57 protein-coding genes and 3 tRNA genes (2 of these 60 only partly in view) are annotated in these 54,522 nt (G+C 70.1%); 24 read left to right on the top strand and 36 right to left on the bottom strand.

Annotation, left to right across the window (positions count from 1 at the left end; genetic code table 11):
- From KFLA_RS03485 to KFLA_RS03475, 3 genes are all read right to left on the bottom strand, one after another.
- Positions 1 to 929, bottom strand: partial view of a TIGR03557 family F420-dependent LLM class oxidoreductase gene (locus tag KFLA_RS03485; protein WP_012918376.1) — the 5' portion only. Its footprint begins 28 nt before the window's first position; 929 of the gene's 957 nt are visible here — the first part of the coding sequence; its start codon is at positions 927 to 929; its stop codon lies off the left edge, out of view.
- A gap of 212 nt (positions 930 to 1,141) precedes the next feature.
- Positions 1,142 to 1,324, bottom strand: a complete 183-nt coding sequence (locus KFLA_RS03480; protein ID WP_012918375.1) for a hypothetical protein — start codon at positions 1,322 to 1,324, stop codon at positions 1,142 to 1,144.
- A 70-nt stretch (positions 1,325 to 1,394) separates the two neighbouring features.
- Positions 1,395 to 2,174 (bottom strand): class I SAM-dependent methyltransferase, encoded by a 780-nt coding sequence (locus KFLA_RS03475; protein WP_012918374.1) that lies wholly within the window; start codon positions 2,172 to 2,174, stop codon positions 1,395 to 1,397.
- Positions 2,175 to 2,266: 92 nt separating this feature from the next.
- On the opposite strand from KFLA_RS03475, the gene KFLA_RS03470 reads away from it, so the two are divergent.
- From KFLA_RS03470 to KFLA_RS03460, 3 genes are all read left to right on the top strand, one after another.
- Entirely contained in the window at positions 2,267 to 3,139 is an 873-nt protein-coding gene (locus KFLA_RS03470; protein WP_012918373.1) for a LysR family transcriptional regulator, read from the top strand.
- A gap of 179 nt (positions 3,140 to 3,318) precedes the next feature.
- A complete protein-coding gene (locus KFLA_RS03465; protein WP_012918372.1) occupies positions 3,319 to 4,146 on the top strand; it encodes a SigB/SigF/SigG family RNA polymerase sigma factor in 828 nt (275 codons plus the stop codon).
- Positions 4,147 to 4,223: 77 nt separating this feature from the next.
- A complete protein-coding gene (locus tag KFLA_RS03460) occupies positions 4,224 to 4,748 on the top strand; it encodes a DNA polymerase ligase N-terminal domain-containing protein (RefSeq protein WP_049797251.1) in 525 nt (174 codons plus the stop codon).
- On the opposite strand, the gene KFLA_RS03455 is transcribed toward KFLA_RS03460, so the two are convergent.
- The 8 genes from KFLA_RS03455 to KFLA_RS03425 all read right to left on the bottom strand — a co-directional run bounded on the left by KFLA_RS03455 (position 4,729) and on the right by KFLA_RS03425 (position 10,139).
- The gene (locus KFLA_RS03455; protein ID WP_012918370.1) at positions 4,729 to 5,028 is read right to left on the bottom strand and encodes an AzlD domain-containing protein; all 300 of its coding nucleotides are present in this window, start codon (positions 5,026 to 5,028) and stop codon (positions 4,729 to 4,731) included. The genes KFLA_RS03460 and KFLA_RS03455 overlap by 20 nt on opposite strands.
- The gene (locus KFLA_RS03450; protein ID WP_012918369.1) at positions 5,025 to 5,693 is read right to left on the bottom strand and encodes an AzlC family ABC transporter permease; all 669 of its coding nucleotides are present in this window, start codon (positions 5,691 to 5,693) and stop codon (positions 5,025 to 5,027) included. Before KFLA_RS03450 ends, KFLA_RS03455 begins: the two co-directional genes overlap by 4 nt.
- On the bottom strand, positions 5,690 to 6,235 hold the full coding sequence (locus KFLA_RS38645; RefSeq protein WP_012918368.1) for a CGNR zinc finger domain-containing protein: 546 nt from the start codon (positions 6,233 to 6,235) through the stop codon (positions 5,690 to 5,692). The genes KFLA_RS03450 and KFLA_RS38645 overlap by 4 nt, the downstream gene beginning before the upstream one ends.
- An 87-nt stretch (positions 6,236 to 6,322) precedes the next feature.
- Complete coding sequence (locus KFLA_RS03440) at positions 6,323 to 6,943, bottom strand: L-threonylcarbamoyladenylate synthase (protein ID WP_012918367.1); 621 nt, start codon at positions 6,941 to 6,943, stop codon at positions 6,323 to 6,325.
- A gap of 23 nt (positions 6,944 to 6,966) precedes the next feature.
- Positions 6,967 to 7,092, bottom strand: a complete 126-nt coding sequence (locus KFLA_RS39260) for a hypothetical protein (RefSeq protein ID WP_272941285.1) — start codon at positions 7,090 to 7,092, stop codon at positions 6,967 to 6,969.
- Positions 7,093 to 7,224: 132 nt separating this feature from the next.
- The gene (locus tag KFLA_RS03435; protein WP_041289753.1) at positions 7,225 to 8,589 is read right to left on the bottom strand and encodes a S41 family peptidase; all 1,365 of its coding nucleotides are present in this window, start codon (positions 8,587 to 8,589) and stop codon (positions 7,225 to 7,227) included.
- A gap of 99 nt (positions 8,590 to 8,688) precedes the next feature.
- Positions 8,689 to 9,297: a class F sortase gene (locus KFLA_RS03430; RefSeq protein WP_012918365.1), complete on the bottom strand. Its 609-nt coding sequence runs from the start codon at positions 9,295 to 9,297 to the stop codon at positions 8,689 to 8,691.
- A 35-nt stretch (positions 9,298 to 9,332) separates the two neighbouring features.
- A complete protein-coding gene (locus tag KFLA_RS03425; RefSeq protein ID WP_237706714.1) occupies positions 9,333 to 10,139 on the bottom strand; it encodes a DUF4397 domain-containing protein in 807 nt (268 codons plus the stop codon).
- Positions 10,140 to 10,613: 474 nt separating this feature from the next.
- Between KFLA_RS03425 and KFLA_RS03420 the strand changes: the two genes are divergently transcribed.
- Together KFLA_RS03420 and KFLA_RS03415 are read left to right on the top strand one after the other, a co-directional pair.
- Complete coding sequence (locus KFLA_RS03420) at positions 10,614 to 11,099, top strand: hypothetical protein (protein WP_237706713.1); 486 nt, start codon at positions 10,614 to 10,616, stop codon at positions 11,097 to 11,099.
- Between the two features lie 36 nt (positions 11,100 to 11,135).
- Positions 11,136 to 12,638: an MFS transporter gene (locus tag KFLA_RS03415; protein ID WP_012918362.1), complete on the top strand. Its 1,503-nt coding sequence runs from the start codon at positions 11,136 to 11,138 to the stop codon at positions 12,636 to 12,638.
- A gap of 82 nt (positions 12,639 to 12,720) precedes the next feature.
- On the opposite strand, the gene KFLA_RS03410 is transcribed toward KFLA_RS03415, so the two are convergent.
- Genes KFLA_RS03410 through KFLA_RS03400 form a run of 3 tightly spaced genes read right to left on the bottom strand, consistent with a single transcriptional unit; the run spans position 12,721 to position 14,839 of the window.
- Positions 12,721 to 13,452, bottom strand: a complete 732-nt coding sequence (locus KFLA_RS03410; RefSeq protein WP_012918361.1) for a DNA alkylation repair protein — start codon at positions 13,450 to 13,452, stop codon at positions 12,721 to 12,723.
- Positions 13,449 to 14,192: an SDR family oxidoreductase gene (locus KFLA_RS03405; protein WP_012918360.1), complete on the bottom strand. Its 744-nt coding sequence runs from the start codon at positions 14,190 to 14,192 to the stop codon at positions 13,449 to 13,451. Before KFLA_RS03405 ends, KFLA_RS03410 begins: the two co-directional genes overlap by 4 nt.
- Positions 14,192 to 14,839, bottom strand: a complete 648-nt coding sequence (locus KFLA_RS03400; RefSeq protein ID WP_012918359.1) for a DUF305 domain-containing protein — start codon at positions 14,837 to 14,839, stop codon at positions 14,192 to 14,194. Before KFLA_RS03400 ends, KFLA_RS03405 begins: the two co-directional genes overlap by 1 nt.
- A gap of 96 nt (positions 14,840 to 14,935) precedes the next feature.
- On the opposite strand from KFLA_RS03400, the gene KFLA_RS03395 reads away from it, so the two are divergent.
- The 3 genes from KFLA_RS03395 to KFLA_RS03385 all read left to right on the top strand — a co-directional run bounded on the left by KFLA_RS03395 (position 14,936) and on the right by KFLA_RS03385 (position 17,866).
- Entirely contained in the window at positions 14,936 to 16,315 is a 1,380-nt protein-coding gene (locus KFLA_RS03395; protein WP_012918358.1) for an LVIVD repeat-containing protein, read from the top strand.
- A gap of 167 nt (positions 16,316 to 16,482) precedes the next feature.
- Positions 16,483 to 16,866, top strand: a complete 384-nt coding sequence (locus tag KFLA_RS03390; protein WP_012918357.1) for an STAS domain-containing protein — start codon at positions 16,483 to 16,485, stop codon at positions 16,864 to 16,866.
- Between the two features lie 46 nt (positions 16,867 to 16,912).
- Positions 16,913 to 17,866: a UDP-glucuronic acid decarboxylase family protein gene (locus KFLA_RS03385; protein ID WP_012918356.1), complete on the top strand. Its 954-nt coding sequence runs from the start codon at positions 16,913 to 16,915 to the stop codon at positions 17,864 to 17,866.
- Here the strand turns inward: KFLA_RS03385 and KFLA_RS03380 are convergent.
- The 11 genes from KFLA_RS03380 to KFLA_RS03330 all read right to left on the bottom strand — a co-directional run bounded on the left by KFLA_RS03380 (position 17,850) and on the right by KFLA_RS03330 (position 29,845).
- Positions 17,850 to 18,755 (bottom strand): glycosyltransferase family 9 protein, encoded by a 906-nt coding sequence (locus KFLA_RS03380; protein ID WP_012918355.1) that lies wholly within the window; start codon positions 18,753 to 18,755, stop codon positions 17,850 to 17,852. The genes KFLA_RS03385 and KFLA_RS03380 overlap by 17 nt on opposite strands.
- Positions 18,752 to 19,453, bottom strand: coding sequence for an SDR family oxidoreductase (locus KFLA_RS03375; RefSeq protein WP_012918354.1), 702 nt, complete (start codon positions 19,451 to 19,453; stop codon positions 18,752 to 18,754). Before KFLA_RS03375 ends, KFLA_RS03380 begins: the two co-directional genes overlap by 4 nt.
- On the bottom strand, positions 19,453 to 20,835 hold the full coding sequence (locus KFLA_RS03370) for a PfkB family carbohydrate kinase (RefSeq protein WP_012918353.1): 1,383 nt from the start codon (positions 20,833 to 20,835) through the stop codon (positions 19,453 to 19,455). The genes KFLA_RS03375 and KFLA_RS03370 overlap by 1 nt, the downstream gene beginning before the upstream one ends.
- Positions 20,832 to 21,440: a D-sedoheptulose-7-phosphate isomerase gene (locus KFLA_RS03365; RefSeq protein WP_012918352.1), complete on the bottom strand. Its 609-nt coding sequence runs from the start codon at positions 21,438 to 21,440 to the stop codon at positions 20,832 to 20,834. The genes KFLA_RS03370 and KFLA_RS03365 overlap by 4 nt, the downstream gene beginning before the upstream one ends.
- Positions 21,437 to 22,663 (bottom strand): glycosyltransferase, encoded by a 1,227-nt coding sequence (locus KFLA_RS03360; protein ID WP_012918351.1) that lies wholly within the window; start codon positions 22,661 to 22,663, stop codon positions 21,437 to 21,439. Before KFLA_RS03360 ends, KFLA_RS03365 begins: the two co-directional genes overlap by 4 nt.
- The gene (locus KFLA_RS03355; RefSeq protein ID WP_012918350.1) at positions 22,660 to 23,619 is read right to left on the bottom strand and encodes a glycosyltransferase; all 960 of its coding nucleotides are present in this window, start codon (positions 23,617 to 23,619) and stop codon (positions 22,660 to 22,662) included. Before KFLA_RS03355 ends, KFLA_RS03360 begins: the two co-directional genes overlap by 4 nt.
- The gene (locus KFLA_RS03350; protein WP_012918349.1) at positions 23,616 to 24,620 is read right to left on the bottom strand and encodes a glycosyltransferase family 9 protein; all 1,005 of its coding nucleotides are present in this window, start codon (positions 24,618 to 24,620) and stop codon (positions 23,616 to 23,618) included. Before KFLA_RS03350 ends, KFLA_RS03355 begins: the two co-directional genes overlap by 4 nt.
- Positions 24,620 to 26,080 carry an HAD-IIIA family hydrolase gene (locus KFLA_RS03345; RefSeq protein WP_202797070.1) on the bottom strand — a complete coding sequence of 487 codons (1,461 nt, stop codon included), beginning with the start codon at positions 26,078 to 26,080 and terminating at the stop codon, positions 24,620 to 24,622. Before KFLA_RS03345 ends, KFLA_RS03350 begins: the two co-directional genes overlap by 1 nt.
- Positions 26,081 to 26,094: 14 nt before the next feature.
- The gene (locus tag KFLA_RS03340) at positions 26,095 to 27,729 is read right to left on the bottom strand and encodes a carbamoyltransferase family protein (RefSeq protein ID WP_012918347.1); all 1,635 of its coding nucleotides are present in this window, start codon (positions 27,727 to 27,729) and stop codon (positions 26,095 to 26,097) included.
- A gap of 128 nt (positions 27,730 to 27,857) precedes the next feature.
- Complete coding sequence (locus KFLA_RS03335; RefSeq protein ID WP_012918346.1) at positions 27,858 to 28,922, bottom strand: glycosyltransferase family 9 protein; 1,065 nt, start codon at positions 28,920 to 28,922, stop codon at positions 27,858 to 27,860.
- The gene (locus KFLA_RS03330) at positions 28,919 to 29,845 is read right to left on the bottom strand and encodes a glycosyltransferase family 2 protein (protein WP_012918345.1); all 927 of its coding nucleotides are present in this window, start codon (positions 29,843 to 29,845) and stop codon (positions 28,919 to 28,921) included. The genes KFLA_RS03335 and KFLA_RS03330 overlap by 4 nt, the downstream gene beginning before the upstream one ends.
- Before the next feature lie 186 nt (positions 29,846 to 30,031).
- Between KFLA_RS03330 and KFLA_RS03325 the strand changes: the two genes are divergently transcribed.
- The 9 genes from KFLA_RS03325 to KFLA_RS03285 all read left to right on the top strand — a co-directional run bounded on the left by KFLA_RS03325 (position 30,032) and on the right by KFLA_RS03285 (position 42,034).
- Entirely contained in the window at positions 30,032 to 31,795 is a 1,764-nt protein-coding gene (locus KFLA_RS03325; RefSeq protein ID WP_012918344.1) for an MBL fold metallo-hydrolase, read from the top strand.
- Between the two features lie 42 nt (positions 31,796 to 31,837).
- Positions 31,838 to 33,547 carry an alpha-amylase family protein gene (locus tag KFLA_RS03320; protein WP_012918343.1) on the top strand — a complete coding sequence of 570 codons (1,710 nt, stop codon included), beginning with the start codon at positions 31,838 to 31,840 and terminating at the stop codon, positions 33,545 to 33,547.
- Positions 33,548 to 33,604: 57 nt separating this feature from the next.
- Positions 33,605 to 34,612: a LacI family DNA-binding transcriptional regulator gene (locus KFLA_RS03315; protein ID WP_041289746.1), complete on the top strand. Its 1,008-nt coding sequence runs from the start codon at positions 33,605 to 33,607 to the stop codon at positions 34,610 to 34,612.
- A gap of 184 nt (positions 34,613 to 34,796) precedes the next feature.
- On the top strand, positions 34,797 to 36,164 hold the full coding sequence (locus KFLA_RS03310; protein ID WP_012918341.1) for an ABC transporter substrate-binding protein: 1,368 nt from the start codon (positions 34,797 to 34,799) through the stop codon (positions 36,162 to 36,164).
- Positions 36,165 to 36,168: 4 nt separating this feature from the next.
- Positions 36,169 to 37,137 (top strand): carbohydrate ABC transporter permease, encoded by a 969-nt coding sequence (locus KFLA_RS03305; RefSeq protein ID WP_012918340.1) that lies wholly within the window; start codon positions 36,169 to 36,171, stop codon positions 37,135 to 37,137.
- Positions 37,137 to 37,967 (top strand): carbohydrate ABC transporter permease, encoded by an 831-nt coding sequence (locus tag KFLA_RS03300; protein WP_012918339.1) that lies wholly within the window; start codon positions 37,137 to 37,139, stop codon positions 37,965 to 37,967. The genes KFLA_RS03305 and KFLA_RS03300 overlap by 1 nt, the downstream gene beginning before the upstream one ends.
- Positions 37,968 to 37,977: 10 nt before the next feature.
- Positions 37,978 to 38,952 carry an ROK family protein gene (locus tag KFLA_RS03295; RefSeq protein ID WP_012918338.1) on the top strand — a complete coding sequence of 325 codons (975 nt, stop codon included), beginning with the start codon at positions 37,978 to 37,980 and terminating at the stop codon, positions 38,950 to 38,952.
- The gene (locus KFLA_RS03290; protein WP_012918337.1) at positions 38,949 to 39,560 is read left to right on the top strand and encodes a D-sedoheptulose-7-phosphate isomerase; all 612 of its coding nucleotides are present in this window, start codon (positions 38,949 to 38,951) and stop codon (positions 39,558 to 39,560) included. Before KFLA_RS03295 ends, KFLA_RS03290 begins: the two co-directional genes overlap by 4 nt.
- Positions 39,557 to 42,034: an alpha-mannosidase gene (locus KFLA_RS03285; protein ID WP_012918336.1), complete on the top strand. Its 2,478-nt coding sequence runs from the start codon at positions 39,557 to 39,559 to the stop codon at positions 42,032 to 42,034. Before KFLA_RS03290 ends, KFLA_RS03285 begins: the two co-directional genes overlap by 4 nt.
- 231 nt (positions 42,035 to 42,265) lie before the next feature.
- Here the strand turns inward: KFLA_RS03285 and KFLA_RS03280 are convergent, their stop codons facing one another.
- Complete coding sequence (locus KFLA_RS03280; protein ID WP_012918335.1) at positions 42,266 to 43,135, bottom strand: deoxyribose-phosphate aldolase/phospho-2-dehydro- 3-deoxyheptonate aldolase; 870 nt, start codon at positions 43,133 to 43,135, stop codon at positions 42,266 to 42,268.
- 30 nt (positions 43,136 to 43,165) lie between these two features.
- Positions 43,166 to 44,530, bottom strand: coding sequence for an FGGY-family carbohydrate kinase (locus KFLA_RS03275; protein ID WP_012918334.1), 1,365 nt, complete (start codon positions 44,528 to 44,530; stop codon positions 43,166 to 43,168).
- A 61-nt stretch (positions 44,531 to 44,591) separates the two neighbouring features.
- Between KFLA_RS03275 and KFLA_RS03270 the strand changes: the two genes are divergently transcribed.
- Positions 44,592 to 45,323, top strand: coding sequence for a polyprenol monophosphomannose synthase (locus KFLA_RS03270; RefSeq protein ID WP_012918333.1), 732 nt, complete (start codon positions 44,592 to 44,594; stop codon positions 45,321 to 45,323).
- Positions 45,324 to 45,393: 70 nt separating this feature from the next.
- Here the strand turns inward: KFLA_RS03270 and KFLA_RS03265 are convergent, their stop codons facing one another.
- Positions 45,394 to 45,735, bottom strand: a complete 342-nt coding sequence (locus KFLA_RS03265; RefSeq protein ID WP_237706712.1) for a metallopeptidase family protein — start codon at positions 45,733 to 45,735, stop codon at positions 45,394 to 45,396.
- 250 nt (positions 45,736 to 45,985) lie between these two features.
- On the opposite strand from KFLA_RS03265, the gene KFLA_RS03260 reads away from it, so the two are divergent.
- The 3 genes from KFLA_RS03260 (at position 45,986) to KFLA_RS03250 (ending at position 46,310) form a co-directional block, all read left to right on the top strand.
- Positions 45,986 to 46,058, top strand: a tRNA-Glu gene (locus KFLA_RS03260).
- 60 nt (positions 46,059 to 46,118) lie between these two features.
- A tRNA-Asp gene (locus KFLA_RS03255) sits at positions 46,119 to 46,195 on the top strand.
- 42 nt (positions 46,196 to 46,237) lie between these two features.
- A tRNA-Phe gene (locus tag KFLA_RS03250) sits at positions 46,238 to 46,310 on the top strand.
- 459 nt (positions 46,311 to 46,769) lie between these two features.
- Here the strand turns inward: KFLA_RS03250 and KFLA_RS03245 are convergent.
- The 4 genes from KFLA_RS03245 to KFLA_RS03230 all read right to left on the bottom strand — a co-directional run bounded on the left by KFLA_RS03245 (position 46,770) and on the right by KFLA_RS03230 (position 50,044).
- Positions 46,770 to 47,183, bottom strand: coding sequence for a DUF6924 domain-containing protein (locus KFLA_RS03245; RefSeq protein WP_041289742.1), 414 nt, complete (start codon positions 47,181 to 47,183; stop codon positions 46,770 to 46,772).
- A 454-nt stretch (positions 47,184 to 47,637) separates the two neighbouring features.
- Positions 47,638 to 48,741, bottom strand: a complete 1,104-nt coding sequence (locus tag KFLA_RS03240) for a methyltransferase domain-containing protein (RefSeq protein ID WP_012918330.1) — start codon at positions 48,739 to 48,741, stop codon at positions 47,638 to 47,640.
- A 220-nt stretch (positions 48,742 to 48,961) separates the two neighbouring features.
- On the bottom strand, positions 48,962 to 49,375 hold the full coding sequence (locus KFLA_RS03235) for a hypothetical protein (protein WP_012918328.1): 414 nt from the start codon (positions 49,373 to 49,375) through the stop codon (positions 48,962 to 48,964).
- Positions 49,376 to 49,483: 108 nt separating this feature from the next.
- Entirely contained in the window at positions 49,484 to 50,044 is a 561-nt protein-coding gene (locus KFLA_RS03230) for a chloramphenicol phosphotransferase CPT family protein (RefSeq protein WP_041289123.1), read from the bottom strand.
- A 78-nt stretch (positions 50,045 to 50,122) separates the two neighbouring features.
- Here KFLA_RS03230 and KFLA_RS03225 point away from each other — a divergent pair, with 78 nt between their 5' ends.
- Positions 50,123 to 50,578, top strand: coding sequence for a hypothetical protein (locus KFLA_RS03225; protein WP_012918326.1), 456 nt, complete (start codon positions 50,123 to 50,125; stop codon positions 50,576 to 50,578).
- 23 nt (positions 50,579 to 50,601) lie between these two features.
- Here the strand turns inward: KFLA_RS03225 and KFLA_RS36405 are convergent, their stop codons facing one another.
- The 4 genes from KFLA_RS36405 to KFLA_RS03210 all read right to left on the bottom strand — a co-directional run bounded on the left by KFLA_RS36405 (position 50,602) and on the right by KFLA_RS03210 (position 52,618).
- Positions 50,602 to 50,679, bottom strand: coding sequence for a mycothiol transferase (locus KFLA_RS36405; protein WP_083792954.1), 78 nt, complete (start codon positions 50,677 to 50,679; stop codon positions 50,602 to 50,604).
- Between the two features lie 110 nt (positions 50,680 to 50,789).
- Positions 50,790 to 51,434 carry a hypothetical protein gene (locus KFLA_RS03220; protein WP_012918325.1) on the bottom strand — a complete coding sequence of 215 codons (645 nt, stop codon included), beginning with the start codon at positions 51,432 to 51,434 and terminating at the stop codon, positions 50,790 to 50,792.
- Between the two features lie 99 nt (positions 51,435 to 51,533).
- Positions 51,534 to 52,187 carry a histidine phosphatase family protein gene (locus KFLA_RS03215; protein WP_012918324.1) on the bottom strand — a complete coding sequence of 218 codons (654 nt, stop codon included), beginning with the start codon at positions 52,185 to 52,187 and terminating at the stop codon, positions 51,534 to 51,536.
- Positions 52,188 to 52,234: 47 nt separating this feature from the next.
- Entirely contained in the window at positions 52,235 to 52,618 is a 384-nt protein-coding gene (locus KFLA_RS03210) for a hypothetical protein (protein WP_012918323.1), read from the bottom strand.
- A gap of 529 nt (positions 52,619 to 53,147) precedes the next feature.
- Between KFLA_RS03210 and KFLA_RS03205 the strand changes: the two genes are divergently transcribed.
- Both KFLA_RS03205 and KFLA_RS03200 read left to right on the top strand, forming a co-directional pair.
- Complete coding sequence (locus KFLA_RS03205; protein WP_012918322.1) at positions 53,148 to 54,227, top strand: helix-turn-helix domain-containing protein; 1,080 nt, start codon at positions 53,148 to 53,150, stop codon at positions 54,225 to 54,227.
- On the top strand, positions 54,224 to 54,522 hold the start of the coding sequence (locus KFLA_RS03200) for a hypothetical protein (protein WP_012918321.1). 943 nt of this gene lie beyond the right edge of the window; 299 of the gene's 1,242 nt are visible here — the first part of the coding sequence; its start codon is at positions 54,224 to 54,226; its stop codon lies beyond the right edge, outside the window. Before KFLA_RS03205 ends, KFLA_RS03200 begins: the two co-directional genes overlap by 4 nt.

Genomic DNA, 54,522 nt, shown 5'->3' with positions numbered 1-54,522 from the left:
TCCTGGGTGAAGAAGTCGAAGAACCCCTCCATGTCCGGGCCGGCGTTGATCAGCGCCAGCTGGTCGTACCCGGCCGACACGAACTGCTTCGCCACCTCGACGTGCCGCTCGACGTCCGGCCCGCAGCCGAACTGCTCGCGCAGGTGGTCGGCCGTCACCAGCTTCGTCGCCGCGTCGAAGTTCACCGGGTTCGGCAGCTCCGACTGCACCTTCCAGCCCGTCACCCCGAACCGGAACAGCCGGCGCGCCGACTCCGCCGCCTCGTCCTCCGACGACGCCCAGGCCAGCGGCACCTCGGCGTACCGGGGTCCGCCACCGCCGGCCTGCCGGTACGCCGTGACGAGATCCTCGCGGGGTTCGGTGACGAACAGCGCGTCGCCGAGCTCGGCGGCGATCCGGGCTGCGGCGGGTCCGCCCGCGGCGACGGCGATCCGCGGCAACGGGTCGGGCAGGTCGAAGACCCGCGCGTCCTCCAGCCGCAGGTGCTTGCCCTGGTAGGACCGGTAGCCGCCGCTCCACAGCAACCGGATGATCTCCAACGACTCGCGCAGCATCTCGTGCCGCTCCGAGACCGCCGGCCAGCCCCGCCCGACCACGTGCTCGTTGAGCCGCTCGCCGGCCCCGATCCCGAGCGTGAACCGGCCGTCCGCCAGCAACGCCGTCGTCGCCGCCATCTGCGCCACGACGGCCGGGTGGTACCGGATGAACGGGCAGGTCACGCCGGTCGCGAGCTCGATCGTCGACGTCCGCGCGGCCGCGGCGGCGAGCATCGAGAACGCGAACCCCGAGTGCTGGTGCTCCGACACCCAGGGATGGAAGTGGTCACTGACCTCGACGAAGTCGAACCCGGCCTGCTCGGCCCGGACCGCCTGGTCGACGATCTCGGTCGGCGAGTACGCCTCCGCGATCAGCTTGAATCCCAGTCGCATCGTGCGCTACCTCCGAAAAGACGAATGGAACAAGGCCCGGTGGGCACCGGATGAGTGCAAGTACTGGTTGCCCAGGCCTCGGCGTTGAGCAGACAGCGCCGAGGCCGCCAGCCGGCCGCACGGCCGACAACCGCGGAAACCCGGTGCACGGACCGCCGGCAGCCCCCAGGAACGAGAACCGCCGGCAGCCGGCAAGGTCCGGCGAGGCAAGCTCAGTCCGGCGGCTCGGGAGTCTCCGGCACCCCTTCGTCCTCGCCCGGACCCGACGCCACGAACTCCGCGGCGTCGTCGGTGGTCGAGTCGGCCGGCGGATCCTCCTCCGGCCCACGGGTCTCGTCGATCAGGTCGTCCACCAGCCCGGTGGGGTTGGTGGTCTCATCCGGATGCTCGGTCATCCACAGCTCCTTTCACAGACGCCGCCTGGTACCCCTGGGCGCCGCTCCGCATGCACTCGCCACGCGCGCCTCAGCCGCGGACCGCGATCACCAGCGCGTCGTTCCCCCGCCGCCAGACCGCCCCGGCCCGTTCGAACCCGTTGCGCCGCAGGAGATCCACGTGCCAGCCTTCCCGCTCCAGCAGTTCGCCGGCCCAGTGCGCGAACACCTGCTGCCGCTCGGTCCACCACCCCGCGTACTGCGGATCGGCGTACGCGCGTTCGTACCAGCCGTCGCAGTCCTCGGTCTCCGCAAAGACCGTCCGCAGGTGCTGCTCGTGCAGGCGATCCGCCGCCGCCCGCAGGACCGGCTCGGCGATCGGGACGTGGTCCGCGTTGGCGAACACGCCGCCCGGCCGCAGCAGCCGCGCGACCCCGGCGTACACCTCGGCCAGTGCGTCCGCCGGAAACCAGTGCGTCGCGGTCGCGGTGACCACGGCGTCGAACCCGGTCGTCAGCCCCAGGTCCCAGTCCGGTGCCGCCAGCTGACGGGCCAGCACCGACACCCGGTGGTCGCCGGCGAACCTGTCCCGAGCCAGGTCGAGCAGCAGCGGATCGATGTCAACGGCAACTACTTCCGCCGCCGGGAAGCGAGCGAGCACCCGCTCGGTGAGTGAGCCCGGCCCGCAGCACAGGTCCAGCACCCGCCGCGGCGGCCCGGCCAGCTGCTCGACGTAGTCCAGCAGCAAACCGAAGCGGAGCTCGCGATCCGGTAGATGCCCGGCCTGCTGCTCGTCCCAGCTGCTGCGCAACTCCTCCCGCCGGCTGCGGGCCGCCGCCTCGACCGGCTCCTCTTCACGCTGTGTCGTCATGAGCTCAACGTTGCGCGCTCCGAGGACTCGACGTCCAAGACAAACGCGCACTAACGTCACACCCTTCGGTTATCACTGCAGGTGAGGAAGTCATGGACGTCGATCTACGGTTGGTGCGGTACTTCCTGGTGATGGCAGAGGAGTTGCACTTCACCGCCGCGGCCCGCCGGCTCTACGTGTCCCAGCCGGCCCTCAGCAACCAGATCCGCCGGCTGGAGAACCAGCTCGGCGCCCAACTCTTCGAGCGCTCGCCGCGCGGGGTGACGATGACCGCCGCCGGCGACGCCTTCCTGCCGCACGCGCAGAGCGCGCTCGCCGCGATCCGCTCGGGCGTCGCCGAAGCCACCGCCGCCGCCGGACGCGACCAGGTGCTGCGCATCGACGTGCTGCAGACCGACCTGGTCACACCGCGCGCGGTTCTGGCCCGCCTGCGGGACCGGTTGCCGGCTCTTCGGCTGGAAGTCAGCAGTCGCGGCAGTCGGGAGCAGGAGCAGCGGTTGCTCAGCGGTGAGCTCGACCTCGCACTCTGCGGGTCGACGGCCCGGCTGGCCGACGGCCTGGTGCAGCGGGTGATCCGCCGCGAGGCGCTCGGGATCGCGCTTCCCGCCGGCCACCCCCTGACCACGGCCGACGCCGTCGCGGTGCGCGAGCTGGCCGACGAGGTGCACTACCTGCCACGCGACGACTTCGCGCCGGAGTGGAACGAGTTTGTGCTCAGCTGCTTCCGGACCGCCGGGTTCCAGCCACGCCGGCACCCGGCCAGCACCGACGGGACCAGCTCCGCGCTGGAACTGGTCCGCGCCGGTGAGTGCGTCGCGCTCGGGCTGTTGTCGACCCCGGCCCCCGACGGGGTGGTGGTGAAGCCCCTGGCGGCCGGCGTCCCGCCGTACACGTGGACGCTGCGCTGGCGCGAGTCGGCGCACCCACCGACCGCCGCGCTCGCCGTACTGCGCTCGCTGGACTGAGTCGGCCGGGGGCGCCGGAGACACTGTGTTGCGCTCCGGTTACGATGCTGCGAATTGGTGTGAGTTCGAGGCCGAATGCATAACTTCGCTCTGCATGGGGTAGGAATGGACTCACACAGATATTGACCGCGGTCCAGACATGTGCCGCGCCGTGACTCAACGTCGCGAGGTCAAGAATCATGGTCACCGTACTTGCAAGCACCACCGTCGACGAGCTGCACAGCACCGATCCGAAGCAGCGCCGAGACCAGGCCACCCGGGAGCTTCTCTCCCGCCGGGCCGCCACCACCGACGAAGAGCTCCAGCAGGCCCTGCTCAACGAGGCCATCGAGCTCAACTTGGGCATCGCCCACAGCATTGCGAGCCGGTTCCGCGGCCGCGGGGTCGAGTCCGACGACCTCGACCAGGTCGCGTACCTCGGGCTGCTCAAGGCGGCCCGCAGCTACAACCCGTCCACCGGTACTCCGTTCCTCGCGTACGCCGTGCCGACCATCCGCGGTGAGGTGAAACGCTACTTCCGCGACTGCTCGTGGACCGTCCGGATCCCGCGCCGCCTGCAGGAGCTGCAGGGCTCGATCGCCAGCGTGCGGCCGCAGCTGGTGCAGGACCTGCAGCGTGACCCCACGCTGGAGGAGCTCGCCGCCGAGCTCGGTACCGACGTGGCCGAGGTCGAGGCGGCGATCGCCGCCGACGGCTGCTTCTCCGTGCTGTCGCTGGACCGCCCGGTCGACGGTGACTCCACCGCCAACCTGGCCGACACGATCGCCGACGAGGAGGACACCTCGTTCGAACGGACCGAGGCGGTCGCCATGCTCGAGCCGGTGCTGAACGACCTGACACCGCGCGAGCGCAAGATCCTCGAGCTGCGCTTCATCGAGGGGCACACCCAGGCCGACATCGGCGCCGAGATCGGCGTCAGCCAGATGCAGGTGTCCCGCCTGCTGCGCGGCATTCTGGACCGGCTGCGCGAGCAGATCGAGTCGCCGAACCAGGTTATCGCCGCCTGATCGAAGGCTGAACAGGTCCCTTCACGTCGTGGTCCGCCGCAGACTCGTGCTCCGGCGGACCACCCGTGGAGGGATCGATGCTTGAGGCACCTTCTTCGCCGGCCGCACCGATCTTCGTGGTGCAGCTGCACGACGCACGCCGGCTGCACTACGACGTCCGGCTCGAGGTCGACGGCGTGCTCAAGTCCTGGGCGGTGCCCCGCGGTCCGTCGCTCGACCCGACCGTGAAGCGGCTTGCCGTTCCCACCAGCGACCACGACCTGGAGTACGCCACCTACGAAGGCGTGCACGCCGGGGCGAAGTACGGCAGTGGCGCGGTGATCGTCTGGGACGCCGGGGTCTACACCAACCTCACCCGGGACAAGCAACGCCGGCTGGTCGAGCCGGCGGAGGCGATCGCGCGGGGTCATCTCAAGTTCGCCCTGCGCGGCGTGAAACTGAACGGCACCTGGGCGTTCACGCGCACCGAGCGGGACTGGTTGCTGGTGAAGGTCCGTGACGACGCCGCCGATCCGTTGCTCGACCTGACCGAGACAGAGCCGCAGTCGGTGCTCAGCGGCCTGACCATCGAGCAGATGGCGGCTAGCCGACCGTCAACCTGACCACCGCGGTCACCACGATGCCTGCGCCGACGGCGACCAGCATCGGTACCTTCGCCAGGGTCAGAGCTCCGGCCACGCCTACCCCGGTCAGCTGAGTCCAGTCCAGCTCCTTGCCGCCGAGCTCGGTGACGATCAGCCCGGCCAGCAGGACAGGCGCGGTCAGCGCCGTCACCCGGACAGCTTTCTGCGGCAGCTTGCGCGGACCGATGATCAGCGGAGCACTGGCCTTCATCAGCCAGCTCAGCACGGTCACTGCCAAGACCGACAGCCACACCCTCATACCGTCTCCTCCTCCGGCAGTACGCCGATCAGCGCGGCCGCCGTCGCTCCCAGCAGCGCGTAGCCAGGGCTGGTCACCAGTAGCAGCGCCCCGGCGATCACCGCACCCAGCGACGCGGCGACGAAGGCCCGGCGCGAACGCCTGAGCTCCTCCAGCGCCAGGATCAGGAAGAACGCGGGGAACGCCACGTCCAGACCCAACGTGTGCATCAGCGCGGGTGATGGCGAGGTCAGCGCGCCGAGCGCCGTACCGCTGACCCAGAAGAGCCACTGCGGCAGGCTGGCGCCGATCAGCCGGGACACGTCGTACCGGCCGTCGGCGTGGTGCGCGACGACGAACGACGCGTCTACCAGCGCCTGGGAGTGCAGCGCTCGACGCCACCGGCCGCCGTGCAAGCTGTTGTTGAGCGCCACACTCATCACCAGGTAGCGCGCGTTGATCAGGACGGCGGAGGTGATCGCGGCCAGGGCCGACCCACTGGCGAGCGCGGTCAGCAGCGTGAACTGTGCCGACCCGGAGAAGGCGAACATCGAGAACAGCACCGGCAGGCCGAACCCCCAGCCCCGCGCCTGCGCCTCGGCCCCGAAACTCAACGCCAGCACGAAGGCCGCGCTGCCGGGTCCCACCCCCAGCCGCATGCCGTCGACGAACGCGGCCCGATTCACTCGGCACCTGCGCGGGTGCGGCGGTAGTGGCGTGACGCCCGGGCGCGGTTACCGCAGTCCGCCGAGCTGCACCAGCGGCGGGATCCGTTCTTGGTCCGGTCGAGGAACAGCCAGCCGCAGTCGTCGTCCTGACACTGCCGCAGCCGGCTCAGGTTCTCGTCCTCCAGCAACCGCCAGGCCGCGAGCGCCAGCTCTCCGGCGAGGTCATCGGCCTTCCACCGCAAGGGGCTGAGGGTTACGATCCGCGCCCGCGCGACGGCGGCCACCAGCAACTCCCGCAGCTGATCGACGTCGTTCTCGGACGGCTCGTCGCCCACGGCGGGCGGCTGCAGAACCCGGTACGCGACTTCGCGCACCGTCGCGACCTGATCCAGCACCCCGCGGGTGGAGCCGGCTTCCAGCCCGGCCGCCGTCAACCAACGGTCGAGGGCCGCCCGGTCGGCGACGTTGTCCACCCAGCGCGCCGGGTCGAGGCGCCACGAGACCGTGTTGACCAGGTCGAGCAGCAGGTGCCCGGCGATCAACTGCGGCTGGTAGGTCATGGCACATCACCTCGCCTAACAGGCTAACGGTCTTTTACCTGTTAGTCACCCGCCCGAGTTCGTCAGCACGTGCGGGCGTGCGCGGGTTCACTCGAACGGCGTGGGGTCCCCGGCGCCGCGGCGGACGATCTCCGGCACGTCCTCGGAGAAGTCGATCACGGTCGTCGGCTCGATGCCGGCCTCACCGGAGTCGATCACCGCGTCGACCTGGTGATCGAGCTCCTCCTTGATCTCCCAGCCCTGCGTCATCGGCTCCTCCTGGCCCGGCAGCAGCAGCGTGCTGGACAGCAGCGGCTCACCGAGCTCGGCGACCAGTGCCTGCGCGACCACGTGGTCGGGGATCCGCACTCCGACGGTCTTCTTCTTCGGGTGCAGCAGCCGGCGCGGCACCTCCTTCGTCGCGGGCAGGATGAACGTGTAGCTGCCCGGCGTCGACGCCTTGATCGAGCGGAACACCGCGTTGCTGATGTGCACGAACTGCCCCAGCTGCGCGAAGTCCTGGCAGACCAGCGTGAAGTGGTGCCGGTCGTCGAGCTGCCGGATCGTGCGGATCCGGTCGATGCCGTCCCGGTTGCCCAGCTGGCAGCCGAGCGCGAAGCACGAGTCGGTCGGGTAGGCGATCAGGCCGCCGTCGCGGACCAGGTCGACCACCTGCCCGATCGCGCGCTTCTGCGGATTGTCCGGGTGCACGTCGAAGTACCTCGCCATACGCCGACCCTAGCGTCCCCGGGTCACAGGCCGGAGGTGAGCACCGAGGTGCCGAGGGCAATCAGTGCGAGAACCAGGACGAGCAGCCAACGGGCCCGGCGAGCGGCGCGCTCGTCCCCCGGTGCGGGAGGTGCGGACGGACTGGTCATGCCCTCATCATCCACGCCCGCCGGTCCGTCCGGAACTCGACCCGCCAGGTTTCAGGGCGCACTCGGGGCGGACTCAGTGGTTCACCTGACCGGTCCGCCCGGTACGCCGTACGCGGCAGGCCGACGGCCGACTCAGCGCAGGTGGCGGAGCGCTGCGGCGAAGGCGGAGTCCCGGGGTGCGGCAAGTTCGGTGGGAGTGAAGACGGGGACCCGCAGGTGGGGCGGGATGCCGGTGCCGTCGTACGTGGTCCAGGACCTGGTGCGGAACTCCTCGTTCGGCAGCACGGCCTGCCAGCCGTTGGGAAGGTGGCGGACCAGGACGTCGGAGAAGACGCCCTGGGTGTTCTGGCCGATCCGGTACGGCGCCGGCTTGCGGTTCATCACTGCCTGGGTGAAGGTCTCGCCTGCGCTGAGCTGCGAGCCACCGGTGAGCAGAACGAGCGGGCCGGTGAAGGTGCGGCGGTGCCGGGCCGGCTGGACGTGGATCGCCTGCGGCCGCGTCCACGACGTTGGGTCGGCCGGGTCGTTGCGAGCCCGTTTGGCGTAGGCGAAGAACGGCCGGTCGGTGAGCCGGCCGGCGAGGTCGAGCGCGAGCTGGTCGGAGCCGCCGCCGTTGATCCGGAGGTCGAGGATCAGCTTGCGCGGCTCGGTCGCGAAGATCTGGTCCATCGCCTGGTCGAGCGCCGCCCGCTGCGCGGCGTAGTTCTCGCGCTCGTCGTACCCGAAGAAGGCGATGACGCGCAGGTAGCCGATTCCGCCGGGCAGGGTGGTGTAGCCGATCAGGTCGTTGGCGTAGCTGGTCAGCTTCCGGCCACCGAGCGCGGTCTGCTCGATGTACGGCCGAATCTGCTGCTCGAGCGCCTGGTCCGGGATCGTCGTACCCGGACGGGAGCCGCCGAAGGTCCGGCCGGCCGGCGTACGGACCGCGGTGTGCGCGTCGCCGAGCGGGGCGATCATCGCCGTCAGCACCGCGAACAAGGCGTCGTCGGACATGTCCCGCGTCACCTTCGGCCGGTACTGCGCGCGGACGGCCTTCCAGTCGATGCCCTTGGCGGCGAAGAACGGGTAGTTCTCCTCGTAGGCCGCCCAGAACTGGTCGAACACCGCGAGCGGTCCGGACGCCCCGGGCTGTGTGCACCGCACCGGCAGCTTGTCGAGCCGGCGCATCCGGCGTTCACCGGGACTGCCCTCCAGCCGCATCGAGGCCCGGTCCCGTCGCGCCTCGACCGTGAACCCCTGCTGACCCGGCGCGGCGAACCGGTCACCGGACCAGGTGTAGACGGTGGCCGGGGTGCAGCTCACCCCGGTCGTCTCGTAGGCCGTCGCCTTACCGTTGCCAATAGCAATGATCGAGGCGTAGCCGTCGGTCTGCCAGATCCCGTCGGGCGCACCGGCCGCGGCCGCTGACGGCGCGGCGAGCGGAGCGGCGGCGAGCCCGGTGACGAGCGCCGCAACGATCAGGAGCCGCCGCGCCGGGCGGGAGGGTGAGAAGTCCATCTGCTCACCCTGCTCGACCATCGACGTGGTGGGGATGGTGACGCCTGCACCAGGGACGGTGGGACATTTCCCCTGTGGAGGTGGTTGTAGACCCCTTGCCTACTGGGCCAATCCGAGCGGCAGCGCCGTCACCAGCAGGTTGGCGGAGTAGCCGCCGCGGGCTGCGTCGTACGTGCCGGTGCAGGTGATCAGCGACAGCCGGTGCTCCCCGGTCTGCTCGAAAGCTCGGCCCTGGGTCGCGAGCGCATCTTTCGGCACCGACACCACCGAGCTCACCCGGTACGCCGCGCTGTGGCCGCCGCCGCGCAGTACGACGGTCTCGCCGACCCGGATGCGGAGCAGGCGGACGAAGTAGCCGATGCCGTCGGTCGCTGAGTCGACGTGACCGGCCAGCACCGTCGCACCGAACGGATCACCCGCCTGAGCTCCGCCGTCCCACCAGCCGACTCGCTGGACTCGTTCCGGCACCACCAGGCGGCCGTCGACCGTGCTCGCCGGCAGCACCGGCGCCTTCGCGCCGCCGGGCAGCACCACCTCGGTCGGAACGAACCTGATTCGCTGGCTGGCCGCCGGGGTGCCGACGCGGGCGGGTGGCACCGGCGTACCGGCTTGTGGTCCGGCGGGCGGCGACACCACGGTGGTGCCGCCGCCCACCTCAGCACTCGAGACCCCTTCGTCCTGCTGCGCGGCGCACCCCTCCAGGGCCACGCAACAGGTCAGAAGCAGTCCGAGCAGTCCTCTTTTCAGCGCCGGACCACCTTCCGGACGGTCATTGCGAGCCCACAGGCCGCCAGCAGGCCCAGCGGAACCAGGGGCGCAGGTGCCGGCCGCTGCTGCATCAGCTCGGCCGCCTGACCGCCGCTGCCGGTGTCGACGAGCTCGGGTTTGCCGGTCCCGGTGCCGGGCAGCCGCAGGGTGGCGACCGCGACGTTCATCGTCCGGGAATTCGGCTCCCCGACCGCGAACACCCGGGTCAGATATCCGGCCCGGACCGGCAGCGAAACCGGTCCGAGAACAACCGGCGTGGTCGCGCCGGCGGGCACGATCTCCACCCGGTACGTGCCGGCCGGAACGACGACGTCGAGGGATTCCCCGTTCGCCACGTTCGCGAACAGCACCTTGCCGTTCACCCGGATGTCGGCCGGCCCGACCGCGGCGGTGTGCGCGACCCGGACGGCGGCCTTGTCCTTCGGCACCGCGGTCAGCTTGTTCGGGTACGCGGTGATCACGGGTGCGGCCGTCGGCGCGGCCGGCCGGTGGATCACCACGTCGAGATTGCTCCCGGCGCCCACGGTGACGCTGCGGTCGATCACCGTGCGGCCGTTCTCCAGCGCGGTGATCCGGCGCTGTCCCGCCGAAACCGCCAGCGGACCGACCACCGTGGTGGCGGCCGCGCGCCGGGCGACCGGGCGGCCGTCGACGCGGATCTCCAGCGTCTGTCCCGGCAGCCCCTGGACGATGTGCAGCACCCCTCCGGTCGCCGCCCCGGCCGGCGGCGCGAGCGCGGCGGCCGGGGCGGCCAGCATCACCGCGAGCGCCAGGAATATCACCCTGCGGTGATGCGGACCTGCAATTCTCGAAATCACCGGATATCGCCGGCCACCCGCCGCCGCCACTGTTCGGAAGCGTTTGAACACTTTCCGTTTCCGCATTTTTCGTCCCCCTCGGAAATGCATTCGGAATTGCTTTGGACGGGCTAATTCCGGCGTATCGTATGCGGAAAGTCGATCCGGCCACCAGAGGAAGTGGCCGGGTCTCCTTGGGGGCGATGCCGGATGTCCGGAGGGACCAGGCGACGGGCGGGGCACCGCCTGCTGACCGTTGTCACGCTGACCGTGACACTCGGCGCGGCGCCTGCCTGCTCGGCGGAAACCGGCGGGCCCACTCCACCCAGTCCAGGGGTCGCACCCCGGGCGAGCGCCACCGCCGTACCCGTGCAGCCGCCGCCCACAGCCGAGGGTCCGGGTCTGACCGCGCCAGGCATCCGGCTCGTCGCCGCGCCACGAGGAGACGGCAGCTTCGACGTGGTCGAAGACGTGTTGCTGCGCACCGCCACCAGCGCGCTGCGACTGCAGTTGCCCCGGTCGGGCGAGCAATTGCGAGGGGTGATGGTGCGCACCCGGCCGGCGGCGACCGGCCTGCGGATCATCGCGGACGGCGACCCCGTCCCATTGCAGCAGACCGCTCTCCGGTCCGCTCAGACGCTGCCCCTGGACTCGGCGGCCACCCGACTGACGATGACGTACCGCCTGTCCGGTTCGTCGACGCGGAGCCTGCCGTCACGCGTCGGCCGCGCACTGGCCGTCATCAGCCCGCTGACCGCCGCCACGGACGCCACGTTGCCCACCAATCTCACCGTGTCGGGCGGCGGTCTGCTCAACGCCAACTGCCCACTGCTGGCCGAACCCAGGTGCGCAGTAGGCGAGCCACCCGGCCTCGGCATCCAGCAGGGCATTCCTGCCGGGCAGGCGCTCGCCGTACTGCAACTGGACCTGCCGCTGCATCCCTGACCTCACGACGGGAACTGCCGGCTCTAGCCTGTGCGTATGGTCGACACACAGCCTGACGAAGCCGATCGCCTGACCTTCGGTACGGCGCGAGCGCGGTGGGTGCTGGCCGCCACCGCTCTCGGCTCCGGGATGGCATTCCTGGACGGCACGGTGGTCAATGTCGCGCTGCCGGCGATGGGCGAGGATCTCGACGCCGACGTCGCGGGGCTGCAGTGGATCATCAACGGCTACATGCTGATGCTGGCTTCGCTGATCCTGCTGAGCGGCTCACTGGGCGACCGGCTCGGCCGGCGGCGGCTGTTCGTCGTCGGCGTCGTCTGGTTCGCGCTGGCGTCGATCGTCTGCGCGGTGGCGCCCAACCTCGAGGTGATGGTCGCCGGACGCGTCCTGCAGGGCATCGGCGGCGCACTGCTGACGCCGGGCAGCCTGGCAATACTGCAAACCAGCTTCCGGCACGCCGACCGGGCCAAAGCGGTCGGAGCCTGGTCCGGGCTCACCTCCGTCGCCGCGGCCATCGGCCCGTTCGTCGGTGGAGGCCTGGTCGACAGCGGCTCCTGGCGGCTGATCTTTCTCATCAACGTCCCGCTCGCCGCGATCACCGTGCTGGTGGCACTACGCCACGTGCCGGACACCCGCGACCAGACCGCCACCGGCAAGCTCGACCTCGCCGGAGCCCTGCTGGCCACCCTCGGACTCGCAGGCCTGACCTACGGCCTGATCAGCGCAGGCGAGCGGGGCTTCGGTGACCCCATGGTGCTCACTGCACTGGCCGTCGGTGTGGTCGGACTCGTCGCGTTCGTGGAGGTGGAGCGCCGCAGTTCGCACCCGATGCTGCCGCCGGGCATCTTCGCCAACCTGCGCTTCACCGGCGCCAACCTGGTGACCGTCGTCGTGTACGGCGCCCTGGGCACCGCCACCTTCCTGGTGGTCGTCTACCTGCAGACAGTGCTCGGGTACGACGCCCTGAGCGCCGGCGCGGCCCTGCTCCCGATGACGCTGCTGATGCTCACCCTGTCGGGCTATGCGGGCAGCCTGTCGAGCCGGATCGGCGCACGCGTCCCGATGACCGTCGGCCCGCTCTTCATGGCCGCCGGATTCCTGCTCATGCTGCGGATCGAGCCAGGCGCCGGGTACTTCGCCGCCGTACTGCCGTCCATCATCGTGCTGGGCATCGGCCTGGTCGCCACGGTGGCTCCCCTGACCGCGACCGTGCTGGACTCCGTCGAGGACCACCATGCCGGAGTGGCGTCGGGCGTGAACAACGCCGTGGCGCGCTCGGCACAGTTGATGGCGGTCGCCGCGATTCCCCTCGCGGCCGGAATCACCGGCGACGCCTACCGGGATCCCGTCGCCTTCGAGCAGGGCTTCGCGATGGCCTTGTGGATCTCGGCCGCACTGGCCGTCGCGGGCGCCGTACTGGCGTGGTTCACACTGGCCGACCGCAAGCCCACCACGCGGGAGCCGGCACCGGTCACGGCCCACCGGCACTGCGCGCTGGAAGCCCCGCCGCTGTCCAACAGCCCAACCACCTCCCGCTGACCGCCTCAAGCATCTGCCGACATGTCGACATATCTCAGGCGATTTGTTGCTGACAGCAATCAATACGCCACTGGGCAGCGGTTTAGCGCAGCGTGAGGTAGTGCTTGCGGTCCTCGGCTGGGAAGTGTTGCACGGCGTAGCGGAGCATGGTGCGCGGCATGGACGGGGCGTGCAGGTCGAGCCAGGCGCGGAGGTCGGTGGACGAGACCCGGGCGCCGGTTTCGCGGAGCATCCAGCCGGCTGCCTTGTGGATGAGGTCCTCGGGGTCGTCCAGCACCTGCGGCACCAGCGCGTAGAGGTCGGTGGCATCGCCGCTGCGGATGAAGTGGTGGGTGGCGATCAGCGCGATCCGGCGGTCCCAGATCAGCGGTGACCGGATCAAGGTGTGGAGGACGTCGCGCGGGCGGTCGGCCAGGTAGCCGCCGACGATCTGCGCGGCGCTACAGTCGACCAGGTCCCAGTTGTTCACCCGCGCGGTGTTGCGCAGGTAGAGAGTGTGGATCTCGGTGAGTTCCGCCGGGTTCGTCGTCCGGGGTCTGCGGGCGCGGGTGGCGCGGTAGGCGAGCACACAGAGCACGGCCAGGCGGTGCTCGTGAACTGGGCTGTGGAGCGCCTGCTCGAGGTCGGCGAGCGGGAGGTCGGCGGGCAGGTGAGGCTTCAACAGGGCGCGGATGGTGGAGAGCTTCACACCGATGAACCGATCGCCCTCGCCGTAGCCGCCGGGCTTGACCTGAAAGTAGCGCGCGAGGATCTCGGCGGTGTCCGGGTCCCCGGCGGCGTCCACCTCCGCCAGCAGATCGCCGACCGCGGTCACAGCAGCAGGCCGCCGGTGGCGCGCAGGTTCTGACCGGTGAGCCAGTGGGAGTCCGGTCCGGCGAGAAAGGCGACGACATCGGCGACGTCGCCCGGTTCGCCGACGCGGCCGAGGGCGGTCAGGCCGATCAGCAGGTCCGCGACCTCCGGCGGGTTCGCGTCGCGGAACATGTCGGTGTCGGTGGCGCCGGGCGAGACGATGTTGGCGGTGATGCCGCGGGCGCCGTACTCGCGGGCGGCGACCTTGGTGATCTGCTCCAGCCCACCCTTGCTGCCGGCGTACAGGGAGATGCCGGGGGCCGGGAAGCTGGTGTTGAGGGTGGAGACGGTGATGATCCGGCCGCCGTCGCGCAGCACGTCTCCGGCCCGCTGGATCGCGAAGTACGGGCCCTTGAGGTTGGTGCCGAGCAGCTGGTCGTAGTCGTGCTCGGTGACCTCGGCGATCGGCTTCACCATCGACCGCGCCGCGTTGCAGACCAGGATGTCCAGGCCTCCGGCCGGCTCGGCCGCGGCGTCGAAAACCGCCGGCAGCGCGGTGATGTCCGCCTGGTCGGCCCGGACGGCGTACGCCCGGCCGCCGGACTCCCGCACCTGCGCCACGACCTCGTCGGCGGCCTGCGCCGACGCCGCGTAGGTGAAGGTGACCGCGGCGCCGTCCGCGGCCAGCCGCCGGACGACGGCGGCGCCGATGCCGCGCGAGCCGCCGGTGACGAGTGCCGCCTTGCCGTCGAGCAGGCCCATCACAACTCCTTCAGCAGTGTCCGCATGGTCGCGATCTCCTTGGTCTGCGTGACGCCGACGTCCTGCGCGAGCTCGCCCACCCGCAGGTCGGACCCGTGCTCGATCACCCGGCCGCTCATCGCCACCGCGCCCTCATGGTGCTTGATCATCAGGGTCAGGAACTGGGTGTCGAAGGCCTTGCCGGTGGCCTGCAGCAACCGGGCCAGCTCGGCCGGCGTCGCCATGCCGGGCATGTCGCCGTGGTCGGTGTGCTCGACGTGCTCCAGCGGTGGCGGTGTGCCGCCGCGCTCGGTCAGCAGCTGCCGCATCGCCTCGATCTCGGGTTTCTGGCCGACCCGGATCCGCTCGGCCAGCGACCGCACCCGCTGGTCGGCCGCCGCGGTCTTGGCCCGCTCGGCCATCACCAGCGCCTGGCTGTGGTGGATCATCATGTCGGCCAGGAACGTCAGGTCGTCGGGGTCGACGGTCACCGCCGACGACGGCAGCGTGGCGAGCGTCCGGTTCGGGCCGCCCGGCGTACCGGGCACGATCACCGGCACCGAGGGGGCCGGCGCGGGAGCTGCCGTTTGGGGGGCTGACGAGCGGCAGCCCACGAGCACGGACAGGCACAGCACGGCGGCGGCCGGCGGCAGCAGGAAGTTCCTCACAAGGCCTCACTCCCAGTGGCATTTCGCTTCCGCACAGTGTCTATCACGCCTACCCTGGGGCAATCGATCGCTTCAACTGAAGAAAGGGAGCCAGGCATGCGCAACCGCCGCCCCCGGACGCTCGCCCGTCTCACCCTCGCCGCCGCCCTGGTCACCGGTCTGACCGGTCTGGCCGGCGCCGCCTCCGCGGAGGTCCCGGCGCCACCGCAGACCGGTGCCGCCAAGAGCGACAACATCACCCACCTGGCCAGCAAGCCGATGACCGGTCCGCTGGCCGGCGGGGTGAACACCGACATGGCGTTCGCCGGCAAGGTGGCCTACGTCGGCAACTACTCCGGTTTCGCGATCTACGACATCGCCGATCCCGCCGACCCGCAGCTGATCAGCCAGGTCTCCTGCCCCGGCAGCCAGAGCGACATCAGCGTCTCCGACGGCCTGCTGTTCCTGAGCACCGACTCCTCCCGCAGCGACAACTCCTGCCAGAGCGTCAGCCAGTCGCCGACGATCAAGGAGTCCTGGGAGGGCATCAAGATCTTCGACGTCAAGGACCCGCGCAACCCGCGGTACGTCGCGGCGGTGGAGACCAGGTGCGGTTCGCACACGCACACGCTGATCCCGGACAAGGCGCGGCGCGCGGTCTACCTGTACAACTCGTCGTACTTCCCGAACGCGACCTACCCCGACTGCCAGCCGCCGCACGACCGGGTCGACATCGTCAAGGTGCCGCTGCGTCATCCGGAGCAGGCCGCCGTGGTGGCCTCGCCGGTGCTGTTCCCCGACGGCGGCTTCCCGGGCAGCGCGACCGGCTACGCGACCAGCGGCTGCCACGACATCACCGCGTTCCCGGCCCGGGACATCGCGGCCGCCGCCTGCATGGGCGACGGTCTGCTGCTGGACATCTCCCGGCCGGAGCGGCCGACGGTGATCGACCGGGTCCAGAACGCCGAGAACTTCTCCTTCTGGCACGGCGCCACCTTCAACGGCGACGGCAGCAAGGTCGTATTCATGGACGAGCTCGGCGGGGGCGGCGGCGCGGAGTGCACGCCCGAGGTCGGCCCGAACAAGGGCGCGACGGCGATCTTCGACCTCGAGAAGCGCAAGCTGGTCTTCCGCAGCTACTACAAGATCGACCGGCACCAGGCCGCGAACGAGAACTGTGTCTCGCACAACGGCTCGCTGATCCCGGTCCGCGGCCGCGACATCATGGTGCAGGCCTGGTACCAGGGCGGCTTCTCGGTCTGGGACTTCACCGACTCCGCGCACCCGCGGGAGATCGGGTACTTCGACCGCCCGCCGCGCAACCCGGCGTCGTTCGGCGGGTACTGGTCGGTCTACTACTACAACGGCGCGATCTACGGCACCGAGTCGGTGACCGGGTTCGACGTGTTCCGGATCAAGGACCGGCGAACCGATTCCGCCGCCCGGGTGAAGCTCAAGGAGCTCAACGTGCAGACCCAGCCGGCGTTCTGGGGCTGAGCTTCGCGGCTCCCTGCCGGACCGCCCGCTCGGTCACGCTCCGGGGTCACTGGCCGTACAACCATTGTGACCCCGGAGCAATCCGGCATACGGTGAGCCCAGGGCTGTCACCCGCCACGCCAGGACCGACCCCGGCGTCCACGGGCCCGCCCGGGGGAGAGACCGCCGTGAACCAGCCGGAGTCGCAGGACGGCGAGCTGATCAGAACCGCGTTCGACGCGGTCACCGAAGAACTGCGCCCCGGCGTCCTGCTGGTCCGGCTGTCCGGCGAGATCGACATCGCCACCACCGACTTCGCCTCCGAGTCGATCCGGGCCGCGGTCGCGCCACCCGCGCGGCTGGTGCTGATCGACGTCTCCGCGGTCACCTTCTGCAGCTCCGCCGGTCTGGGCAACCTGGTCGAGGCCCGTCGGCTGGCCGGCCAGCACGGCATCGTGCTGGCGCTGGTCGGCGTCGGCCGCCCGGTCGACCGGCCGCTGGCCGTCACCGGTCTCGGCCAGCAGTTCCAGATCTTCTCGTCCGCGGAGGAAGCCGTCACCGCCCTGCTGTGACGAGCGAGAAACCGTTTGCGGGGTAGTGGTCCGGGTACCGCCAGGCATGACGAGTTCCCATGTGGTGGTTACCGGCGGTGCCGGGTTCCTGGGCAGCCACCTGTGCGAACGGCTTCTCGGCGAGGGTCACCGGGTGACCTGTCTGGACAACTTCCTGACCGGCAAGCCGGAGAACGTCGCGCACCTGCTCGAGGACCCCGCCTTCACGTTGACCCGAGCCGACCTGACCGAGTTCGTGCACGTCCCCGGCCCGGTGGACCTGGTCCTGCACTTCGCCAGCCCGGCCTCCCCGATCGACTACCTGCGGCTGCCGATCCAGACCCTCAAGGTCGGCGCGATCGGCACCTGGCACGCCCTCGGGCTGGCCAAGGAGAAGGGCGCCCGGTTCGTGCTGGCCAGCACCTCCGAGGTGTACGGCGACCCGCAGGTGCACCCGCAGCCCGAGGACTACTGGGGCCACGTGAACCCGATCGGCCCACGCGGCGTGTACGACGAGTCCAAGCGGTACGCCGAGGCGCTCACCACCGCCTACCGCGGCGCCGAGGGCGTCGACACCGCGATCGTCCGGATCTTCAACACCTACGGCCCGCGGATGCGCCCGAACGACGGCCGCGCGATCCCCACCTTCATCCGGCAGGGACTGGCCGGTGAGCCGCTGACGGTGGCCGGCGACGGCAGCCAGACCCGCTCGGTCTGCCACGTCGACGACACCGTGGACGGCATCCTGCGGCTGGCCGCGAGCGGGCACCCCGGACCGGTCAACATCGGCAACCCCGACGAGCGGTCCGTGCTGCGGATCGCGCAGGACGTGATCGCCGCGACCGGGTCCCGGTCGACGATCGAGTTCGTGGACCGCCCGGTGGACGACCCGGGCGTGCGCCGGCCGGACACCGCGCTGGCCGAGGAGCTGCTCAGCTGGAAGCCCGCCATCGATTGGCGTGAGGGTCTCAGCGCGACTGTGGCGTGGTTCCGGGAGCAGGACCTCAGTCAGGAGGACTGACCGCAGCGAGCACGTCCTGCACCGTGATGCTCAGCAGTGCCGGGTCCGGGCGGTCCGCATGCGGATCGCCCGGCTCTGTGCCGTGATAGAGCACGGTGTGCAGGTTCGGGTCGATTGCCGGACCCCACCACTGCGGTGGCGTGGGCCCGAACAAGGTGACCGACGCAGTACCGACTGCTGTCGCGAGATGCGCGACTCCGGTGTCCCCGCTGATCAGCAACGCAGCTCCCGCAACGAGCTCGGCCAGAGAATCGAGGTCGTGGAGACCACTGACGTCTTCGCAGCCGGTGGGCTTGCTGATCAGCCCACACAGCTCACGCTCGGCCGGTCCTCCGGTCACCATCACACGCCGTCCCGCCTCCTGCAGCGCGGTAACGACAGCCACCCAGCGTTCCGGCGGCCACTGCCTCGCCACGCTGGCCGCGCCGGGATGCACCAGGACGGCATCCGACGGAGTGGACGGCACGTCGAGCCTGAGGTCCTCCGGTGAGCAGGAGCCGCCGGCATCCCGCACGACCCGGCACCACCGCTCCACCTCGTGCTCGTCGGCCCGCCACACCGTCGTACTGCGGAAGCCGGCGTCCGGGCAGTCGAGCGCGATCAGCTCGTCCGGTGATCCGTCGAGCAGGAGCCGGTGACTCTGCGGGCCGCGCCCGTGCAGGTTGACGGCGGTGTGCGGCCCGACGGAACGGCCAGGCGGCGGACCCGCCAGCCCGTCCGTCGCAAGCACCTCGTCGACGACACCGAGCCGCTGCAGCCAGCTGGACACCGGATCGGAGCCGGCCAGAACCAGCGACCGATCCGGGTACAGCCGCTTGAGCCCGCGGAGAGCCGGTACGCCGGTGAGCGCGTCGCCGAGTCCGAGCGCGCGAAGAGCCAGGACTGTCACGGCCAGGAAGGCTCCACCGACGGGGTCACCACCAGCTCGCGGATCTCGACCCCGGGCGGCTGCGACAGCGCGTAGACCACCGTCTCCGCGACGTTGGCCGGATCGTTCAGCACAGCGTCCGGGCCGGGCTTGTACTGGTCCGGACGCCCGTCGAAGAAGGCGGTCTGCATGCCACCTGGCACCAGCATGGTCACCCCGACCCGTCCCGCGGTCTCCACCGCGAGCGCACGGCTGAAGCCGACCACGCCGAACTTCGACGCGCAGTACGCCGTCGCGTCGCTCAGCGCGCGCAGTCCCAGCGTCGAGGCCACGGTGACGATGCGGCCGTGCGTCCGTTCCAGCCGGGGCACGGCGGCTCTGGCGATGGCGGCCGTGCCGATCAGGTTCACCGAGATCACCCGGACCCAGTCGTCCAGCGAGACGTCGGTGATCAGGCCGCAGGCGTCGGTCCCGGCCGCGGTGACCACTCCGGTCAGCGGGCCGATCTGCTCCTCAGCGGCAGCCAGTGCGCCCTCGGCGGCGTGCGGGTCGGACAGGTCCACCTCGACGAAAGGCCCGTCGTCCGCGGGCTTCTGCCGGTCCAGCACGACGGCGGTACCGCCTCGCTTCTGCACGGCGCGGACCACGGCGGCGCCCAGGCCACTGGAACCTCCGGTCACCGCCACGCGGGACAGGGCGTTGGCAGTCGGCTCGGTCATCACAGAGTCCTCTCGTCGATCGGTACGGAGCGGTTCAGGATGGACGTGGTGGACCGGCCGGCCAGGTACGGCACCAGCACGACCCGGCCGCCCCAGCCGCTGACGACCGGTGTCTCGGGCAGCATGTCGGCGGTGTAGTCGCCACCCTTGGTCCAGATGTCCGGGCGCAGCTTGTCCAGCAGCGCACACGGGTCGTCGTCGTCGAACACCGCGACGGCGTCCACGCAGCGCAGCGAGCGCAGCACCTGGCAGCGGTCCTCCAGGGAGTTGACCGGCCGGTCGGGACCCTTCAGCCGGCGGATGCTGTCGTCGGAGTTGACCAGCACGACCAGGGCGTCGCCCAGCTTGCGCGCGGCTTCCAGGCTGGCGATGTGCCCGGCGTGCAGGACGTCGAAGCAGCCACCGGTCGCCACGACCTTGCCGCCCCCGGCGTGCACCCGCCGGATGACGGACTCCGCGTCGTCGTACTGCGTGGACCAGGTACTGCGGGTGCCGGCGTCCGGCGAGGCGGACACTCCACCGGCAGCGAGCCAGGCGGCGGTGTCGGCGACAGCACTCTCCACAGCGGCCCGGGCAGTCGCCCCGGCACCCAGCTCGGCCGCCACCGTCCCGGCGAAGCGGTCACCGGCACCGCAGGCATCGCCGTGGTGGTCGAACGGGGTGGGCGTGAACATCGCCGGTCCACCACCGGCTGCGGTGAACACACCGTTACCGCCATCGGTCACCGCGACGGCCCAGGCCTGCCACTGGTCACGCAGCCGGACCACCAACTGGTCGGGCTCACCCGGTACGTCGCAGAAGTGCCGGGCCTCGGCGCGGTTGGGCGTCGCCAGGGTCACACCGGGCACCGGCTCGGCGCCACGGGGGTGCGGGTCCCAGACAACGGCTCGCTGGGACGCCCACCGGCGCAGTACGCGGTGCACGTCGGGATGGCTGACCAGCCCACCGGCATAGTCGGAGACCAGTACTGCGTCCGCATCCTCCAGTGCCGCCTCCAGTGCCTGCACGTCGCAGGGCTCCTGGGCTGAGGGGTCTTCCGGTGTCGGCTCGACGTCGAGCCGCAGCAACGACTGACCGGCGCTCCGGACGCGGGTCTTGCAGCGGGTCCCCGGCGCGGTCAGGATCGACGTCACCGCGACCTTCTCGGTCAGCAACGCCGACAACCGCTTGGCCGGCTCGTCGTCGGCCAGTGCGGTCACCAGCTGGACCTCGATGCCCGGCCTGGCCAGCAGGCTCGCCGCCAGGCCCGCGCCACCGGCGCGTTCGTCGACGTCGCCGATCTCCAGCACCGGCACCGGCGCGTCCGGACAGACCCGGTCCACGTCGCCGTTGATGTCGCGGTCCAGCAGGACGTCACCGATCACCACAACCCGGACGGTCATACCGTCACCTCCTCCGTCTTGCTTCGGGCGTCCGACGGCAGACACCGTTCGACCGTCGCGCACAAGGCGTGCACTGCCACCAACTGGGCTTCCTGGACAGCTGTCGAGGCTTCGCTCTGCACGGCGAGCACCTCGTCGGCGGCGTCCGCCAACGGGTTCGGCGCCGGCCCGGTCATCGCCCAGACGCGCAGACCGCACCGCCGGGCGCGCTCCGCCGCGGTGAGCAGGTTCGTACTGCGGCCGCTGGTCGACAGCAGCATCAGCACGTCGCCGGGCCGGCCGTGCGCCTCCACCTGCCGGGCGAACGCCTCGGCGAAGCCGTAGTCGTTGCCGATCGCGGTGAGGCTGGAGGTCTCGGCGTGCAGGGCCAGCGCGGCCAGCGGCCGGCGTTCCATCTCGAACCGCCCGACCAGCTCCGCGGTCAGGTGCTGCGCCTCGGCCGCGCTCCCACCGTTGCCTGCGGCAAGTAGCCGCCCGCCGTCGGCCAGTACTCCGGCCAGCTGTTGTCCCCAGCGCTCCACCAGGTCGCCCTGCGCCTCCAGGCTGCGCAGTCCTTCCCGCAGATCGTCCAGGTGCCCGCTCAGTGTGCCGAACTTCGCCATCATCGCCCCCGTCCCGCCGAAAGAGCGGAGGTCATCCGCGCGTAGACCGTTTCGGTCTCCTCGGCGACGCGGGCCCAGGTGTACCGCTCGGCCACTCGGGCGGCTCCCGCCGCCCCCAGGGCGGCCCGTCGCTCCGGATCAGCCAGCAGGTCCCGCAGTACGGCCGCGAGGCGCTCCGGATCGCGCGGCGGGACATGGACCCCGGTGACGCCGTCCACGATGGTGTCGAGCAACCCGCCGACCGCCGACCCGACCACCGGCCGCCCGGCGGCCATTGCCTCCAACGGGACGATGCCGAACGGCTCGTACCAGGGTGTGCACGCCACGACGTCCGCCGAGCGCAGCAACCGCGGCACCAGGTCCCGTTCGACCGCTCCGAGCAGGCGGACCCGGTCGGCGACACCATGCCGTTCGGCTTCGGCGCGCAACCGGCGTACCTCTGGGTCCTGGTCGAAGGCGGCTCCTGCCGGTCCGCCCGCGATCACCAGCTCTGCGTCGGGCACGTTCGCCAGCGCGGCGATCACGGTGTCGACGCCCTTGCGTTCGACCAGGCGGCTGAGCGACAGGACGCGGCCGCCTCGGCCCTGCCACCAGTCCTCCGGCGCCGGCGACTCGTCCACGAACAGAGCCGGGTCCACTCCGCAGGGCACCACGTGCATGGTCTGCGCCGGTGCGCCGAGAGCGAGCAGCTCCCGCACCTCGTCGGTCGCTGTGGCGATCACCGCGTCCGCCTGCCGGGCCAGCCCTGCCTCCAGGTCCAGCCGCTCGGCCGGACTGGTGTCCTGTGCTCCCTGGTGGCGCCGCTTGACGACACCGAGCGCATGGAATGTCTGCGCGAACGGGACGCTCACCGTACGCCGTGCGCGCGTGCAGGCCACGCCGGACATCCAGAAGTGCGCGTGCAGCACGTCCGGCGGAGCGGCGGCCCACCGCTCAGCCATCCAGTCGCCGAACTCGGCCATGTACGGCAGCAGCTCGTCCTTCGGCAGCTGCTCGGCCGGACCGGCCGGGACATGAACCACCTCGACGCCGTCGCCGAGCGTCATCCGCTCAGGCAGCGCTGGATCGTCCCGCCTGGTGTAGACCTCGACCGAGTGACCCCGGGCCGCCAGCGCGGACGCGAGCGCGGCCACGTGGACGTTCTGCCCACCCGCGTCGGCCGTGCCGAGACCGGTCGCCAGGACCGCCAGCGGGCTGGCGTGCTCGGACACCATCGCGATTCTCATCGGGCTACCTCCTTCAGCAGTCGCTCCCAGTCGTCCAGGAACCGGTCGAGGCCGAACCGCCGCAGCGCGTGCGCCCGGGCGGCCTGCCCGCTCTCGCGCGCCTCGTCGGGATCGGCCAGCCATCTCAGGGCGGTGGCACCGAGCAGATCGACGTCGGAGCTGACGAGGCCTGCCTCGGGTGGAACAGACTCCGGCGCCGCGGTCGCCGCCAGCACCAGCACCGGCAGCCCCAGCGTCATCGCCTCGACCAGGGAGAGCCCGAGGCTGGTCCAGCGGTAGGGGTGCAGGTAGGCGAAGTGCTGGGCCATCCGGTCGTGCAGCTGGGCCTGCGACAGGTCGTCCACCTGCGCCAGACCGCTGGTGATCCGGGCCGTCAGCTCGTCGGTCTTCATGCCGTAGACGCTCACCGGGACCTGCTCGGCGATCCGCGCGACCAGGTCGGTCCCGGCGACGCGCCAGCGGCGTACGGGCTCGTTGACCGAGACCACCAGCGAGTCAAGCTCGCCGGTGTAGCGGTAGCCGTAGTCCGGTACGCCGTGCTCGATCACCACGGTCGGTGCGACGCCGTTGTCCCACATGGCCCGGTTGAACTCGGTCACGTGCACGACGGGGATGTCGGTTCGCTTGCCCAGCGGGTGGATCCAGTCGTTCACGTCGCCGCGCGGCGTGTTGTGCTCGACGTACACCGCCGGCACACCGTGGTCGCCCACGGACCGGCCGGACCAGCGCTCGAACAGCTCGACCTCGCTCGGCCGCTGCAGCAGCACGACGTCGAAATCGGTGCTGCGCAGTTCCTCGGGCGTCAGCTCGCTGACCGAGGCCGGCCAGTCGTAGGTCTGCGCCCGGCCCCTCCCGTCCTCTCCCCGGTCCGGCAGCACCGGAACGACGTAGTCGTGCGGGCCCTGGACGAACGACGTCATCCAGGCCGCGTGCACGTGCCAGGCAAGGACTCTCATCCCGCCACCTCCTCGATCAGCTTGCGGACGGCGACCACGACCTCGTCGGCCGAGATGCCGGCCAGGCAGGGGTGCCCCGGGACCGGGCAGACCCGGGCCCGGGTCGCCTGGCACGGGGCCTGCTGGTCTCCGAGCAGTACGGTCGGCACTCCCCAGGGCGCCCAGTTCTCGGCGGAGACCACCGGCGCGAAGAGCGACACCACCGGCGTACCGACGGCGGCCGCGAGGTGGGCCGGTCCGGTGTTGCCCACCACGACGCAGGACGCGGCCTTGAGCAGCGCGGCGAGCTCGCGGAAGCCGGTCCGCCCACCCAGGTCGATACCGCCACCGGCCGCGACCTCGGCGGTCAGCTCCCGCTCCGAGGCGGAGCCGGTGACCACGACCTGGTGCCCGTCGGCGACCAGCGCCTCGACCATCGCCCGCGCCGTCTTCGCACCGGGCGCGCGGGCCGGCACCGACGCCCCGGGGTGCACCACCACAAAAGGTGCCTCGGGCAACCAGGTCGGCGGCAGCGTGTCCCGGATCGCCAGCCGGCCGTCATCACCGGCCGGCAGGTCGTAGCCCCCGGCCCGGACCAGGGACAGGGCCCGCTCGACCTCGTGACCGGGCTCCGGGTGGTGCCGCAGGTCCAGCAGGGAGCCCGGGTAGTCGACGCTCGCCGCGCCGATCCAGCCCAGCCCGGCCATCCGCAGCAGCAGAGCCATCGGCAGCGGACTCTGGTGGAACGACGTGAGGATAAAGGCCCGATGCACCCGCGCCAGCCGCAGCGCGTCGACCAGCGTCCCGACGCTGACCGGATCGACGGCCGGCGGATCGAAGCCGGTCCACGGACAGGGCCAGACGAAGACGTCGTGCACGCCGGGCAGCATCCGCGCGGCCTGCTCACCCGACGGCGAAACCAGCAGGACGACCCGGTCCGTGGCGGCCACCGCTCGGACCGCCGGGCCCGCCAGCAGGACGTCGCCGTCGTTGTCCATCCGGCTGATCAGGACCGTTCTCATCAGCAGTGCTCCAGCACCAGGTCGACCGCCGTCCCGAGATCCGGCGCGACGACACCGGCCTGCACGATCTCCTCCGGCCGGGTCTTGCCGTTCGGCACCAGCACCGACCGAGCTCCGGCTGCGCGAGCCGCGGCCACGTCGGAGCCGATGTCGCCGACCACCACCACCTGCTCGGGCCGTACGCCGAGCCGCTCGGCGGCCGCCAGCACCAGCCCCGCGGCGGGTTTGCGGCAGTCGCAGCCGTCGGCCTCGACGTGCGGACACAGCTGCCAGGTGTCGAACGGGCCCAGCAGCTCGTCCACCCGCCGGTTGACCGCGTCGGCGTCGGCGGCGCTGATCAGTCCGCGGCCGATGCCCGACTGGTTAGTCACCACGCCGATCCGCAGCCCGGCCTCGCGCAACCGGGCCACCGCCTCCTCCGCACCCGCGACCGGCATCACCTTCGCCGGGTCGCCGTTGTACGGCACGTCGTGCACCAGCGTCCCGTCCCGGTCGAACAGCACCGCCCGGATCGGGCCGGGCCACTCGGTACTGCCTCGGTGCCGCCACGTGCCGCGCACCCGGTGCCAGACGGCCACGAACGGCAGCACCGCCGAGGTGGCGGTCATCCGCTGCAGCTCGTCACTCGTCCGTGGACCCGGCGCGATCCGGCGCCAGGCGAAGTCCGCAGTGAGTCCGAGCCAGCCGGCGAGGCCGGCGAGCGCAGTACGGCGCCTGCCGAGCAGAGCTCCGCCTAGCGCGAGCCCGGCGGCGGACACCGTCGCCAGGTGCCACTTGAACCGACCAGGCGGGCACTCGGCCAGCTCACGCCAGTGCTTCCCGTACACCGCGCGCAGCAAAGCGTCGTCCGCGTTACCCTTCTGCACCCGCACGCTGACCCAGAAGTTCTCCTGGCGGACCGGATGCAGCACCTGCCGCTCACCGACGACCAGCCGGCCGCCGCCACGTCGTACGCGCAGGGCGAGCTCGGCGTCCTCGCGGTAGGCGCGCGGGAAGCGCTCATCGAAGCCGCCGGCCTGCTCCAGAGCGGACCGCCGGTACGCCATGTCGGCCGTCGCCCACTTGGCCCCTTCCAGTCCGGCCGTACTGCGCTCCCAGTCCGTCGGCTTCCGGTCAGCGGCCAGCGGTACGACGATGCGCCCCTGAACCGCGGCGACCTCGTCGTGCTGCCGGAGGTCCTGAACCAGCACGACGGACCAGTCGTCGGGCAGCCGGACGTCGTCGTCCAGGAAGGCGATCCACTCGGTCGAGGCCGCTCTCCAGCCCTTGTTGCGGGCGGCCGCCGGTCCACGCCCGCCGCCTCGCAGCACCACCACGTCCAACCCGGCCGTGTCGACGTCGAGCGGGGCATCCGCCCGGGCGCGGTCGTCGACGACGTACACGGCGTCCGGCTGGATCCTCTGCCGAGCCAGGTCGGACAGCAGGCCGGTGAGGCAAGGGCGGCCCACAGTGGGCACCACGACCGACCACCTGGTCACCGGAAGGCTCCCGCCCGCCGGACAACGTGCGGGCCGAGGACGAGCATGTCGACCGGCGCCGCGCCGAACAGCTCCAGGGCGTCGTGCGGACTGTCCACCATCGGGCGCCCGGCGATGTTGAGGCTGGTGTTGACCAGCACCGGCAGACCGGTCCGCTGCTCGAACTCCTCCAGCAGCGCGGCCACCAGCGGCTCGTCGGCCCGGTCGACGGTCTGGATCCGGGCTGTGCCGTCGACGTGCACGACCGCGGCGATCCGGTCCTGCCATGCGGGTGCGACGTCGTGCACGAACAGCATGTACGGGCTGGGCAGCGGCCCGTCGAAGATCTCGGCGGCCCGCTCGGCCAGCACCAGCGGTGCGACCGGGCGGAACTGCTCGCGGCCCTTGATGTCGTTGAGCCGCTCCAGGTTCTCCTTGCGGCCGGGGTGGGCCAGCAGGGACCGGTGCCCGAGCGCACGCGGCCCGTACTCCGCGCGGCCCTGGAACCAGGCGATGATCTGGTCCTCCGCCAGCGCCTGCGCCACCACGGCGGCCAGGTCGCGGGGCGTCTCGAACGGCAGCGCCGCCTGCCGCAGACGTGCGGCCAGCTCCTCGTCGGTGAAGCCACGGCCCAGTGCGGGCGTCGCCATCGGCTCGGGCCGTCCCTCGGACGCGCTGAGCTGCAGCGCCGCGCCCAGCGCCGTACCGGCGTCGCCGGCGGCCGGCTGGACCCAGACATGCTCGTACGGGCCGCTGCGGGCCAGTACGGAGTTCGCGACACAGTTCAGCGCCGTACCGCCGGCCATGGTCAGCGCCTTGGCACCGGTCTGCTCGTGCAGCCAGCGCGCCAGGTCCAGCAGGACCTCCTCGAGCCGGCGCTGCACGCTGCAGGCCAGGTCGGCGTGCGCGTCGATCAGGTCCTCGCCCGGAGCCACCTTCGGCGCGTACGCGGCCCAGTCGATCTTCTCGGTGCGGAAGCCGCCGTCGTCGGTGGCCCGGACCAGTTCCCGGAAGTCCGCGAGGTGGCGCGGCTTGCCGTAGGACGCCAGCGCCATCACCTTGTACTCGTCGCTGGAGCGCAGGAATCCCAGGTGCTCGGTCAGGTCCTCGTAGAGCAGTCCCAGTGAGTGCGGCAGGTCCTGCGCGGCCAGGATGTCCAGCTTCGGACCGTCGTACCGGCCGGCCAGGTGCGACGCACGCTCACCACGGCCGTCCAGCACCAGGCACGCGCTCTCCTTGTACGGCGCCGCCAGCCCCGCCGACGCGGCGTGGGCGACGTGGTGCGGGACGAACCGCACCTTCTCGGGGTCGAGCCCGGGCAGCGAGGCCGCCAGGAAGCGGGGAGCACGCCGGGCGTAGTCGGTCCGGACCGCGTCGCCGGGGTCGGTGACGCCCAGCTCGCCGAGGTCCACGCACAGCGAGGGGTCGAAGGAGTACCCGATCAGGTCGACGTCCTCGGGCCGCAGGCCGGCTTGGTCCAGGCACCAGCGGATCGCCTGATCCGGCAGTTCCCAGGCCGACCAGGGCACCGGGCGTTTGCCGTGCTTGCGGCGACTGAACCGTTCCTCCTCCGCGGCGGCGACGATCCGGCCGTCGACGACCAGCGCCGCGGACGGGTCGTGAAAGATCGCGTTGACTCCGAGAACCCGCATCCCTACACCTCCTGGACAGGCGAAACCGACCCCGCTGTACCCACGCCGGAGGCTCGTACACGGCGAGTAGCGCTTCTTCCGGAGCTTTCCGTGGGAGCGCTACTCAGCGAAGCGGTTCTCACTCGCCGCTATCCGGTGTGCAGGTCGGCGACCGCCGTGAGCACCTCCTCCACCGTGACGCCGGCGACCACCGAGTCGGGATGCGCACACGCCATCCGCTCCACGCCGCACCGCGGACAATCGGTCCGGTACGCCGTCACCGCGCGGTGCGGTCCGACCAGCGGGCCGAACGTCTGCCGGTTGGGGCCCCAGAAGATGCCGACCGTCGGGACCCCGACCGCAGCGGCCAGGTGCCGCGGGCCGGAGTCGTTTCCGACGAACAGGCGAGCCCTGGACAGCAGTCCGAGCGTGCCACCCAGAGTCAGCCGGCCGACCAGGTCGCGGCAGCCCGGAAGCACTCCGGCCGGCAGTTCCGCCACCAGCTCACGATCCGCGGCCCCACCGATCAGCACCACCTCCCGCCCGAGTTCGGTCAGCCGCTCGATCAGGACGGCGAAGCTGCTCACCGGCCAGCGTCGGCGGGAGTCGTTCGCTCCCAGGTGGACCACCACGTCGACCTCGCTGGCAGAAGCGGAGAAGCTCTCGTCCAGGTCCTGGCCGGTCACCGCCAGGCGCGGTGCGAGGTCTTGGATGCTGGTGATGGAAGCGCCGACCAGGTCGACGATCTCCAAGCAGCGCAGGGTTTCGTGCCGGTCGGGTGGATAAGGTACCCAGCGGTCCAGCTCCGGCGCCTCGGGCGTCCGAGCGCCCACCGACAGTCTCGGCTTCAGTGCCTGGACAACCTGGTTGCTGGTACGGCCTCCGCCGTGCAGCTGGACCACCAGGTCGTAGGACTCCGCGATCTGCTGCACCAGGAAGGCTTCGTAGTCCGGACCCGGCTCGGCGTCGAAGGGTTCACCACGCAGGCCCGGGTAGCGCGGTCCCACCACGACGCGGTCCCAGGGGCCCGGCCGCTGCGCCAGGAGGTCCCGGTGCCACTCGTCGCCGATGAGCGTCAGCTGCGCCCCCGGGTACGCCGTACGCAGCGCCGCCAGGGCCGGCAGGCTGACGACGAGGTCCCCGATCGCGTTGGCCCGGAGTACGGCGAGTCTCTCGACGCCGGGAACGAGACCTCGGACAGCTGCGCCGCTCACCCCTTCGCCCCGTTCACAGTGGCCTCGCCGACGGCATCGGAGACTGCAGCGATGTCCGTCGGAAAGGTCGCCTGCCACTCCGCCAGTTGCCGCAGCTCGACCTCCAGGTCGGCCGGAAGTGTCTGCCGGGCGCGCAGAGCAGCCGGCAGCCGCGGGACGGCCGAGACGACCGCACGGACCCCACCAGTACCGGTCGCTGCGGCGACCTGCCGCACGGCCACCGGCCACGGCCTGCGCATGACGGCGGTGAGAAGCGTGTTGCGCGCCACAAGGGCGTCCCGGCCCCGACGGTTCCGGGTGGGCGACGGGTGGTGGTGAACGACCAGCTCCGGGACGTAGCGCAGCGCCCAGCCGGCCGCGGCCAGGTCGTAGGCGACCCGCTCCTCCTCACCGGCGAAGAACACGACCGGGTCGAACCCGCCGACGCTCAGGAAGGCGTCCCGGCGTACCACCGCGGCACAGGCTGCGAAGCCGAGAATCGGGCGGCCCGGCAGCTCACCGGAATCCGGCAGCGGGGAGTACTCCATCAGCCGGCACAGCGGGTCCTCGACCTCCTCGGCCCGCAGCAGGATGCGCGCCGCGAGCAGGCCGATCCGCGGGTAGCGGTCGAAGATCCGGGTCGCGGCAGCGAGGGAGCCCGGCGCCCACCACGAGTCGTCGTCGGCGAAAGCCACGTACGGCGTCCGCGCGAGCTCGACGCCGATGTTGCGAGCCTGCGCTCCGAGGTTGGTGGCCAGTGGCACCAGTTCCGTCGAGGGGTACCGCCGGGTCACCATCTCCGCCGTACCGTCGGTCGAGCCGTTGTCGACCAGCACCACCGGCCCCTGATGCCTGGCCAGGCTCGCCAGCAACTCGTCCCTGCGGTTGCGGCTGACCACCACCGTCGTGACTGCCGGGGCAGGCGAGGACTCTGAGCGTTCCATGCGGCCGCAGTACCCGATGTGGCGGCAACGTACCCGCCCGGCAAACGCAGCGGCGGCTTCTGGGCCGCGCGGGGGGACGGCACTGCAAGCGAGTGCTCGCGCAGCGTGCTGGCCGAAAGAATCCGTGTGGAATCGTTTGCACATCCTCTTGTCAACTACCCACAAGCGTTGCTTAGGGTGCTGTGTGTGATTAACCGAAGTCGGTCGGTCGGGCCGAACGTGCAGGCCGTCGACGACACCTGCGTCGTCTACCTGCACGTCGATCCCGAGCGGCGGACGGCGGTCGCCGTGGACGCCGGTTCCGGCCGCTGGCTGGAGCATCTGGACGCGTACGGCGTGGACCGCGTCACCGACGTGATCGTCACCCATCACCACCGCGACCAGGTCGAGGGGCTGCCGGCGCTGGCCGCGGCGGGCGCCCGCATCTGGGTGCCGGAGAACGAGGCCAGCCTGATCGAGCACGTCGACCACAACTGGCTGCGGCGCCGGCTGGCGAACAACTACGACCTTCGCCTCGACCGCTTCTCCTTGCTCGAGCAGGTGCCGATCACCGGAGTGATGAAGGACTACAGCACCTGCCGGATCGGTCACCTCGAGGTCACCACGGTCCCGACCCCGGGGCACACCCCCGGCAGCGTCACCTACCTGATCGACGGCCAGGCCTTCGTCGGCGACCTGGTGCACAGCCCCGGCAAGGTCTGGTCCGCCGCGGCCCTGCAGTGGTCGTACGTCGGTCTGGAGGGCGCGACGCTCACGATGGCGTCACTGGTCCAACTGCTCGACCACGAGCCGACGGTCCTGCTGCCCAGCCACGGGGAGCCGATGACGGACCCGGCCGACGCCGTCGCACAGACCTGCGCCAACCTCGCCGACCTGCACCGCGTCCGGATGGGCTTCCCCACCGACATTCTTGCCAAGCTGGAAAAGCCGTTCGTCGAGCTCAGCCCGCACCTGCTGATGAACCAGACGAGCGAGTCCCGCAGCTACGTGCTGCTGAGCGACGCCGGCACTGCCCTGCTCATCGACTACGGCTACGACCTCACCACCGGTATCCCGCAGGGCGGCGAGCGGTACACCGTGCGGCCTTGGCTGCCCAGTGTGCGGGCGCTGAAGCGCGACTACGGCATCGACCGGGTGGAGGTCGCCGTGCCGACCCACTACCACGACGACCACGTGGCGGGCTTCAACCTGCTGCGCGAGGTCCACGGCACGCAGGTGTGGGCGTCCAGCCCGGTGGCCGCCGTACTGGAGAGGCCGTCCGACTACGACGTGCCCTGCCTCTGGTACGAGCCGATCCGTTGCGAGCGGCACATACCCGACGGCACCACCGTGCGGTGGCGCGAGTACGAGCTGGAGATGCATGCACTGCCGGGACACACGCTCTACGCGTCGGCCATCGGCTTCACCGTCGACGGACGCCGAGTCCTGGCCACCGGTGACCAGCAGACCGGGACGTGGCTGCCCGGCGTGGTCCCGGAGATCCCGAACTTCCAGTACGCCAACCTGTTCCGCCCTGACGACTACATCGCCTCGGCGGAGCTCTACCAACGCCTGCAGCCGCAGCTGCTGATCGCTGGGCACTGGCAACCGCGCATCGTCGACCAGGACTACCTGGACGAGCTGACCCGGATCGGGGCCGAGGTGGCCCGTGTCCACCGCGAACTGCTGCAGCCCGACGATCCCGTCTACGGCGGAGCGACCCGCATCACGCCGTACCGGGTGGACGCGGTGGACGGGCAGCCGTTCGAGCTGACGGTCGACACGCCGGGGAGTGCGGAGTTGGTGGTACCCAGCGGCTGGGACTGCAAACCGGTCGACGACCAGCACTTCGTGGTGGTCCCGCACGTCGGGCGGCCGGTTCAGCGCGCTCGGGTCGCCGCGGCCGTCACCCGCGACGGCCGCTACCTGGGCCAACTGGCCGAGGCCCTGGTCAACGTCCGCCTTGCCTGAACACCGTCCTGGACACCGCCCACCCCTTCGGAGAGGAACTCTGTGAACATCGGCAACTACACGGTCGAGGTCAACACCGCGAAGGCGTACGCGGCGGTGCACGGCCTCGACGGCCGGCCCTGGTTCGAGCTGCGGCTGCACAGCTCGGTGGACACCGTCGGCGGCGTGGACGAGACCTACGGCGACATCCTGGTCGACGAGGCCAGGCACACCGGTGAGCTGGTGGTGACGACGACCAGTCGGAGCACCGTGTGGGACAGCCGGGTCACCACAGCGCGCTTCCTGCCGGACCGGATCGAGTTCGCCACCACCGTCACCGGTACCGGCCGGATCACCGATCTGCACCTGCTCGGCGGCCGGCGGACACCCCGGGGTTTCCTGCCCAGTGGTTCGCACCTCCGGCACGCCTGGTCGCCGAACCCGGACCACCCCACCCGGGTGGTGCGGGACGCGCTCGAGCCGGCCACCATCGGCCCGTGCGGCGAGGGCAGTGAGCCGGGCATCGAGCGCTGGCTGTTCTCCCCGGCTCCGTGGTGCTTCGCCGTCACGCCTGACGCGCAGCAGTGGATCGGACTGAGCCTGGTCGCTCCCGTGGCCGACCACACCTTCACCAACTACCACTACTCCCCTGTCACCGGTGGCTTCTCCCTCCAACTCGACTACGAGGGACACACCGCGGTGGACGGCTCCTTCCGTACGCCGTTGCTCGTGGTGCACCTGGGCGGCACGGACCCGGAGGACGTCGTGGCCCAGCACCGGGCTCTGCTGGACGAGTACGACGTCGTACCTCGCCGTACGGCGCAGAAGCAGGACTGGTGGCAGGGAACGATCTTCTGCGGGTGGGGCGCCCAGTGCGCGATCGCCGCCCGGACCGATCAGGCTCCACAGCCGCTGGCCACGCAGATCAACTACGACAGGTTCCTGGAGACGCTGGGTGGTCAGGGCATCACGCCGCAGACCATCGTGATCGACGACAAGTGGCAGGACCAGTACGCGACCTGCCGGCCCGATCCGGTCAAGTGGCCCGACCTCCGGGGCTGGATCGCGAAGCGCCACTCCGCCGGGCAGCGCGTGCTGCTGTGGTGGAAGGCCTGGGACGAAGAGGGCGCACCGGGGGACGCCTGCATCACCGACGCGGGCGGTCGGCCGGTCGGCCTCGACCCGGAGGCTCCGGCCTGCCGTGACCTGATCACCGAGGCGGTGGAGTACATGCTGTCCCCGGACGGACTCGACGCTGACGGCTTCAAGATCGACTTCACCGCGAGGACTCCGTCGGGCGCCTCGTTGCGGCACAACGGATCACTGTGGGGCACCGCCCTGCTGCACGAACAGCTCCGCCTCGTGTACGAGACGGCCAAGCGGATCAAGCCGGACGCGCTCGTCGTCACCCACACCCCGAACCCGGCCTTCGTCGACGTCACCGACATGATCCGGCTGAACGACGTCCTGCGCGCGATCGAGTACGCCGAGCTGGGCTACGTCGGCCGGCACATGACGTACCGGGCCGGTGTGGTGAAGGCAGCCTGTCCGGAGCTCGGCATCGACACCGACGGGTGGATGATGCCGAGTCACGCCGAGTGGCGGGAGTACCTGAAGATCCAGCACGGACTGGGCGTACCGGCGCTGTACTACGTCGACGGCACGGACACGGACCGGCACGACTTCGGCCCCGACGACTTCGCCGCCATCCAGGAAAGCTGGCGAAGCTTCGGCTCGGGCAGTACAGGGCTCGGGCAGGATCAGACGGCCTAGACTGCGGCCATGAACCCGCGGGGGCAGCAGGCGCGCAGTCCGCGCCCAGGGGCGGCTGTGAAGCGTCCGACGGTCCAGGACGTCGCCCGTGAGGCCGGTGTCTCGCCGTCGACGGTCTCCCGCGCCCTGCACACCCGTGGCTACGCCTCCCCGGACGTCCGGGACCGGGTCCGGGCGGCGGCGGAGAAGATCGGCTACGTCCTCGACCACAACGCCCGCAACCTGCGCAGCCGCACCTCCACCTCGATCGGCGTACTGATCTCCGACCTGCGCAACCCCTTCTACGCCGACCTGGCGGCCGGCATCGAGCAGGAGCTGCGGGCGGCGGAGTACCAGATGGTGCTGGTGAACGACAACGGCGAGCCGGCCGAGGAGATGCGGGCCGCCGAGACGCTGCTGGCGATGCGGGTGCCGGGGGTGATCGTCACGCCGGTCACCGCGGCCTGCCCCCGGGTGCTGCAGGAGAACGGCGTCCACGTGGTGTGCGCGGACCGTGAGCTCGGCCGGTCAGGCAGCGACGTGGTGCTGAGCGACAACAAGGCCGGCGCCCGCGCGCTGACCGAGCACCTCATCGGGCTGGGGCACACCCGGATCGGGCTGCTGATCGACGAGACCAAGTGGTCCACCGGCGCGGGCCGGCTGGCCGGCTTCCGGGCCGCGCACGCCGACCATGGGCTCGCCGTGGACGAGGACCTGATCGCCTTCACCAGCTTCGACGCCGACGCCGCGCAGCAGACCACCCGGCGGCTGCTGAACGAGCAGGACGTCACCGCGGTCATCTCGGCCAACAACGTGCTTGCACAGGGCGCGCTGGCCGAGATCAAGGAGCGGCGGCTGAAGGTGCCGCGCCAGCTCAGCCTCGCGGCGTACGACGACGTGCCGTGGATGTCGCTGGTCCAGCCCGCGCTGACCACCGTCGACCAGCACACCGTCGAGCTCGGCCGGAACTGCGCCCGGCTACTGCTGGCCCGCATCCGGGGCGAGCTCCCGGCCCGCCGCCGGATCCTCCGGGTCGCGCCGCGGCTCGTCGTCCGGGGCTCCACCGGCCCCGCTCCGACCGCCTGAGCCGCCGGAGCTTTCTTCCGGGGCCGCGCTGTTTCCGGGTGGGTACCTGACGAATTGTTATCCACAGCCGGGCACTCGAGCCTTGACGACCCCTCGGGCGCGAACATACGGTGCCAGGCATCGAATGTGGCATCGATGCCACATTCACCACGGTCTGTTCCCCTGTGAAGGTAAGGAGCACGCAATGAAGCATCTCCGCCTGCCCGTGGTGCTGGCAGCGAGCGCGCTGGCCCTGACGTCCTGCGCGGGCGTCGGCGGCAAGGAGGACAGCGGCGGCAGCGGGGACACCTCCGCCGAGTCCACCCCGTCGGGGACCCTGAACGTGATGGGTTTCAGCGGCGAGGACGAGGTCGCCCAGTCCCGGATCAGCGCCTTCAAGGCTGCCTACCCGGGCGTCACGGTGAAGAACAACAAGGGCGACTTCGACGCCCAGCAGTTCCTCACCGCGGTCTCCAGCGGGAACGCACCCGACGTGGTCTACATGGCCCGCAACCTGATCGGCACCTACGCCGCCAAGGGCGCCATCCAGCCGCTCGACGACTGCATCAAGAACAACGGGATCGACACCGGCCAGTACCGCGAGGCCGCGATGAACGAGGTCAAGCTCAAGGACAAGACCTACGGGATCCCGGAGTTCTACACCGTCACGGCCAACCTGATCAACGGCAAGGCGCTGAAGTCGGCCGGCGTGCAGACCGCCGACATCCAGACCACCGACTGGGACAAGCTCGAGCAGACCGCGAAGAAGCTCTACAAGGTCAAGAACGGCCGGCCGGCGCGGATCGGCTACGACCCCCGGATGCCGGACTTCTTCCCGCTCTGGGCGATGAACAACGGCGCCGAGCTGGTCAAGCCCGGCGGCGAGCCGAACCTGAACGACCCGAAGGCGGTCGAGGCGCTCAGCTACGCGATCAAGCTGGTCCAGGTGCAGGGCGGCTGGTCGAACTTCAAGACCTTCCGCGACACCTTCGACATCTTCGGTGAGAAGAACCAGTTCACCCAGGACCAGCTGGGCGTGATGCCGATCGAGAACTGGTACGTCAACGTCCTGCGGGACTCGCGCAAGAACGGCCTCGAGCTGGCCTCCACCCCGTTCACCGACCGGCAGGGCCAGCCGATCAGCACACTCGGCGGCTCGGCCTGGGTGGTGCCCAAGGGCGCGAAGAACTTCGACGCGGCCTGCAAGTGGGCCAAGACGCTGACCTCGGTGGAGACCTGGCACAAGGCGGCCGAGGCGCGGATGCAGACCGTCGCCAAGGACAAGAGCTTCTTCACCGGCCTGTTCACCGGCAACAAGACCGCCGACGAGGAGATCAAGGCCAAGCACCTGAAGCCGACCGGTGACGCCGGCTTCGACCAGGCCATCAACAACTACTACTCCGTGCTGGACAAGGCCAAGTCGCTCAACCCGTCGCCGGCCGGAGCGGAGATCGAAGCCGCCTGGAAGAACGCGGTCGGCAAGGCACTCGGCGGAACGGCGACCCCGCAGGCGGCGCTGGACCAGGCGCAGAGCGAGGCGAAGGCGGCCTTCGACAAGGCGAGCCAGGGCTGATCGGATGACGGCCACCGCTGAACGGGTCGGGACGGACGGGCCGGCCGAGCCCGTCCGTCCCGACCGGCGCGGACGCAGCCCGCTGGCCCGGCAGGAGGACCGGGCCGGCTGGGCGTTCGTCGCGCCGTGGGTGCTGGGCTTCCTGATCTTCACCGCCGGCCCGATGATCGCCAGCCTGGTGCTGTCGTTCACCGACTACCAGATGATCCAGAGCCCCAGGGCGGTCGGCCTGGAGAACTACCGCGAGCTGTTCGACGACCCACGGGTGCTCAAGTCGCTCAGCAACACCTTCGTGTACGCCGCGATGTTCGTCCCGCTCGGCACGATCTTCGCGCTGCTGCTGGCGATGATGCTGCTGCAGGTCGGCCGGGCCGGCGGGTTCTTCCGGACCGCGTTCTACCTGCCCGAGATGACCCCGGCGGTCGCCGCCGCCGCCATGTTCCTGCTGCTGCTGAACGGCCAGCAGGGCCTGGTGAACAAGGTGCTCGGCTGGGTCGGCATCAACGGGCCGAACTGGACCACCGACCCGAACTGGCTGAAACCGTCGCTGGCGATGGTCAGTCTGTGGACGCTGGGCGGCACGGTGGTGATCTACCTGGCCGCGCTGAACAGCGTGCCCAAGCAGCTGTACGAGGCGGCCGAGCTGGACGGCGCGGGGCCGGTGACGAAGTTCTTCCGGATCACGGTGCCGATGATCTCCGGCGCGCTGTTCTTCACGGTGATCACCAACACGATCGCCGCGATGCAGATGTTCGACCAGGCGTACACGATGTTCTACGGCCCGCAGCAGAAGGCCTCGGCGTCGGAGGAGTCGCTGGTCTACATGGTCTACCTGTTCCAGAACGCCTTCCAGTTCTTCAAGATGGGCTTCGCCTCGGCGATGGCCTGGCTGCTGTTCGTGATCATCCTGGCGATCACCTTCCTGCAGTTCCGGATCGGCAACCGCTACGTCTACTACCACGGGGAGCGCTGATGACGATTCCGTGGAAACGGCTGCCGTTCCTGACCTTCCTCGTGCTGGCCACGTTCGTCTTCGTCTACCCGCTGGTGTGGCTGGTCAGCGCCTCGCTGAAGCCGCGCTCCCAGGTCTTCGACAACCGGTTGATCCCGGAGGTGTTCCAGCCCGAGAACTACGCCCGGGTGTTCGACACCGCACCGGTGATGCGCTGGCTGATGAACTCGCTGACGGTCGGCTTCATGGCCGCGGCGGCGGTGACGCTGTCGAGCGCGCTGGTGGCGTTCGGCTTCGCGTACTTCCGGTTCCGCGGCCGCAACCTGCTGTTCGGCGTGCTGCTGTCGACGATGATGCTGCCCGGCGCGGTGACGATGATCCCGGTCTACCTGATCTGGAACCGGCTCGGCATGATCGACACCCAGATCCCGCTGTGGGCGCAGAACCTGTTCGGCTCGGCGTTCTACGTGTTCCTGCTGCGGCAGTTCTTCCTCGGCATCCCCCGCGAGCTGTTCGAGGCGGCCCGGGTGGACGGCTGCGGCTACTTCAGCATGTTCCGCCGGATCGCCTTCCCGCTGTGCAAACCGGCGCTGGTGATCGTGTTCGTCTTCGAGTTCAAGGCGAGCTGGTCGGACCTGATGAAACCGCTGATCTACCTGCAGACGCCGGACTACTTCACGATGCCGCGCGGCCTGAAGTCGATCATCGACGCGTTCGCCCTGTCCGGCCACTACGAGTGGGAGCTCGCCGTGGCCGCGAGCGTGATCGCGGTGGTGCCGATGATCGTCCTGTTCGCCTTCGGCCAGCGGTACATCCTCGACGGCGTGGCCACCACCGCGCAGAAGGGCTGATCCGTCCGTCATGCCTGAGCCTTCCGTGCTCGCCCTGGACGTGGGCGGGACCAAGCTCGCCGCCGGCGTGGTCGCGGCCGACGGCACCCTGCAGTCCTCGTTCCTGAGCATCGGGACGGCGGTCCACGACGGCCCGCAGGCGGTCGTCGGGCGGTTGCTCGACCTGGGTGAGAAGGCGCTGGCCGAGGCCGGTCATCCCGATATAGGGGCCGTCGGCATCGGTTGCGGCGGACCGCTGGACCCACGCACCGGCGTGATCCTCGGTCCGCCCGGCCTGCCCGGCTGGGACGAGGTGCCGCTCGGGCAGCTGGTGACGGACCGGCTCGGCCTCCCGGCGTACGTGGAGAACGACGCGACGGCGGCCGCGCTCGGCGAGTACCGGTGGGGCGGCTGGGGAGTGCGCAACCTGGTCTACCTGACCGTCTCGACCGGTTTCGGCGGCGGCGTCGTCATCGACGGCGACCTGTTCCGGGGTGCCGCCGGCCAGGGCGGCGAGCTCGGGCACGTCGTGGTCGACTGGCAGGGCCGTCCCTGCGGGTGCGGCGCCCGCGGCTGCGCCGAGGCGTACGTCTCCGGCACGGCGATCGCCGCGCGCGCCCACGAAGCGTTGCAGGGGTGGGGTTCGGAGTCCTCCCTGCGGTCGCTGGACAGCGTGACGGCCAAGGACGTGGTCGAGCACGCGAGCTCCGGCGACGTCTTGGCCACTGCGGTGTGGGGCGAGACGACGGCGATGCTCGGGCGGATGGTCGCGGTGATCATCAACGTCTGCGAGCCGGAGCTCGTGGTGCTCGGTGGCGGCGTGACGCGGGCCGGCGGGCTGCTGCTCGACCCGGTCCGCGAGGCCGCCCTGTCGCAGGCGATGCCGCCGGCCGCGAAGGCCTGCGACGTCGTCCTGAGCCACCACGGCGACCAGGCCGGTGTGCTGGGCGCCGCCGCGATCGGTTTCCACCATCTCGACAAGCTGCACGCGGAAGGCAACGGATGACCGAGCTTCAGGTCGAGCGCGTCCTGGAAACACAGCTCGACCGGCACGCCGAGGTGACCGCGGCGATGCGCGACCAGCTGCCCCAGGTGCAGGCCGTGGCGGACGAGCTGATCCGCCGGTTGGCGGCCGGAGGCGTCCTGTACACGTACGGCAACGGAGGCTCCGCGGCCGACGCGCAGCACCTGGTCGGCGAGCTGATCGGGCGGTACCTGCGGGAGCGGCGGCCGTTGCCCGCGGTCGCGCTGATCGGCGACGCGGCGGTGGTGAGCTGCATCGCGAACGACTACTCCTACGACGACGTGTTCGCCCGACAGGTGGAGGCACTGGCCCGGCCGCAGGACATCGTGGTGGGTTTCAGCACCTCGGGCACGTCGCCGACGGTGGTGAAGGGCCTGGCCGCGGCCCGGGCCAACGGCGCCTGCTCGGTCGCCTTCACCTCCCGCCGCGGCCAGGACCTCGCCGCGGCCGCCGACCTGGCGGTCGTCGTCCCGGCCGACGAGACGGCCCGGATCCAGGAGATGCACCTGCTCGCGCTGCACCTGATCAGCGAGCTCGTCGACCGCTGGGCGGCCGGCACCGACCACCCCAAGACCGTGGAGAGTCCATGACCCGTGGCCCCCTGCACATGATCGGCAACGCTCACATCGACGCGGTGTGGCTCTGGCAGTGGCAGGAGGGGTACCAAGAGGTCCGCGCGACGTTCCGGTCCGCCCTGGACCGGATGGACGAGTACCCCGACTACGTGTTCACCGCCGACTCGGTCGCCTACTTCAGCTGGATCGCCGAGCACGACCCGGGCCTGTTCGACCGGATCCGGAAGCGGGTCGCGGAGGGCCGCTTCGAGATCGTCGGCGGCTGGTGGGTCGAGCCGGACTGCAACATCCCGGGCGGTGAGGCGTTCGTCCGGCACGCGTTGTACTCGCAGCGCTGGCTGGCCGAGCACCTCGGCGTGATCGCGACCGTCGGCTGCAACGTCGACCCGTTCGGCCACAACGCCACGCTGCCGCAGCTGCTGAGCAAGGCCCGGCTCGACTCCTACGCCTTCCTGCGCCCGCAGTCGCACGAGCGGGAGCTGCCCGGGCAGAAGTTCTGGTGGGAGTCGATGGACGGATCCCGCGTGCTCGCCTACCGGATCCCGCACGAGTACTGCTCCCCCGGCGGCGAGATCTCCGGCCACGTGACCAAGGCGCTGCAGCAGCTGCCGGTCACCACCGAGCCGCTGATGGTCTTCTACGGCGTCGGCAACCACGGCGGCGGCCCGACGATCGAGAACATCGAGTCGATCAAGCAGCTCGCCCAGCGCGACCTGTTCCCGACCATGTTCCCGTCCACCATGCGGAAGTTCTTCGACGAGGCCCGCGGCTTCGACGGCATCCCGGTGCACGCGACCGAGCTGCAGCCGCACGCCGTCGGCTGCTACGCCGCCCACTCCGAGGTCAAGCGGCAGAACCGGCTGGCCGAGCAGCTGCTGCTCGCCGCGGAGAAGTGGACCACGATCGCCGGCGTGCTCAGCGGTACGCCGGACGCAACCGCCGAGCTCGGGCACGCCTGGAAGCAGGTGCTGTTCAACCAGTTCCACGACATCGCGGCCGGGACGGCGATCGAGCCGGCCTACGACGACGCTCGCGACCAGCTCGGCGAGGCGAAGGCGATCGCGGCCCGGCTGGCGAACCGGTCGATCCAGTCGATCGCCCGGCAGATCGACGTCCCGGCGGAGCCGAAGATGGTGCCGGTCGCGGTGTTCAACCCGCACCCGTGGCCGGTGACCACGACGGTCGAGCTGGAGCTGGGCTACCCGGCGCCGTTGCGCGGGGACATCGCAGTGACCGAAGGGCTGGCGGGCCGGCAGCTGCAGATGCAGGAGATCCGCTCCGCCGCGACCGCGAACGGGCGGCGCCGGGTCGCGTTCGTCGCCGACCTGCCGCCGCTGGGCTACCAGCTCTACACGCTGCGCCCGGGCGACTCGACGTACCACCTGGGCGCGCCGGCGCAGGACGGCTTCGTGCTGGACAACGGCATCGTCCGTGCCGAGGTCGACCCGCGCACGGGCTGGCTGAAGACGCTGGCGACCGCCGACGGGCCGAATCTGCTGCCGGCCAGGAAGAAGCAGGTCGCGCACGCGCAGGTGATCGACGACGACACCGACACCTGGAGCCACGGCGTCCGGTCGCTGTGGAACACGTCGGGCGCGTTCGAGGTGACCCGGGTCCGGCGGCTCGCGGACGGCCCGGTCCGCCAGGTCGTGCGGGTCGAGTCGGCGTACGGGCAGTCCACGCTGGTCGAGGAGTACGTGCTGGACGCGGGCGCCGACGCGGTCGACGTGCGGGTCACGATCGACTGGCGCGAGCAGCTGAAGACGCTGAAGCTGTGCTTCCCCTTCGCGATCGAGCAGGCCGAGGCGACGCACGAGGTGCCGTACGGGCATCTGGTCCGCGAGCAGAACCGCGAGGAAGTGCCGTCGCACGCCTGGGTGGACGTCTCCGGGTCGAACGGAGGCGTCGCACTGCTCAACGACGGCAAGTACTCGTTCGCCGTCGACGGGTCGGAGGCTGGTCGGCCAGTGCTCGCGATGACGTGCGTGCGCTCGCCGGTGTACGCGTGGCACGACCCGCGGCAGCTCGACGCCGACGGGGTGTACGAGTACCTCGACCAGGGGATCCAGAAGTTCCGGTGCCGGCTGCAGCCGCACGCGGGCGACTGGCGTACGGCCGGGGTGGTCCGCAACGCGGCCGTCCTGAACCAGCCGGTCACGCCGCTGATCGAGTGCTTCCACCGCGGGCCACTGCCCGAGCAGCAGTCGTTCGTCACCGTCGACGGGCCGGGCGCCGACCAGGTCGTGCTGTCGGTGCTGAAGAAGGACGAGGACGACAACGGCGCGGTGGTGCTGCGCGGCTACGAGACGAGTGGACGCGAGGCCGAGGTGACGGTCACGTTGCCGTTCCTCGGCCGGACGGTGGAGGCGGTCTTCCGGCCTGGTGAGGTGAAGACCCTGCTCCTGGGCGCCGCCGCGGAGACCCCGGCCACCGAGGTCGACCTGCTCGAGTGGGACCCCCGCAAGCCTCCACCCGGCGTACTGCGCTGAGCCGGGCCCTGCGTCGGCGGGGTCAGGCGACGGCGGCGATCGCGACGAGCGGTCGCCGCCACAGCCCGCTGGGACCGGCGTCCCGACGAGGTACGCCGCCTCGGTCCGGCGCCCGCCGTACGGCGGTCAGCATCTCGCCCCGCGCACGCCGTGCTCGCCGGGCAGAACCGCCAGCGGCAGCTCGCACCGGCGGCCGGCCACCGGCGTGGACGACCTGTCCCGGGCTGAGGATCAGCTGGGCCGGGCGGCGTGCCAGGGGCGGGCGGTGCGGTGCACGATGGCGGCGATCTCGGCCAGGCGGTCGCGGCAACGGCCGGCGAGCACCGGGGCCGGGTCGTCGGTCTCCAGGGCCGGGGTCCACAGGGCGCGACCGGCGAGGGTGCCGGAGGCTCCGCCGGTACAGGCCAGCTCGACGGCCAGCGGGAAGTCGTCACGAGCGACGCCGTTCGACAGCACGACCCAGGGGACCGGAAGGATGCCGGTGAGCTGCTCACACGTCTTCACGATCGCGTCGGCCGGACCGATCCCCCGGCTCGGCACCTGCGCCTTGTAGAGGTCCGGCCCGACCGGCCCCAGCGCCTCGGCCGCCGCGACGATCGCCCGATCGAGCTCGAAATCGGCCTCACCAGGCGCGGCCTGCGCAACCGGCTCCAGCACCGACAGCAACCCTGCCGCCCGACTGAGCTCGACGAACTCCCGCGCCATCTCCAGCCGGCGTGCCTCGTGGCCGTCCCGCTTCCAGATCACCAGCAGCTTCAGCGCCACCACCCCCCGCGCCTTCGCTGCCGCTAACGCTTTGTCGTCCAATTGCGTGCGATCCAGGTGCGTATCGGTGACCGGCCCACCACGCTCCTGCGTCAATTGGTCCACCGCCAGGATCAATCCCGGCTCCGCAGGAGCCTCGTACCCGGCGTCGATCAGGAACCCCGACGCCAGCGGCGCCAGGTGCTGCGCGACAGCGGCTTTGAAGGCGGCGATCGCGGTCGGGTCGTCGGGCCGCCCGTGCTCCGCGAGCATCGTGCGCAGGCTCTCGCGCTGATCCATCGCGACCATCGCGAACGTGCCGTCGTCGTAGGCCAGGGCATCCAGCGTCGGGCTCATCGGTCTCCTCGCGTGCGCGGGTCTCGGCGATCAGCCGATCGCTGTCACCACCTTATGGAATCGATGCCAGCCAGGGCCATCCCACTGCCGCGCCAGCTGTGGAGAACTCCGCACCGGACGACCTCCCAGCGGCACGCTCGGCGTACCAGTCACCACCTCCGCCGCCATTAACGCGGCGCCTGCTGCCGCCGTCGCTTCTCCTGGCACTACAGCGAATCCCCGCTCACCCCCAGCGAGCGCCTTGCGTGCCATCCACCCGTCCAGCCGCGCCGGACCACCGAACGCGACCGTGCTGCGCCACTCGATCCCCAGCAGCCGGGTCTGTTCCTCCGCCATCCACCGGGCATGGAAGCTCAGCGCGTCGACCAGCGCGCGCATCTCCGCCGCGGGATCAGCCGCCGGACCGCGTACGTCGTACCGGGGTGTCGGGTCGGGCGCTGGGGCCTGCCGGCCGTTGGGGTACGGCGCGATGACCTGGTCGCTGGCTGGGCCGATCGGCGCCAGGACGGCGGCGAGCCAGTCGTAGTCGCGGCCGAAGTACGCGAGGCGCTGCTGCACGAGACCGCCCGCTGCGCCGTTCCCGGAGACCGCGCAGCCGAGCCGGCCGTCGGCGTACCAGCCGGAGCTGATGCCCTGCCGTCTGAGCTCGTCGTCGAGCACGAGTTCGGGACTGGGCGTGATGACAGCCTCGGACGTCCCCAGCGAGTCGGCGACCTGGCCGGGCTCGCGAACTCCGGCGGCCCACGCGCCCACAAGGTGATCATGACCACACAGGACCACCGGTACGCCGCTCGGTAGCGGCCCGGTTGTCGTATGCGCCGTGACAGTCATCGGCTCGGCAATCGCCGGCAACCGGTCCAGTCCACCCCACGCCAGCAGTTCGGCGTCCCACTGCCGCTTCCGCAGGTCCAGTACGCCGTACCGCTGAGCATGGGTGAGGTGAGTCGCGGAGGTGCCGGTCAACGCGGCCAGGACGAGGTCTGGCGCACCTGCCCAGAGCCGGGTGCGATTGAGTACGTCTGTGGTGTCGCCGAGCCAGCGCCAAGTCGTCACCGGGAGCTTGGGACTGAGCCGGAGGCCTGTCCGGGCGAACAACTCGCGCGGACCGACCGCTGACTCAAGCTGAGCAGCCTGCTGGACACCAGGTTGGTCCTGCCAGGTGATCAGGTCCGTCAGCGGTGCCAGACCGGCGTCCAGCGGCGCACCGGTCTCCGCCATCCCGGCGATACCGACCGCGTCCACGCGCTGCCCGTCGGTGATCTCGGCAACCAGGCGCAGCGCGTCCGCGACCAGCTCCGTGGCGCTGCGCGGGGTGGGCGTGGTGAGGATCCGGCCCTGCGGGAACAGGCATGCTTTGGTGTTCGTGGTGCCGACATCTATCCCCAGATACGTCACCCTGAGGACCCTAGACCGGTTGATGCGATAGCGTCCTGAGTCCCCGAAGAAGGAAATGTCAATGGGTGAGAGCTTGTCCAAGATCATCGTCGTCGTGCCGACCTACAACGAGCGGGAGAACCTGCCCGTGCTGGCCGGACTGCTGGCCGACCTGCACCTGCCCGGGCTGCAGATGCTGGTCGTCGACGACAACTCCCCGGACGGCACCGGTGACGTCGCCGACGAGCTGGCCAAGGCGGCGCCGGAGCGGGTCGGCGTCCTGCACCGGACCGAGAAGAACGGTCTCGGCCGCGCGTACGTGGCCGGCATCACCCGGGCGCTCGACGAGAACGCGGACATCATCCTCCAGATGGACGCCGACCTGTCCCACCCGGCGTCGGTCGTGCCGATCATGGTCGAGAAGCTGCGCAGCACCGACGCCGGCCTGGTGATCGGTTCGCGGTACGTCGAGGGCGGCTCCGCGGCGGCCGAGTGGGCCTGGCACCGGCGGATGCTGTCGGCCTGGGCGAACTTCTACGTGAACACGATCCTGCGGCTGGGCGTGAAGGACGCGACCGCCGGCTTCAAGGCGTGGAAGGCCGACACGCTGCGGGCGATCGAGGTCGGCTCGATCCAGAGCAACGGCTACTCGTTCCAGGTGGAGATGAACTACCGGGCGGTCCGCCGCGGCTTCCGGATCGCCGAGGTGCCGATCCGGTTCGAGGAGCGCACCCACGGCGCGTCGAAGATGAGCCTGAAGGTCCAGCTCGAGTCGGCCCTGATGCCCTGGAAGCTGCTCTTCCGCCGCTCCTGACCCCCTCGTTGTCCGCCGTACCGGTGCGCTGCCGGTACGGCGTACTGGCGCGCCCTGCGGGCTGTTGTTGTCAGTCGTAGCCGAGTTCGTGCAGGCGGGCGTCGTCGATGCCGAAGTGGTGCGCGATCTCGTGCACGACGGTGACGTTCACCTCGTCGACCACGTCCTCGACCGTCTCGCAGATCGCCAGCGTCGGATTCCGGTAGATGGTGATCCGGTCCGGCAGCACCCCGCCGTACCAGTTGCCACGCTCGGTCAGCGGCACGCCCTCGTAGATGCCCAGCAGCCCAGGGTCGCTCGGCGGCGCGTCGTCCTCGACGAAGATCGCCACGTTGTCGATCAGCGACGCGAGCTCGACCGGCACCTCGTCCAGCGCCTCGGCCACCAGCACCTCGAAATCCGCCCGGCTCATCTCCATCACCACCCCAGCGTAGTGACGCCCCCCACCCGAGCGGCCGGCGTACCGGCGGTCGCGGGGTCTGGCCGGCGGGCCGCAGGCGATCGACCCCAGCAGCACGAGCGCTCGAACGCCACCCCAACCGCCGCCAGGGCGGGCGCCTTTGGACCCTGCTCACCCGCCCCCAGCTATCTCGTTTTGGACCTCGGACCCATCTCCTCTATGCTTACGGCTGTCCCTGGAGCTTCGGCTCCCGCGGGTCCGAGTCCCCATCGTCTAGTGGCCTAGGACGCTGCCCTTTCAAGGCGGTAACGCGGGTTCGAATCCCGTTGGGGATACGGTCGAAAGGCCGATTGCAGTACCGCTCCGAAGATGGTGTAACATCATCGAGCGTTCAAGGCCCAGTAGCGCAGTTGGTTAGCGTGCCGCCCTGTCACGGCGGAGGTCGCGGGTTCGAGTCCCGTCTGGGTCGCCAGGAGAAGGCGGTGGGTGCAAACCCACCGCCATCTTTTCTCCCGGTCAGGTAGCTCAGCTGGTAGAGCGTCCGCCTGAAAAGCGGAAGGTCGGCGGTTCGAGACCGCCCCTGACCACACAGCGCCCTCTTCGGCTTCCGGGGAGGGATTTTTCTTTCCCACGCGCGCTACGCAGCCGACCTCCGTCGCTCCGCTCCTCCGGTCGCCCGCTACGCCCGCTCCCGCCCACCCTCCGGCTCAGCGCCGGCTGAAGCTGCATGCTTATCGCAGGCGGTTGCCGGCTATCGCCAGCCGGTTCCCGGCGGTCGTCGGCCGAGCGGCTGTCGCCGCCGTGTGGGCTTATCGCCCGCGATCTGCGCGCCTATCCCGCGGCCTACCCCGAGCGCCGTCTTTTCGGCGATCCTCGTGCTGGCAATCACCATCCCGGCACAGCGCTCTACCGGCGCCACGGATCCCGCCGGTGCATCCGCTCAGGGCGATCCGCGGGGAAGACCTCTTCATCTGCGTCCTTAATGCTCACCCGGTACCGTTCGCGCGCAGGGCGGCCACCGTGCGGACCTGCCGAGGAGCGGGCGGCTAGGCGAAGCCGCGGAAAACGCCGTCAGCGTCGGTATTGTCGGCGAACTCATCCCAATCCATGTTCGCGAGGTTGAGGTTGTTGTCCACAGACCAGAGCTCCCGAGCGATACACCTGAACGGGGCTCGTGATGCACCGCTGAGGTCCACGGCCTGGATGGGATGATCCTCACCGAGTGCAGATTGGTCCGCGATGAACAGGACCGCGGCGTGTTCCCCGCCGGCCATGGCCGCTTGGCGCACGTCTTCCCAGGAAGCGCCATCGTAGGCGCGCTCATCGATGACCGTCACGTAGGCGCTGAAGCCATCAACGCTCTCGGCCAGCGCAGCCGATCGAACCCGCTGCCATGCGGCGTTGTCAGTGAAATCGGTCCGCACCAGCAGGGACAACTCGGAACTCGGCAAACTGAGCATGTTCGTATTGAACCTCACGGCCCGCAGACAGCAGCGCAACGCACTCATCTGCCGCGATCCGCGCCTTCGCAGATCACATGGCGGACGGGTCTGGCACATCAGTCGACGGAGGACACGGTGCAGCCCGGCGAACATGACCCCAGCCCGACCGGCGACAGTTACCGATCGCGCTGCGTGCTCAGGTTCGGATCGCTAGGCGGACTCCCGTCTTCGCGGGTTGCCTTCTCGCCAAGGGAGGTGGGATGGAAAGGCCAGGGTGACGGGACAGGGGATTCGACCGCCAGCCTGACCAGCTCAGACGTCGACCTCCCGCGACTTCCGTCACACCGCTCAGCGCCGGCTGAAGCTGCATGCTTGTCGCAGATGGTCGCCGGCTGTCGCCGCCTTGCGTGATTATCGCCCGAGCGCCGTCTTTGGCATCGTCGTGCTGGTAATCACCATCCGGCACAGCGTTCTACCGGCGCCACGGATCCAGCCGGTGCATCCGTTCAGGGCGATCGGCGAGGTAGACCTCTTGACCCGCGCCCGTGATGCTCACCCGGAACTCTCCGCGCGCAGGGCGGCCATCCTCCTCCCAGGCACTATGCGCAGCTTCCACCTCGTCCCAAAGGGCACCGGGCCCGCCCTGCGTCACCACGCCGTCGGCCAGCCGCGCCCAGGCACCATCCGACCGGAATGCCAGCGCCGTACCGTCCACTGTCATCGTACGAATGGCTGGATTCGTCAGGTCGAGCCAGAACCGAGCGTCGTTGTCGCGGTAGATCGAGAGGTCGCACCGGTACGCACGGCTGACGCCGACTCCGTGCAAGGCGAGCTCAACCAACTCCCCGACGGCTTCCGGCTCCGGCTGATGCCGAAGCGGCATGAAGTACGCCGGATCCGGAAGAAAGTGACCTCGCGCTTCAGTGTCTGTTTGCCCTTTCCGAAGCACGGCAACGCCGGCACCCAACGGAGTCACGATGACCCCGCCGGGCTGGAGCTGGCGAAGCCAAGCCAACGGAACGAAGTCAAGCCGGCATGTCCCGATCACGGCGTCGTACGGGCTGGCCTCCGGATAACCATCGACTCCATCTGCGACGGTGACGAGCGGGCGGTAACCCGCCAGCGCGAGCCTTTCCCGAGCCTGATCGACGAGTCCAGGATCGACATCGACACTGGTCACCTGCTCAGAACCCAATCTCTCCGAGAGCAGGGCTGCGTTGTAGCCGGTTCCGGTGCCAATCTCGAGAACCCGCTCGCCACCGTCCAGCCCGAGTGCTTGCAGCATGCTCGCCATCAAACTCGGAGCTGTGGAGGACGATCTGACGTCTTCGGTGGTGACGAGGTGGATGTCCGAGTAGACGGCCGACAGCCAGTCGTCCTCAGACGCCGAGTCAACGATCGAACTGCCCTGCTCGTCGTTCCGATAGAAGCGAGGTACGAACAGGTGCCGCGGGACGGCGCTGAAAGCCGCCCTCCACCGCGGATCAGTGATGTTGCCGCTCGCAACAAGTTCTCCGACCATCCTGTTCAGCTCTGCGATCGCCTTGTGATCGGGACTCGCGTTCGGCTCACTCATCGGCAATTGCTCTCCAGAAAGTCGGCGATCGCACAAGCAATGGAATCCCGCAGCTCGGGAACGAAGGCCCATTGTCCATTCGGGTTGGCTTCCAGGAAGACCCAGCTACGCCCGGGAACGATCCGGAAGTCGAGGGCGGCGAAGGTCAGCTGTAGCTCGCCGAGCACACTGGTACTCCGGTGACGACGGATGCAGCTCCTTGCCGGGTGGGCTGGGCGTGTCAGCCCGGCCGGCCCTCGACCCGGAGCTGCTCGATCAGCCGAGCCAGGGACGAGTTCATCCGCAGGATCGTGCCTGCCTCGCGGGCCGGCGCCTGATCGGCCAGCTCTGCGATGGCCCGGATCGCCGACTCGGCCGCGGCGATGCGGTCCTGCGTCGTTCCTTGCGCGCTCGCGGCCTGACCCTGCAGCTGTACGGCTCGCTCGAACTGCTCACTCGTGCCCGCCGCGGGCCCGGTGATCAGCTCGGGCAGCCGCTGCGCCCTGGCCACGGCACGCGCCCGCCAGAGGTCGTCCGGGATCTGCGCCGCCAGGTTCTTCAACCGATCGACCTCGGCCGCGATCGTCGCCTGATCCGCGCCGCGGAGCAACTCGGACAGCGCGCGGACCTGAGTGTCTACGGTCTGGTAGTCCATCGATGAACTTTAACTGCGCCGGTCCGTGCCGGAGTTTCCGGTAGATGACCGGCCGCGGCCCGCGGTACCACTGGGGTTGATGGGTGTGGCTGTCGCTGTAGCGACACCTCAGCTCGCTGCAGCGCGCAAGCGGTCGAAGGCCTTCGGGGTGTCCAGTTGCTCCAAGGATTCAGCGATGATCTGCGCGCACGCTTCCGGGGTCTGGTTCGTGGTGTCGACGACGAGGTCTCGATCCTTGTGCTCGAAGACGGACTGCGACCGGGCCAGACCGAGGGGCCGATCCTGCCGGGCGCGTTCTCGGCGCTCGAGTTCCGCTTCCGAGCAGCGGACTTCGACCAGGGTGACGTCGTACCCGGTCAGTACCTCGAGCAGGTCCGTCAGCCGCCATGGCTCGCTGAGCGGGTAGTCCATGATCACGTCGTTGCCCTGCGAGGCGAGGGCGGCGACGGCTCGGTGATACCCGCGCCGGGTGCGGGTCAGCATCTCCGCGATCTCGTCCTTGGTGAGCTGGCGGGTGTGGACGGTGGACCGCAAGCCGCTGATGACGTCGACCGGAACCAAGAACCACGGGTCGGGCAGCAGGGGCAGCAGAGCGCGGCCGATCGACCCTTTGCCTGAACTCGATGGGCCGTTGAGCAGGAGCACCCGACCACGAGGTTGAGGAGTCATGTCAGCACACTAGCCACGGAGTACCGCAACGCTGAACAGCGGTTCTCGGCCTCGTCCGAACGAGGTACGGTCAGCGCCATGATTCGCCACGTGGCCGCTGGATTCTTTCGTCGCACCGATGCCGAGAGGCGCGACCAGGAGCTGGCTTGGAACCGGTCGGATCAAGCATTTTTCGCTGCGGGCGCTTGCCACATCCTGGCGTGGACGTTCTTGGAGACGTATCCGGACGCGGGGTTCCACCTCGTCGACCTGCGCAAGGTTGGCGAGAAGGACGCGTTCCACGTCGTCGCGAGCAACGGGACTGACGCCTTCGATCACGCCGGCTGGACGTCACTCGACGAACTCGTCCGCATGAGCGAGGAGTTCGAGGGCGTGCCGATCGAGACCCTTCCTGTCACGGAGGACAGTCTGCACAGCTATTGCCAGAGTCATTGGTGCCGGCCGCCTGAGGGCTACTGGTCAGATCCGATCCCACGCGCGCAGGCCTACCTCAAGCAATTCCCCGCAGCGGGCAGTACTGCGGTGCTCCGGTAGCCACGCCCGGCGCTGTTGGACTGCTATTCGCCCGTGGCGCCGTCGATGCGCTCGCGGAGGAAATCGGCGTGGCCGTTGTGGCGTGCGTACTCTACGGGTATCGAGCCAGGTAAGGCTGTATCGCCGTGAACCGGCTAGGCAGCATGCAAAGGAGCGGTCGAAATGCCGCGGTCGCCGGAGGGCGTACTGGTTGCTGGTCGGCTGACCGTTCTTACTGTCGACTCGCTGATTCCCGGTAGGTGCTGACGACATCCAGGTACTTCGCCACGCGAGCGCGGGCGGTGTTGTGGCCGCGGACTCGCGCCAGTACGGCGTACAGGCCTGCGGCGTCAGGAGTTATCTCGAGCATGGCGGCCATCGGCGTCGCCTTGTCCACGTCACCACGGGCTACGAACTTCGCGGCCAGGGGGAGCATGGCGAGGGCGAAAGTGTCGGGATCTGGGGAAGGGCCTGGAACTCCCCGTCCGACGAGGGTGAGGGTGTCCGCGAGGTTCAAGCGTCCCGCGGAGCCGGAGCCGGCCAGGAGTCGTGAGCCGGTGGGGATCGGGGCGGTTGAGGGCCACTCGTACCAGTCGACCCAAAGAGGTAGCTCGCCGAGGTCGTACATCGCGCCGACGTACCGGCCGCCGGAGGGGCCGTTCTGGGGCAGTTCGAGGGTGAGCAGCGCGTCGTCCAGCAGGCAACTTCCGTCGACGACCAAGAGGTCCAGGTCGCTCCAGGCGTCGCCGCGTCCTTCTCCGATGGAGCCGGTCAGCCACACGGCTTTCGCCTTCAGCGCCGGAATTGTGTCTGCCAGCCAGCGATCGCGCGCGCGGATGAGGCCGGCCAACGGGCCGTGAGGATCATCCGGCGTCATGGACGGAGGTTAGCTCGGACTCGGTGGAGGTGACGCGGATTCTGCTGTGGTGCGGAGTGTGATCGGTGCACGAGGTAGGGCAGAAGGCCTGGTCGGGACTCAGCTTCCGGCCGGTGGTGGGTCCTCCACGGCGCGCAGGTGCGCGGTTTCGTTCAGGGTGACGACCTGGTGGCTGTGGTGGGTGTCGTTGCGGCGGAGGGTGGTGATGCTGCCTGCAGTGAGGGGGAAGAAGACCCGGTCGGTCGATGTTTTCGGCATGCCGATCCAGGCTGCGATCAGGTAGCTGGATGCGCTTGCGTGGGAGACCACGATCTGGTGGGCGACTGGCTGGCGGAGGATGTCGGCCAGGGCCGGGTACAGGCGTTCGACCAGCTGCAGGCGGGTCTCCGCGCCGGCTGGGCCGTCGTGGTGGCCGAGGCGGTCGCCGTACTCCGGGAGTGGGATGCGGCGTTCGGCCAGCCACGCTTGGGGACGCCCGTCGGCCTCGCCGTTGGACCTCTCGCGGAGCCGTGGATCGGTCTGGACTTCGACGGCGAGGCTTTGGGCGATGCGCTCCGCCGTTTGGCTGGCTCGGCTCAGATCCGAGGAGTAGACCTCGACCGGCTGTTGTCCGATCCTGCTCGCCAGGACCTCGGCGATGCATTCGGCCTGCAGGCGTCCGCGGGGTGTCAGCTCTGAGTCGTGCCAGCCTCCGACGATGCCGTCGACGTGGTGCTGGGCCTCGGGATGGGTGACGAGGTAGATGTGTCTCATTGCCCTCCTTCAGCAGGCTGCATCCATGATGAAGGCGGAGGGGTCGGTCACGGACGGAGTTTGCCGAAGACGAGGCGGCTCAGGAGGGCGACCAGGACGAAGGCGACGAGGCCTGCCAGGGCGACCACCGAGACGATGCAGGCGACGTTCGTGGCCAGAGTCAGCCGCGGGGTCGACTTGGTGAAACCTTCGGACAGGAGCGCGAGGCCGGCGAGCATCGTGAAGCCGACGGCGGCGAACACCAGCACGATCAGGTGGTGCCCTCCCAGCGTCGCTGTGGAGGTGAGCCGCGACGAGTGATCGAGCCAGGGCCCGAACGTGTGCATCCAGACAACGGTCATCAGGTCAGCAGCCATCAGGGCCCACATGCTGATGCCGGAGCGCGAGGTGCTGCGCGTGGTCGTGCTCGACCGCGGCAGACGCTGCAGCATGGTCACCACCTCCGAACGTCCACGGACTGGTAGCGCAGAACTCGGTCGTTCGAGACCGAGCGCAACCCCGGCTCGAACGAGGACCAGCGAACGCCGCGCGAAACGCGGTGGGCATGGACTTGGACGACGCCACGACAGCGACCCGCTGGCGGCGCCGGGTTGGTCGACAGACTGGCAAGTCTGGACAGAACACCAAGAGCGCCGTGCGTGGCCGAGTGGGGTCCCGTCGTCTCCTCTACCGTGGAATCCTGACTCCATCATGGGGTCAGTAGATTCTATGAGATTACGGTAGACCGAGGTGTAGTTCGGTACAACCCGGTACGGCGAAGTGGTATGAACCGTTACCATCGGCTACCGAACAGAGGTCAGGGTCCGAGAGTCACACCGTGGTGTGAGCGTAACCAAGGCGCAAGGTCGTCGGTTGAGACTTAACACACCGCTTCTAGTGCTACACCCGATTTCGGGTGTAGACAGGTGTACGGTTACCGGGCGCGGGATCACGCGAGTCAACGACGATCCGGGAGTGATCTTGGGCCCTTCACCAGAGGCCGTTCGGCTGGCCAGGAAACTGCGAGGCCTGCGCGAATCGCACGAGTCCGGCCTGACTCAGGCGACGCTGGCTCGTGCGCTCAGCGACGACTCGCGGGTCGCCGTCGCGACGATCAGCTCATGGGAGTCCCTGACCAATCCCAAGCTGCCGCCGGCTGACCGGTTGCGCTCGTACGCGCTGTTCTTCTGCTCGGACCGGCCGATCACCGACCCGCCGCACCTGGTGCCCGAGAGCGAGCTCACGGCGGACGAGCGGCAGCGATTCCAGGACCTGCACCAGGAACTCGTGGCGCTGCGCGAGGCGGTCCGCAGTCAGGGTGGCGGCAGCGGTTCGCCGATCGGCGGCTCCTACACCTGGGACTTCGAGAGCGGCCCGATCACGATCATCTGCCCCGAGGCGCCGCTGCCGGGACGGCCTCCGTTGGCGAACGAGAAGAACCCCAACTACACGCGCATGTACCGGTACGCCGACCTGGATGCGCTGATCGAGTTGTGGGGGCACCTTCGCGCATCCAACCCCGAACTGAGCGTCGTGCACCGACTGCCTTCGGAGGTGGTCGCCGACGACCTGTCCAGTCACGTGGTCGTGCTCGGCGGCATCGCCTGGAACCAGGTGACCAAGCGGCTCCTCAAGACGCTGCGCGAGCTGCCGGTGTCCCAAGTCGAGGTCGAGGACCTGAAGACGGGCGAGATCTTTCGATCCAGCGGACCCGGCGGCCGGGAGTTCCGGCCGGTCTGGGACGACGGGGACAACGGCCGCGAACTGGTCGAGGACGTCGCCCTGCTGGCCCGGCTGCGTAATCCCTTCAACCACAGCCGGACCATCACCATCTGCAACGGCATCCACAGCCGCGGCGTGCTCGGGTCGGTCCGGGTGCTCACCGATGTCGCGGTGCGCGAGCGCAACGAGGCATTTCTTTCCAGCCACTTCCCGCAGGGATCGTTCGCCCTGCTCCTGCGGGTCCCGGTGGTGAACGGCGAGGCGATCTCCCCCGATCTGGAAATCGCCGCGAACCGGCTCTACGAGTGGTCGCCGAGCGAGAAGACGACAGCCGAGTGAACAACTCCGTCAAACATGTGTCCTCGCACGCCTCGCTTCTGCGCGATGTGTCGACGGCGTCCACCTCGCCGTCCGGGAGCCGGCTGGACGCGATCGTCGTACCGGCTTCCCGGCCGTCCTTGCAGCGGCTGATCTCGCTGTCGGCCGACCTGTCCGTTCCGTTGGTCGTGCTGTGCAGCCGGCAGGCGCAGGTGGAAAAGGTTGCGGAACGTGTCGAGGCCACGTTCGGCGCGCGGGCGTTGGTGATCGACGTACCGCACGACTACCAACTGCTGGATCATCACCATTTCACCTC

Origin of the sequence: Kribbella flavida DSM 17836 (assembly GCF_000024345.1) — a bacterium.
Lineage (GTDB): Bacteria > Actinomycetota > Actinomycetes > Propionibacteriales > Kribbellaceae > Kribbella > Kribbella flavida.
The sequence above is the reverse complement of the archived record's forward strand: the minus strand, read 5'-3'. Positions and strand labels throughout refer to the sequence as shown.

Bases quoted from the DNA above. Each gene is read 5' to 3' on its own strand.
- KFLA_RS03480 (WP_012918375.1), bottom strand. From the start codon at position 1,324: ATGACCGAGCATCCGGATGAGACCACCAACCCCACCGGGCTGGTGGAC.
- KFLA_RS03475 (WP_012918374.1), bottom strand. From the start codon at position 2,174: ATGACGACACAGCGTGAAGAGGAGCCGGTCGAGGCGGCGGCCCGCAGC.
- KFLA_RS03470 (WP_012918373.1), top strand. From the start codon at position 2,267: ATGGACGTCGATCTACGGTTGGTGCGGTACTTCCTGGTGATGGCAGAG.
- KFLA_RS03465 (WP_012918372.1), top strand. From the start codon at position 3,319: ATGGTCACCGTACTTGCAAGCACCACCGTCGACGAGCTGCACAGCACC.
- KFLA_RS03460 (WP_049797251.1), top strand. From the start codon at position 4,224: ATGCTTGAGGCACCTTCTTCGCCGGCCGCACCGATCTTCGTGGTGCAG.
- KFLA_RS03455 (WP_012918370.1), bottom strand. From the start codon at position 5,028: ATGAGGGTGTGGCTGTCGGTCTTGGCAGTGACCGTGCTGAGCTGGCTG.
- KFLA_RS38645 (WP_012918368.1), bottom strand. From the start codon at position 6,235: ATGACCTACCAGCCGCAGTTGATCGCCGGGCACCTGCTGCTCGACCTG.
- KFLA_RS03440 (WP_012918367.1), bottom strand. From the start codon at position 6,943: ATGGCGAGGTACTTCGACGTGCACCCGGACAATCCGCAGAAGCGCGCG.
- KFLA_RS39260 (WP_272941285.1), bottom strand. From the start codon at position 7,092: ATGACCAGTCCGTCCGCACCTCCCGCACCGGGGGACGAGCGCGCCGCT.
- KFLA_RS03435 (WP_041289753.1), bottom strand. From the start codon at position 8,589: ATGGACTTCTCACCCTCCCGCCCGGCGCGGCGGCTCCTGATCGTTGCG.
- KFLA_RS03415 (WP_012918362.1), top strand. From the start codon at position 11,136: ATGGTCGACACACAGCCTGACGAAGCCGATCGCCTGACCTTCGGTACG.
- KFLA_RS03405 (WP_012918360.1), bottom strand. From the start codon at position 14,192: ATGGGCCTGCTCGACGGCAAGGCGGCACTCGTCACCGGCGGCTCGCGC.
- KFLA_RS03395 (WP_012918358.1), top strand. From the start codon at position 14,936: ATGCGCAACCGCCGCCCCCGGACGCTCGCCCGTCTCACCCTCGCCGCC.
- KFLA_RS03385 (WP_012918356.1), top strand. From the start codon at position 16,913: ATGACGAGTTCCCATGTGGTGGTTACCGGCGGTGCCGGGTTCCTGGGC.
- KFLA_RS03375 (WP_012918354.1), bottom strand. From the start codon at position 19,453: ATGACCGAGCCGACTGCCAACGCCCTGTCCCGCGTGGCGGTGACCGGA.
- KFLA_RS03370 (WP_012918353.1), bottom strand. From the start codon at position 20,835: ATGACCGTCCGGGTTGTGGTGATCGGTGACGTCCTGCTGGACCGCGAC.
- KFLA_RS03365 (WP_012918352.1), bottom strand. From the start codon at position 21,440: ATGATGGCGAAGTTCGGCACACTGAGCGGGCACCTGGACGATCTGCGG.
- KFLA_RS03360 (WP_012918351.1), bottom strand. From the start codon at position 22,663: ATGAGAATCGCGATGGTGTCCGAGCACGCCAGCCCGCTGGCGGTCCTG.
- KFLA_RS03355 (WP_012918350.1), bottom strand. From the start codon at position 23,619: ATGAGAGTCCTTGCCTGGCACGTGCACGCGGCCTGGATGACGTCGTTC.
- KFLA_RS03350 (WP_012918349.1), bottom strand. From the start codon at position 24,620: ATGAGAACGGTCCTGATCAGCCGGATGGACAACGACGGCGACGTCCTG.
- KFLA_RS03340 (WP_012918347.1), bottom strand. From the start codon at position 27,729: ATGCGGGTTCTCGGAGTCAACGCGATCTTTCACGACCCGTCCGCGGCG.
- KFLA_RS03330 (WP_012918345.1), bottom strand. From the start codon at position 29,845: ATGGAACGCTCAGAGTCCTCGCCTGCCCCGGCAGTCACGACGGTGGTG.
- KFLA_RS03310 (WP_012918341.1), top strand. From the start codon at position 34,797: ATGAAGCATCTCCGCCTGCCCGTGGTGCTGGCAGCGAGCGCGCTGGCC.
- KFLA_RS03305 (WP_012918340.1), top strand. From the start codon at position 36,169: ATGACGGCCACCGCTGAACGGGTCGGGACGGACGGGCCGGCCGAGCCC.
- KFLA_RS03300 (WP_012918339.1), top strand. From the start codon at position 37,137: ATGACGATTCCGTGGAAACGGCTGCCGTTCCTGACCTTCCTCGTGCTG.
- KFLA_RS03295 (WP_012918338.1), top strand. From the start codon at position 37,978: ATGCCTGAGCCTTCCGTGCTCGCCCTGGACGTGGGCGGGACCAAGCTC.
- KFLA_RS03290 (WP_012918337.1), top strand. From the start codon at position 38,949: ATGACCGAGCTTCAGGTCGAGCGCGTCCTGGAAACACAGCTCGACCGG.
- KFLA_RS03285 (WP_012918336.1), top strand. From the start codon at position 39,557: ATGACCCGTGGCCCCCTGCACATGATCGGCAACGCTCACATCGACGCG.
- KFLA_RS03280 (WP_012918335.1), bottom strand. From the start codon at position 43,135: ATGAGCCCGACGCTGGATGCCCTGGCCTACGACGACGGCACGTTCGCG.
- KFLA_RS03270 (WP_012918333.1), top strand. From the start codon at position 44,592: ATGGGTGAGAGCTTGTCCAAGATCATCGTCGTCGTGCCGACCTACAAC.
- KFLA_RS03265 (WP_237706712.1), bottom strand. From the start codon at position 45,735: ATGAGCCGGGCGGATTTCGAGGTGCTGGTGGCCGAGGCGCTGGACGAG.
- KFLA_RS03245 (WP_041289742.1), bottom strand. From the start codon at position 47,183: ATGCTCAGTTTGCCGAGTTCCGAGTTGTCCCTGCTGGTGCGGACCGAT.
- KFLA_RS03240 (WP_012918330.1), bottom strand. From the start codon at position 48,741: ATGAGTGAGCCGAACGCGAGTCCCGATCACAAGGCGATCGCAGAGCTG.
- KFLA_RS03235 (WP_012918328.1), bottom strand. From the start codon at position 49,375: ATGGACTACCAGACCGTAGACACTCAGGTCCGCGCGCTGTCCGAGTTG.
- KFLA_RS03230 (WP_041289123.1), bottom strand. From the start codon at position 50,044: ATGACTCCTCAACCTCGTGGTCGGGTGCTCCTGCTCAACGGCCCATCG.
- KFLA_RS03225 (WP_012918326.1), top strand. From the start codon at position 50,123: ATGATTCGCCACGTGGCCGCTGGATTCTTTCGTCGCACCGATGCCGAG.
- KFLA_RS03220 (WP_012918325.1), bottom strand. From the start codon at position 51,434: ATGACGCCGGATGATCCTCACGGCCCGTTGGCCGGCCTCATCCGCGCG.
- KFLA_RS03215 (WP_012918324.1), bottom strand. From the start codon at position 52,187: ATGAGACACATCTACCTCGTCACCCATCCCGAGGCCCAGCACCACGTC.
- KFLA_RS03210 (WP_012918323.1), bottom strand. From the start codon at position 52,618: ATGCTGCAGCGTCTGCCGCGGTCGAGCACGACCACGCGCAGCACCTCG.